Below are 55326 nucleotides of genomic sequence, written 5' to 3' on the forward strand. Positions count from 1 at the left end.
CCGGTTTGATGAGCGGGGATGGGAAACGGGGCGTTGGCCATAGGCCCCAAGCTACCGCGCCCATCCTCGACTCTACCATCTCCGACATGGTGCGATGTCCGCTTTCGTGCTGCTGCTATTGGAGATAGCGCGCAGCGATCGCTTATCGTGGTCCAGATCAGACGCTCGTATGTTCGGCTGGTTGAAGCTGGCCATCTCAGGTCCCCATCCTAAAATTTCCGCCGAACAGTTCATTCGAGAGACCAGGCCCGCCGCCCGCAAATGCTCCATCAAGATAGCCGCCGTTAGGCCGCTTTAACCACACCAGTCGTTCCAGAATGCCCGTCGTGATCGGCTCACCAGTGATACCGAGGGAATTGAGCGGCCAGACTCCCGCCGAAACGATTTCCAGCGTGGCGCCGACCATGCGTGCCCTAGGTCCGAATGACTTCGTGAGATCTTGAGGATCGACTCGCTCCACCGTCTTGGGATCGTTCGGATCGCCGAAACGCACAAGGAGGGGCAGGCTTGTCAGCGGCAACTCGCGCTTTCCAGACAATTGGCGAACTTGCCGTAAGCCAGCGATCACGGGTGACGGCAGCGCGCCACCAGGAAAATCGAAGGCGCGAAGCACGATATATTCCGCACCCGAACGGCTGTCGGTGCCACTGTTCAAGAGTGCAAACATCACGCCTCTCGGACCAAGATCTAAGACCACCGCCTAACGATGGACTTGATGGGTACAATCCCTAGCCGAATGGTTGAACGAGCAAATCAAGGCGCTCACACCTCTTTCATCGCTCTACGTTGGGACATTCAGACCACTTCCCGGGCAAGAGGAGCTGCCTGCTGGAATTTTGCACGAAGTCGAAGTCGCGTGGCAACCGACGCCCAAAGGGCGTGAGTCAAGTGGGCGGGGAACGCGTCGGCGTGAGATAATGCTTAAACAAAAAGCCAAGCGCGATGACGCTGCATCCTAATCTCATTGCGCTTTGACGCCGTCGCCAAAGCGGCGCGCCAGCGCCATCAGCACCACGAAGGTCGCAACCCACACCATCCGCGCCCCGTAGCGGTCGTGCGGGCCCGAGATCACGCCGCAGATGAAAGCGTTGCCGAGCAAGGCCAGCGTCACGGTCGCCGCCAGCAGTGTCAGATCGTCCAGCCGGCGATTTGCGAGTGCGTGTCCGAGCAGCCCGACCAGCGCCAGCATCGAGACCAGCGCGACGGGGACGTGCAGCCAGTTGACGTAGTCGAAATTGATGCCCCAGTTTTGCTGGCGCGCCGCGCGCATCGGCGCCACTTGCGCAGGGATGTAGCGTTCGATGATGCCGTAGGTGTGTGGGATCCAGACACTGGCGCCTTCGCCGGTGGCGACGTGCAGCAATTGCTGGCCCATCGCCCGTAGCGCTGCACCGGCCTGCCACGCAGGATAGTCGGCGAGCGAGTGCACGACGATGTAGCCCATCTCGTCGTTGAGCCCATCGAAGCGGCCAAGCGTGTTGAACATGCTCTTGCCCCACAGGAACTCGTCGGCGGTCGCCGGCAGCTCGTTGCGATAGGGACAGAGCTTGAAGGTCTCGCGCGGGCAGTGGTCGTTGAGATAGCGCGCGACGATGCCGTCCTGCATCATGCGGCCGAAGGCGACGCCATAGCCGCCGGGCGTCCAGGCCCATTTGCCCGACAGCGCATGGTTCGCCGAGACCAGCATCAGGCCGCCGACAACAATGGTCAGGCTCGCCTGCGTCAATCCGGCGAGTGGCAGCCGAGCCCTGAGCACCGGCCGCATCATCCAGCCGACGGCGCAGAGCCCGAGCAGCACGCCGAGCGTGGCGCTGTGGGTCGCGGCGGCAAAGGCGGTGAAGACGAACAGCGCGATCTTTTCGAGTCCAGAGAGCCGGTTGCCCCCGACGACCAGAAGAAACAGCGACAGGATCGAAAGCCCTGCAAAGATGTCGGTGAGCAGCATGCTCGCGAGCCAGGGCAGCGCCGTCGACAGGATCAGCACGACGCTGATCGCGACGAAGCGGGACGTCTGCATCAGCCCGAGCACGCGCGGGGTGAGCTGCACCAACCACAGCGTCGTCAGCGACTGAATGGCGAGGTTGATCCAGAACCCGGAGTTCTCGCCATAATGCAGATAGAGGCCGAACACGGTGGAGCGGCTCGGCACGAGATAGCCCTCGTACCAGCGCGCCAGATAGCCGCCGGTATCCCATTGAAGCAGGGGGTAGCCGTTCCAGAACGCCGGCCCGATCATCAGCAGGGGGAGGGCCAGCGCGGCGAGCCGCAGCCAGATCGAGCCCGCTCTGCGCGCGCGTAAACTATCGCTGATGATGGTCAAATCTGCTCCGTCCTCGCTCACGACCATGCCCGCAATAATGGTTGAGACGAAATTCACCAATAGTTTGACGCCGCCCGGCTTGAATTTGGCTAAACTCTGACCACTTCAAGCCGACCTTGCCGCCCGGGGCGTCAGAAGAAACTGAGGTGATTCAACGCTTTGGCGTTCTTTCTGAGGGCAACGCGCTGTTCACTCTCAGGCAAGCCCGTCGCGACTTTGTCGCCTAGACTGTGCTATACAACCTACAAAGCCAGCCAATTCGAAAGAGCAGATTCCATGGCAGTGCATCAGGTCAATCCGGGAGGAAAGCTCGCTTCGCTCGATCCGATCTGGGAGCGGATCCGGGGCGAAGCGGAGGACATCGTTCACCGCGAGCCGGAGCTTGCGACCTTCATCTATTCGATGGTGCTGCATCACAGCCGCCTGGAAGATTCGGTGATCCACCGTCTCGCCGACCGGCTCGATCATTCCGCGCTGTCGGGCGATCTGGTGCGCCAGACCTATGACGAAGCGTTGCGCGACGATCCCGACCTCGGCAACGCCTTCCGCGCCGATCTCGTTGCCGTCTACGACCGCGATCCCGCGACCTCGCGCTTCATCGACCCCTTGCTCTACTTCAAGGGCTTTCACGCGCTCCAGACCCATCGCCTCGCGCACTGGCTGTTGCTGAAGGGCCGCAAGGATTTCGCCTACTACCTCCAGAGCCGCGCGTCTGCGGTGTTCCAGACCGACATCAATCCCGCCGCGCGCATCGGCCGCGGCATCTTCCTCGACCATGCCACCGGCTTCGTCTGCGGCGAGACGGCTGTGATCGAGGACGACGTTTCGATCCTGCATGGCGTCACGCTCGGCGGCACCGGCAAGGAGAATGAGGACCGTCATCCAAAGATCCGCCACGGCGTCTTGATCGGTGCGGGCGCGAAGATCCTCGGCAACATCGAGATCGGCCATTGCGCGCGTATCGCCGCCGGCTCGGTCGTGGTGAAGCCGGTACCGCACAATGTCACCGTCGCTGGCGTGCCCGCCAAGATCGTCGGCGAGGCCGGCTGCGCCGAGCCGTCGCGCACCATGGATCAGATGATCAACGCCATGGGACTGTGACATGGGGCTTTGATAAGGGACTTTGATACGGGGCTTTGAGTTCGAACAGGGCCGGTTTCCGGCCTTTTCATGCCTCTAATTCTTTGGCAATTGCTGCTGGCGGTTCGTCGCGTCTCGTCCTAAAAGCCCGCCAACCCAGATTTCGATTGGAGACTTGCCGTGGACGTCAAAGAAGTCAGAAAGCTCGACGCCTATCTGAAGCGCGTGTTCGGCAATCCCAAGCTCCGCGTCGTGCCGCGGCCGAAGAAGGATGACTCCGCCGAGGTCTATATCGGCGAGGAATTCATCGGCGTGCTGTTCGTCGACGACGAGGACGACGATCGCTCGTTCCAGTTCCAGATGGCGATCCTCGAGGACGATCTGGTCGACCAGGAATAGCGCGGGCATTTCGTAGAGGGAACTTCGACCCTCACGAACTGGTGTCCGCGGCGGCCGTGCGATCGGCTGTCGGTCCCCCCACATGCCGCTCATGAAAACTGTGCTGATCTCCGGAGCGGGGATTGCTGGTCCCACGCTTGCATTCTGGCTGAAAGCCGCTGGTTACGAGCCGACGCTGGTCGAACGTGCGCCTGCGCCACGCAGCGGAGGCTACGTCATCGACTTCTGGGGGCTGGGCTACGATATCGCCGAGCGCATGGCCCTGACCCCGGCCATTACCGCCGCCGGCTACCACGCCCAGGAGATGCGCATCGTCGGGGACGACGGCCGCCGGATCGCAGGCTTCGGCACCACGGTCTTCGACGAACTCACTGCTGGCAGATACGTGACGCTCGCTCGAAGCGATCTGTCGCGCCTGCTTCTGGAGAAGATCAGCGGGTCGACCGAAGTCATCTTCGACGACGAGATCGTCGGGATCGACGAGCAATCCGACGGCGTCCGCGTCCAGCTGCGGCGTGGTGGTCAGCGTCGATACGACCTGGTTGTCGGGGCCGATGGATTGCATTCGGCGGTGCGGCGGCTGATGTTCGGGCCCCAGGAGTCGTTCGAGAAGAATCTCGGCTACGCCGTCGCGGCGTTTCAGACCATCGGTTATCGGCCGCGCGATGAGAACGTCTATGTCATGTACGGACAGCCGGGGCGAATGATCGGGCGCTTTGCGCTGCGAGACGATCGCACCCTGTTTCTCTTCGTGTTCGGAGCCGACACTGACGATCCGGCGGTCTCTGCGGACAAACACAAGGCGGTCCTCCACCGCGTCTACGGTAACTGCGGCTGGGAATGCCCGCACATCCTCGCTGCCCTGGATCGCACGAATGGACTGTATTTTGATCGCGTCAGTCAGATCCGGATGCCGAAATGGTCGCGGGGCCGCACGGTCCTGATCGGCGACGCTGCGTTTTGCGTTTCTCTGCTCGCCGGACAGGGCTCGGCGCTGGCGATAATTTCAGCGTATGTTCTTGCCGGTGAGTTGCGGAAGGCGGACGGAGATTACCAGCAGGCTTTCCGCGCCTACGAATCTCGCCTCCGCGCCTATATCACTCGCAAGCAGCGGGGAGCCGAGCGCTTCGCAGCCGCCTTCGCGCCGAAGACCCGATCCGGGCTATGGTTCCGCAACCAGGTGGTCAGGGCGTTCGCGTTACCGGGCATTGCAAAGCTCGCGATTGGCAGGGACATCGCCGATCGGCTGGATATTCCCGTCTACGACTGGCGCTTGCCTGACTAGATCTTCTTCGATGGCATTATGCCCCTGTTTTGCCCGACGGCGCAAGCCTTACTTCGAAAAATACGAAAATGCTCCGTGCCGCCGATACTTGGCTACTGTGCATGGGGTTGTTTTCGCGTTTTCTTATCGGGAGGCCTCGGGCCGTCTCGGCGAGCTGATCTCGTAGCGAGCAGGGAGGCAGCGGATCAGCCCTTCGGCCCGCGCAACTGCGCCGTCAGCCGATCCATCGCTTCCGCCACGTCGCGCCATTGCGAGAGCCAGCTCCGCGGAAAGCGGAAGGTGAGGTCGGCGCCGTCGACGCGGCGCTCGGACAGGCACATGCCCGGTGTGGCAGCATCGCGTGTGCAGCGTGCTGTCAGGCCGGGGCTCGTCCCCGAATACAGATCCTCGCTGCCATAGGGCGTATCGGCTCGGAACATCCGCATTGTCAGCCCGTCCTCCGGCATTGTCGCGGCTTGGTCGAGATAGCGCGGATAGATCGTGGCCATGCGTTGTTCGGGCGAGAGCGCATCGCGATGCGCCGCGATCGACAGGAAGATGCGGTCGATCGGCTGCATCGCGGCGTCGACGCTGTCGGCCGTAACGTGCTTCGCGACGACCGGCGGCTCCAGCGAGGGATAGAGGAAATCGAGGTCGATGCGCTCCTGCGGCCCGGAGTGCCGCTGGATCTTCATGCGGATCGCGGATGTCGGCAGGTTGAACAGCGTGCCGCCGACGCTCACCGGCAGCTTGTCCGGGGCGTCGGCGCCGCCTGTGCTCCAGGTCGGCCACAGCAGATAGGCGACCAGCGCGATTGCGCCAACCGCGAACGCGCCGCTGAGCGCGATCGGGACGAGATGCGACCGCGTCCAGGAGGACCGAGGGGAGGCTGCCGAAAACACCGTCATGACGTCGCGCGATGAGCCCATTGGTCGGCCGATGGCCGACGAATCAGCGGCGACTATGCCATGGGGCGGCAGTTTCGCGGAGCGCTCAGGGCTGGCGGCAATGGGGGAGGGCTCTGCGCGGAGGGGGCGCCGCTGTTAACCTTCGCTTAAGGATAATGTAGCGTTAACCGGCACTTTTTGTCACAGCAAGCTTCCGGCGTTGCGTAAGGGCGGACCGTTCCCATGACACCTGAAGCTCTCAATACTTTCTTCTCGATCTGCATCGGCTTTGCGCTCGCGGGTGCCCTCGTGAGCGGATACCAGGCGGTGGCGGAACGGCCGGCCGGCTTCGGGCTGTTGCAGCAGGGCGTCGCCCCGAGAACCTTCGCGGCGGTGCCTTTCCTGGTGTTCGCCGCGCCCTTCATCATCATGCGCAACACCTTGCGCGGGATGCGGGTCGAGAGCCGCCGCTTCGAATTCGTGATGATGGCGACCGTCATTGCTGGCTTCTGGAGCATGATGAGCGGCACGTTCTTCCTGATGACGCTGCGCGCCGCCGGCGTTCTGGTCTGAGGCGGACATTGCAGGGCTGCCCGGTGAGGCGGCCCTTTGCGTCCGCGCCGCCGTTTCGCTATGGCTTCGTCAACGCGACAGGAGACCTCCATGGCGATCTATGAGCTCGACGGGCAGGCGCCCGATCTTCCCGCCGACGGTAACTATTTCATCGCGGAGACCGCGACTGTGATCGGCCGCGTGCGCCTCAAGCCGGGTGCCAGCGTCTGGTTCGGCGCGGTGCTGCGCGGCGACAATGAATGGATCGAGATCGGCGAGGGCGCCAACGTCCAGGACGGCTCGACCTGCCACACCGATCTCGGCTTTCCGCTCGTGATCGGGAAGAACTGCACCGTCGGCCACAACGTCATCCTGCACGGTTGCACCATCGAGGAGGGCGCACTGGTCGGCATGGGCGCGATCGTGATGAACGGCGCCAAGATCGGCCGCAACAGCATCGTCGGCGCCGGTTCCGTCATCACCGAAGGCAAGGAGTTTCCCGAACGCTCGCTGATCATCGGCTCGCCCGCACGCGTGATCCGTACGCTCGATGATGTCCAGGTGCAGAAGATGGGCAGTGCCGCGCGGTTCTATGTCGCCAACGGCCCGCGCTTCCAGAAGGGTCTGAAGCGGATCGGGTGAGATGGAGGCATCAATCGGGGGCGGCGTGTCAGCTTCCCTCGGATTCGCGAGCTTCTCTCGCGCTCGCAATCTTTTCGTGGCCGGCCGCCCACAGTGCATGCTCATCGCTGCCGTCCTGATACGGGTTGGCTTCGGCCGGAATGTTGTCGCGGGCGGCGCTTTCGCCCTCTGCAAAGGGATCGCGATTGGTCACCGTGATTTTCCCTTTCTGGCTTCGGGAGGCGCTGTGGCTGGCTGCCTGTTTCAAGCCGATGTGACGGCATTTGTTCCGAAACGCCTGTCATGAATGCCCCAATGACGTTAGGCTGACGCTGCTTTGTTGTGTGGAGCGTTTCCACGCGGGGGATTGAGTGATGTTACGCAAGACGATCATGGCTGCATTGGCCGTCGCGGCCGTGGGCCTTTCGGCACCTCAGGCTGCACAGGCGGGGGGCGGCCACTGGGGAGGCGGCGGTTTCCACGGCGGAGGCTGGGGCCACGGCTGGCACGGCGGCGGCTTCTGGCCAGGCGTCGCCATCGGCGCAGGCATCGCGGGCGCGGGCTATTATGGCGGGTACTATGGTTACGGCTATCCGTACTCCGGTGACCCCTATTATGACGGCGCCGGCTATGGCGATGGTGGCTATGACGGGCAGTGTTACCTCGTGCGCAAGCGCGTCATGACGCAATGGGGCTGGCGAATCCGCCGCGCCCAGGTCTGTGAGTAAGGTCTTGCGAGGTGCGTCGAGATCCGGCCAGGCCACAAAAAACAAGGCCGTTGACGCAGTATACCGTCAACGACCTTGCCAGCCCCGGACATTGAAATCGGCTCACGCCATCCGGTCCGGCGAGCATCGCGCGGAATCATACGGACGAATGTGATCCAGTTCACAAGTGGCGAAAATAAAAGGCGGGGCGCCCCGCCGATCAGCCGTGAGAGCGCTTGCGCGCGCTGGCATGGACGCGGAGACGCGCCGGTTTCCTCCGGGTAACCGACGGCGTGTCGGCCTCGGTCGTCCGGACGCTGGCGAAGGATTGCCGCAAACCGTCGATGGACTCGTTCAACGTAGCGACCTGCTCCGAGAGGCGCTTGGTATCGGCCTGCTGCGAAGCGAGCAGCCGCTTCATTGTCTGTAGCTGGTCCTGCACGACCTGGAGCTGGTCGATCGATTCCTGCTGGGTCGCCTCTATTCCCTTGGTCTTTTCGACGAGTTGCTCGGAAGCCTGCGCCGTGCGGGCCTGGAGTTGCCGCGAGGCGACCACCCGGTCGGTCTCCGGTGCGGCGCCGGTATAGACACGCCAGATCGCGATCGACGTGACGGCGGCGATCAGGAGCAGAAGCGCCGCGGCGGTCAGCGCTATCGGCTGAGCGCCAAGACGAAGCAGGGGATTGGACGTTGTGTCCTCGGCGAGATCGATCATCGCTGACAAAACCCAAATTGAAACTTGGTGATTGGCGAAGACCGGCAGCCCAAGAACACAGAGCAAGGCGGCCGGGGCGTCCCGAAAGTGTTACCCTTCAGCAACAATTAGGACGAAAAAGAGGCTGCGAACGAAAAAACCAGCGAAGGCCTCAACCCGAGCGACTGAATCAGGGCTGAAACGGCGAAAACGGGCCGGAATAGGCTTTTGAACGCGGCGCGGCGTACGGGCCGAGCCGCGAAGTCTTCAGCCCGAGCCGGACCAGCCCCTCGGCAAGCGTCACCGCGGCGGCCACGCCGTCGACCACGGGCAAGCCATGCTTGCCGGCGAGCTCCGCCGCCAGATCGGCCATGCCGGCGCAGCCGAGCACGATGGCCTCGGCGCGGTCGTCGCGGATCGCGGCGGTGATCTCGGCGGAGATTTTTGCGAGCGCCTCGGCATTGCGCTCTTCGAGTGCCAACACCGGTACCTCGGCGGCGCGGACGCGCGCGCAGCGCTCGGCAAGACCGTATTTCCGCAGATTATGCTCGATCGGCACGATGGAGACACCGAGCGTCGTTACCACGGCAAAGCGCGCCGCGATCAGGCTTGCGATGTGGAAGCCGGCTTCTCCGATGCCGATCACAGGTGCTTTTGCCGCCGCGCGCGCGGCATCGAGGCCGGTGTCGTCGAAGCACGCGATGATGTGGGCGTCCGCGCCATCGCGATCGGCTTCGCGGATGCAGCCGAGCATGCCGGGCACGGCGAAGGCTTCATCGTAAAAGCCCTCGATCGAGATCGGTCCCATGGTCGGCTGGCGCGCATCGATCACGGTGTCGGGCAGTGCGATCGCGCGCGCCGCAGCGGCGATCTTCGCCGTCATCGACGCCGTGGTATTGGGATTGATGACGTGAAGTCGCATCAGATCAGACAAGCCCCTTGCCGGCGTCCGAGCCCTTGGCCGCCTGCCGCTTGTTTAGCATGTGGATGGTGCCGAGCGAGAGCGCGATCACCGCGAAGGACACCGCCGAGATCACGGTGCCGAGCGCGTAGATATCGGGGTTCGTCACGGTGGTGGTGAGGCCCTGGAGATCGAGCGGCAACGTATTCACCGCCCCGATCGCCTGGCTGGAGCGCGCGAGCTCATCCCAGGACAGCGTGAAGCCGAACAGGCCGATGCCTATCACCGAGGGTAAAATAATCGGCAGCACGACGTGGCGGAAGGCCTGCCAAGGCGTCGCACCGAGATCGCGCGCGGCTTCCTCGAGCCTCGGATCAAAGCGGTTGAAGATCGCGAACATGATCAGCAGACCGAACGGCAGCGTCCAGGTCAGATGCGCGCCCAGCCCGGAGGTGAGCAGACCCATCGAGGTCTCGAAATTCTCGTTGAAGAAGCCCTTGATCACATCGTCGATGATGCGGAATTCTAGCGAGATGCCGAGCGAGGTGATGATCGACGGGACGATGAGGCTCGCGATCGCCGAGTAGAACAAGATGCTCTGCGCCTTGAACTTCCTGCGGAACGCCATGCCCGCGGCGACCGACAGCACGACGGTGACGGCCATCACGATGACGCCAAGCAGCAGCGAGCGGCGGAAAGCCGCGCCGAGATCGACGATGCCGGTGCCCTGGAACAGCTTCGACAACCAGTAGGTCGATACGCCGTTCATCGGGAAGGTGAGGCCGCCCTGCGGGCCCTGGAACGACAGCACGTAGATGGCGATCATCGGGCCGTAGAGAAACAGCACATAGGCCGCGAAGAAGATCGCGAGCACATAGAAGCTGCGCGGGCGTCCCTCCGTCATTGCCTAGAGCTCTTTCTTGATGTCGACGATGCGCGACATCATGGTGATGATCAGGAAGGTGATGATGAGCAGGATCACGGCGTTGGCCGCTGCCGCCGGGAACTGCAGCGCGTTCACCCGTGTCTCGATGATCTTGCCGGCCGAGGCGATCTGCTGGCCACCCATCACGCCGATGGTGATGAAGTCGCCCATCACGATGGTGATGACGAAGATCGAGCCGATCACAATGCCGGGCTTGGCAAGCGGAATGATGACGTTGACGAGGGTCTGAAAGCCGGTCGCGCCGGCGTCGTAGGCCGCTTCGATCAGCGATTTGTCGATCCGCACCATCGAATTGAAGATCGGCACCACCATGAAGAAGGTGAACAGGTGCACCAGCGCCAGCACCACGGAGAATTCGGAGAACAGCAGCCATTCCAGCGGTTGGTTGACCAGGCCGGTCTTCATCAGCCCTGAATTCACCAGGCCGTTGCGTCCCAATAGCGGAATCCAGGCGATCATGCGGATGACGTTGGAGGTCCAGAACGGGATCGTGCAGAGCAACGACAACCCCATCTGCCAGGTCTTGGACCTGACGTGGAAGGCGAGGAAGTAGGCGACCCAGAAGCCGATGAACAGCGTGATGGCCCACACCGTCACACAGAGCTTCAGCGTCTTCACATAGGTTCGCCCGATCGTGCAGAGATCAGGCAACTGGGCGATGCAGCCTTCGAACGTGTCGGTGTAGCCGCGGCCCGAGAACGCCGGCAGCAACTGGTATTCATTGTAGTCCCAGAACGAGACGATGACGACGAACACCAGCGGGATCAGGAAGAAGGCGAGAAACACCAGCATCATCGGCCCGGCCTGGAGCCAGGAGATGAAGGACGGCGACAGGCGCGCCGCTTTTGCAGGGCGCGCCTTCTCCGATCCCCGGACAAGGTCCGGGGATGCCTGTTGCAGGATGTCCTCCGACGTATCCATCACGCGGCGATGAACTCGTTCCACTTGCGGACCATGTAGTCATTCTCGTCCATCACGGCGTTCCAGCACGCAACGCCGCCCATGCGGTCCTCATAGGAGCCGCCGTCGCGCACGGCACCGGCCTTCTCGAGCAGCGAGCCGTCGGGCGCCTTGATGTCCTTCTCGGCCGGCTTGCCTTCCATCCAGTACGCCCACTCGTAGGGCTCCATGTTGGCCTTCGCGGTCGAGAGCACCGCCGAGTAGTAGCCCTGGCGGTTGAGATAGGCGCCGGCATAGCCGGACAGGAACCAGTTGACGAACTCATAAGCCCAATCGAGCTTGGCGCCCGAGACGCCCTTGGAGACGCAGAAGCCCGAAGCCCAGGAGCGATAGCCTTCCTTCAGCGGCTGGAAGGTGCACGCAATGCCCATCGAACGCACCTTGGTCACCGCCGGCGACCACATCGATTGGATCACGGTTTCGCCCGAAGCCATCAGGTTGACGCTCTCGTTGAAATCCTTCCAGAAGGCGCGGAACTGGCCGGCCTTCTTGGCTTCCGTCATCACCTTCATGGTGAGATCGATCTCTTCCTTGGTCATGTTGCCCTTGTCGGCATATTTGTACTTGCCGGCGGCTTCCACGACCATCGCGGCATCCATGATGCCGATCGAGGGGATGTTGAGGATCGAGGCCTTGCCCTTGAACTCGGGGTTGAGAAGTTCAGCCCACGAGCTGATCGGGCGCTTGATGATGTCGGGGCGGATGCCGAGCGTGTCGGCGTTGTAGACCGTCGGGATCAGCGTGACGAACTCGGTGGCCGTCTTCGAGAAGGTCTTGGAGTCCTTGCCTTCCAGATAGAGCACCTTCCAGGGCGCTGTTCCTTGACCGCCGATCTTCTTGCCGCCGGGCGTCTCGCCCTTGGTGAAGACCGGGGTAATGTTGTCGAATTGCTTGATCTTCTTGGAGTCGAGCGCAAGGATGTTGCCCGAGGGCACCAGCTTCTTCAGCGAGAAATATTCGGTGTCCAGCACGTCGAAGGAATTCGGCTGGGTCATCACGCGCTTGGTGACGTCGTCGGTGGTCGCCGTGATGTACTCGATCTTGATGCCGGTGTCCTTCAGACACTGCTTGGAGATGTCGTCGCCTTCGTTCACGGCGGTGCCGAGATAACGCAGCACCTTCGGCTCCGCCGACATCACATAGGGAAAGCCGGTGATGGCCCCTGAGCCGGCGGCAAGGCCCGCCAGACCCGCGGTGCTCTTCAATAGCGTGCGGCGGCTCACGCCGGTCTTTTTGGTGGTCTCGGTCATGCTCTTACTCCTCTGTTGCGCATTTTCATGAACGGCGGGCGCTATTGCAGGCGTTGCGCCTTGGCGGGATCCCAGGTGGCCAGCACGCGATCGCCCGGACGGAACGGGTGGACGTCGAAGGCGGCCTCGGGGAGGTGGGAGAACAGGGCGGTGCCGTCATCCAGCGTGAGCGAGACGGCGACATAGGAGCCCTGGTACTCGGTGTTGGTCAGCAGCGCCGGCGCGCCGAACACGCCATCGGCGAGCGGCTTGATGCCGAGCTGATCGGCGCGGACCGCGATCAGCTTGCCGGAGTCGCTGAGCACGTTGTGGCCGCCGATGAAGCGGGCAACGAATTCGGTGCGGGGATGGTGGAAGATGTCGCGGGCCGAGCCCTGCTGCTCGATCTTGCCCTGGTTCATCACCACGATGTGGTCGGCGAGCGCCATCGCCTCTTCCTGGCCGTGGGTGACCTGGATGAAGCTGATGCCGAGCTCGCGCTGGAGCCGCTTCAATTCGCCCCGCATCTTTACCCGCAGGAACGGATCGAGCGCGGAGAGCGGCTCGTCGAGCAGAAGGATCTGCGGCTCGGTGATCAGCGCACGGGCCAGCGCGACGCGCTGCTGCTGGCCGCCGGAGAGCTGCGCCGGAAGGCGGCCTGCATAGGGGCTCATCGCCACCAGCTCCAGCAGCTCGCCGGCGCGCTTGTGCCGTATCGCCCGATCGATGCCGCGCATTTTCAAGGCAAATGCGACGTTGTCGAGCACGGAGAGGTGCGGAAACAGCGCGTAGGACTGAAACATCATCGCGGTGCCGCGCTTGGCGGGTTCGAGATCCGTGACGTTCTGCGGTCCCAGGATGATGTCGCCCTCGCTGACCGCTTCGTGGCCTGCGACCATCCGCAAGGTCGAGGTTTTGCCGCAGCCGGACGGGCCGAGCAGGCAGCAATAGGTGCCGGCCGGGATCTTCAGGTTGACGTTGTCGACCGCCAGCGTCGTATCGTAGCGCTTGGTGACGGCGACCAGTTCGAGAGCGGCGGGAGTGGCCATGGCGTGTCCGAAGGAGGGCGATGCTCGGCGTCTCTCCGCAAGGTCCGTGCCAACAGCGCCCGGTCGGCCGAATTCGAAAACTGTGCAGCGGAGTCAGATCGTTAGATCGAATCCGGCGCAATCACAGGGGTCGCAGGGCGGCCAGTAATGTGCACACAAAATGAGCGCGGATTGTATAAAGTTTCGCCTGTGATTGGATACAGCTGGTCGACTAACATTCGAGGCTGAACTTCGCCGATCGAGCCCTCACATCCATGGCTGCCAAAACCCGACCAAAATCCGATGCTCCAGACGCGAGCGACCGCGTCAGTCGGATCAGGGAGGGCGTGACCGCGGCGATCCTCGAGCATCGTCTGCTGCCCGGCATCAAGCTCGGCGAGGACGAGATCGGCGAGATCTATGGCGCCAGCCGGACGCTGGTTCGCACTGCGCTCCAGCAACTCGCGCATGAAGGCATCGTCAGCATCGAGAAGAACCGCGGCGCCTTCGTCGCACGACCGTCACCGGCCGATGCCCGTGAGGTGTTCGAGGCTCGCCGCCTGATCGAGCCCACCATCGTCGACCACGCTGTCGACGCCGTCTCGCCGGCCTGGATCAATCGCCTCCAGCAACATCTGGCTCAAGAACGCGAGGCGGAGCTGCGCGGCGACGCGCGCGCGTCGGTGCGGCTCTCCGGTGAATTTCACCGGATCGTTGCCGAGATGAGTGGCCACAGCGTTTATCTCGGCTTCCTGAAGGAGCTGATCGCGCGCTCCTCGCTCATCATCCTGCTCTATCGCCGTCATGACACGCCGGGCTGCGGCACCGATCATCACGCCGAGATCGTCACCGCGATCCGCAAGCGGGACAAGCCGGCCGCGCGCGTGCAGATGCTGTCGCATCTGACGGAGATCGAAGCCGAGCTGTTCCTGAAAGATCCCGCCGCCGACGAGATGCGGCTCGCCGACGTGCTCGGAGCGTGAGCCGGATCGCGCTGCCGGCTAGGGCGGCGAAGATCTCTCGTTTCGCCTGACGATCTTCAGCACGAGCAGGCCGGCTCCAAGCACCAGCAAGAGCAGGCCGACGAAGGTTGTGCCGCCGGATTCAAAACTCACGCCGACCGCGGTCAGCAGGCATCCGAAGATGATTGCGAAAAGCCCGCCGAGCTTTTTGACCAGCAGGACGTGACCGTCACTCGTTTGAGCCACCATGTTACGCCTCGTCGCTTGATGTCGTAGTCTGCTTTCAAAGCCCGCTCCTCGCTCCCTGATCCTCATCTCTTCTCGCGCAGACCGCGCGCATTGTACCGTCCCGAACGAGAGCTGCAATCTTGCGTTGATCACAACTCGAGTCCCGATTGCTACCCTTTTGAGTAGAGTTCGATGCAAGCGAGGCAGCAGCACTTACGCACCTTGCGGAGAGGCCATATTCGAACCGCGCGTCCAATGCACCTCTGATCGACTCGTATGGCTGAATTGCAGAATCGCTCACTGGTTGAAAATTGACTTGAGGCGCTGATCGGCATCAACTACTCCGTGCACGTCGAGTTCTCGAACGGAGCCGACATGAGTTAGATCCGTTCTGCGGAGTGGTGCGATGGTGTCGCGCTCGGTCGTCCATGAACGAGAGCCGGCCTACGTTTCGACCGGTCATTTGCCAGCTGCGGAGACTGTACAGTCGCTGGTGAACGAGGCGCATCGCCGGTTCCAATCAAATCATGACGGCGAAAACTCGCAAGTTTACCCGGCGCTTGCGCGGGTTCCGAACGAGCTGTTCGGCGTCTGTGTCGTCGGCACCAGCGGGCGCATCTACGGCGCTGGAGACGTCGACTACGAATTCTCGATCATGAGCGTGTCGAAACCGTTCCTGTTCGCGCTCGTCTGCGAAACCATCGGACCTGAGGATGCGCGTGAAAAGCTCGGCGCCAACGCGACCGGGCTTGCTTTCAACTCGCTCGCCGCGATCGAGCAGGGCGGCGGCCGCACCAATCCGATGGTGAACGCCGGCGCGATTGCCACCACCAGCCTCGCGCCGGGCTCGACCGCTGCGGCACGGTGGAAGTTCATCCATGAAGGGCTGTCGCGCTTTGCCGGCCGCGAGCTGCCGCTCAATGAAGAGGTCTATGCGTCAGCGTCGCAGACCAATTTCCGCAATCGCAGCATCGCGCGGCTTCTGGAGAGCTACGGTCGCATCTATTGCGACGCCAAAGAAGCGACCGATCTTTACACACGCCAATGTTCGCTCAACGTCAGCGCCCGCGACCTCGCAGTCATGGGCGCGACGCTCGCTGATGGCGGCGTCAATCCGGTCACGAAGCAGCGCGTGGTCGATGCCGAGGTCTGCCATTATGCGCTCGCCGTCATGATCACCGCCGGGCTCTACGAGACCTCGGGCGACTGGCTCTACGACATCGGCCTGCCCGGGAAGAGCGGAATCGGCGGCGGCATCGTTGCCGTGTCGCCGGGCAAGGGCGGCTTCGGCACCTTTGCCCCGCCGCTCGATGCGGCCGGCAACAGCGTGCGGGGACAGCTCGCGGCGAAATTCCTGTCGCAGCGGCTGGGGATGGATCTGTTCGTATCGCAACCGGAACAATGAATGCGCGAGAGATCGGGCAGGCTCTCGGGGCCTGACGATCGCAACGCCGATCAAGCCGGAGGACGTCATGGTCACACAGACAATCTCGATAGACGGCATTCACGGAGAAGAGCGCGCGTCATGGATTCCCATGATTTCGATCGCGCTCGGCCAGATGATCATGTCGTTCAACGTGGCTTCGCTTCCGGTGGCGATGGGCGGGATGGTCGCGAGCTTCGGTGTGGCGCCGACCACGGTGGCGACAGGGATCGTCGCGTACTCAATGCTGGTCGCGGGCTTCGTGATGCTCGGCGCCAAGCTCGCCCAGCGTTTCGGTGCCCTGCAGGTGTTCCGCATCGCGGTCGTTGTCTTCTTCGTCTCGCAAGTGATGATGACGTTCAGCCCGACGGCCACGGTGATGATTTCGGCGCAGGCGCTCTGTGGCGCGTCGGGTTCGGTGATCGTGCCCTCGCTCGTAGCCCTGATTGCCGAGAATTACGCCGGTCGCCAGCAGGCGACGGCGCTCGGCGCGCTCGGCTCGGCCCGCGCGGCGGCCGGCGTGCTCGCCTTTGTCATTGGCGGCGTACTCGGCACCTATATCGGCTGGCGGCCGGCGTTTGGCATCCTGATTGCCGCATCGGCGATCGTATTCCTGATGAGTTTCCGCTTGAAGCCGGATCGCGGCCGGCCCGACGTGCAGATCGACCTGATCGGTGTTGCCCTTGCCGCGAGTGCAATCATCCTCATCAGCTTCGGCTTCAACAATCTGAACGGCTGGGGTCTCGCGGTTGCGACCGCCAACGCGCCGTTCGATCTGCTCGGCCTTTCGCCGGCGCCAGTGATGATCCTGCTCGGAATCGTGCTGGGCCAGGCGTTTCTGCTGTGGACGCACCGCCGCCAGGCCGCAGGCAAGACGCCGCTATTGGCGCTGGAGGTGATCGACTCGCCGGAAGAGCGCTCCGCCGTGTTTGCGCTGTTCGCGGTGGTGGCGCTGGAGGCCGCACTGAACTTCACGGTGCCACTCTACATCCAGATCGTGCAGGGACGTTCGCCGATCGCGACCGCGATTGCCATGATGCCGTTCAATCTCACGGTCTTCTTCTCGGCGATGCTGATCGTCAACGTCTACGAGCGGCTGACGCCGCGCCAGATCGGCCGCTACGGCTTTGCACTCTGCACCATCGCGCTGGTCTGGCTCGCCTTCGTCGTGCGCAATGACTGGAGCGAGGTGCCCGTGCTGTTCGGACTGGTTCTGTTCGGCATCGGTCAGGGTTCGCTGGTGACTTTGCTGTTCAACGTCCTGGTGACGGCATCCCCGAAGGCGCTAGCCGGAGACGTCGGGTCTTTGCGCGGCACCACGCAAAACCTCGCCGCCGCGGTCGGAACCGCGGTCGCGGGCGCGCTGCTGGTCGGCCTGCTCAGCACCATCGCACTTGGCAAGATCACGGCGAGCCCGGTGCTGACGCCGGAGCTCCAGGCCCAGGTCGATCTCGGCAACATCACGTTCGTCAGCAACGATCGTCTGCGCAGCGTGCTGGAACGCACGAGCGGGACGCCGGAGCAGGTCGCGGAGGCGGTGCGCGTGAACACTGAGGCGCGGCTGCGGGCGCTGAAGATCGGGCTCCTGATCATGGCGGGTCTCGCGCTGATCGCGATCGTCCCGGCGGGACGGCTCCCGAACTATCTGCCAGGTGAGATTCCCGGCGAGGAGTCCGCCGCAAAAACCTGAGTTGGAAATCGGGCAGGGATTTCGAAGGAGAGCTTCATGAGTGAGATGGATCGCCGCGATGCGCTGCGCACCCTGTTTGGAGGCGTGGTCCTGGCTGGTGCAGGTGTGAGCCTGTGGTCGCGGGATGCGGCTGCGTTGGCCGAGGTGACGCAGACCGACCAGCCGGGTTCAACCAGGCGTGACTCTGCCGGCCGCATCTATGCGCAAACGACCCGTCCACGGCCAACTCCGGTCCACCGCCCGCCATCCCGGCCGAGGCCGCCGTCCTGGCACCGGCGTCGTCGGCGCTGGGTGTGCTGGTGGCATCGTGGCCGCCGGCATTGCGGCTGGCGTTGGCATTAAAAAGCAGAGGGAGGATGTCATGACGACTTACGACCATAGTGCGCCGATGGGCGCAACCGGCTTGCCGCAACCGCCCCGCTGGATATGCGTCCTCCTGGGTCTCTTCATGGTGTTCACGGGACTGATGGTGCTGGGCGACGTTGCGTTCTTCACCGTCATCAGTGCGCTGTTCATCGGCTGGATGGCGATCGCCACCGGCGCCTTCGAGATTTTCCACGCGTTCTGGACCAAGGGATGGGGCGGCTTCGTCTGGCAGGTGGTGCTCGGCATTCTCTACATCGCCTTCGGCATCGTGCTCGTCAGCCAGCCGCTGACCGGAGCGCTGCTGCTGACTTACGCGCTCGGCCTCGCGCTCCTCGTCTCCGGTATCGTCCGCATGCTGATCGGCATCGGCCGTTGGCAGCAAGGCGGCGGAATCATGCTCGCGTCCGGCCTGTTCGGCGTGCTCGCAGGTCTCATTATCCTCACCGGTTTTCCCACGACCGGGCTCTGGGTCTTGGGAATGCTTCTCGGCATTGACCTGTTGTCGCACGGCATCGGGTGGTTGACCTTTGCATGGCGGCCGGTGGCCGCAACCACGTAGCAGCGTATTGACCTGGAGACCGAACATGTCGGGATTGAAGGCGCAGGCCGCACTCGCGGCGCTGCTTACAGCGTTTCTCTGCAGCGCGCTGCCTGCATCGGCCCAGCAGGACTCCGCCATACTGTTCCGCAACGTCAAAATCTTTGACGGAAAGAGCGGCGCGCTCACAGCTCCATCCAATGTCCTCGTCAGGAACGGGAAGATCGAGACGATCTCGACCGCGGACGTGATGGCCACAGGCCAAACGACCGCCGCTCAAACGATCGACGGTGGCGGGCGCGTGCTGATGCCGGGGCTGATCGATGCCCATTGGCACGCAATGCTGGTGCGTCCAACCCCGATGGCGGCGCTTGCAGGCGACATCGGCTACAACAATCTGGTCGCGGCGAGCGAAGCGACCGCGACGCTGATGCGCGGCTTTACCACCATACGCGACATGGGCGGCCCGACTTTCGGGCTCAAGCAGGCCATCGACGAGGACGTCGTCGCCGGTCCGCGCATCTACCCCTCCGGCGCCTTCATCACCATCACCGGCGGCCATGGCGATTTCCGGCAGGTCTCGGACCTGCCGCGAACCATCGGCGGTATGCTCAGCCGCATGGAGCGGATCGGCGGCAGCATGGTCGCCGACAGTCCCGACGAGGTCCGCGTCCGCGCACGCGAGCAACTGATGCAAGGTGCTTCACAGGTCAAGCTCACGGCGGGCGGCGGCGTCGCGTCGCCCTTCAGTCCGCTCGACGTCTCCACCTTCACCGAGCCCGAGCTGCGCGCCGCCGTCGAGGCCGCTGACAATTGGGGCACCTATGTCGCCACGCATGCCTATACGCCCGTCGCGATCCAGCGCTCGATCGCAGCCGGCGTGAAATGCATCGAGCACGGTCATCTCATGGACGAGGCCAGCGCCAAGCTGATCGCGGAGAAGGGCATCTGGCTCAGCACTCAGCCATTCCTGGACATGTCCGCGGCCGCCGCGCTGGGACCTTCGGAACAGGACAAGATGCGGCAGGTGGTCGCCGGCACCGACAGGGTCTATGAGCTCGCAAAGAAATACCACATCAAGACCGCGTTCGGCACCGATGTCCTGTTCTCGAAGGCCATGGCGGAGAAGCAGGGCTCAATGCTGGCGGCGCTGACGCGCTGGTACACGCCGGCGGAGGCGCTGACCATGGCGACGTCGACCAATGCCGAACTCCTGAGCCTTTCGGGCCCGCGCAATCCCTATCCCGGCAGGCTCGGCGTGGTTGAGGAGGGCGCGCTCGCCGATCTCCTGCTGGTCGACGGCAATCCGCTCGACAACATTGGCCTGGTCGAGGACCCCGCGAAGAATTTTGTGGTGATCATGAAAGCCGGCAAGGTCTACAAGAACATCCTGCCGCACTGATGGGCGGGCGTCGATCGCGTCTTGTGAGTTCCGTCACCCCAAAAAAGTTGCGCCCAGCCATTGGGGGATGGCTGGGCGCGCGCGAACCGGTCTGGGACGGGGAGGGGTGGGGATGTGACCGGGTCGCGTATCTCGTTCCTTGTTGACGAATGATCGACTATTGATCTCTTGCGCTGGCGGTGGAGACCGCCGGCTTGGTATCGCCAAGCGAGACCCAGACGTTGGGATCGCTCTGCGACTGGCGCTTGACGAACCGGTAGCCGGTCTCAGTCCAGGCAACGACGTTCTCGTTCTGATTGTCGAGAACGAACTCGCCCTTGTCGGTCTTCACCGTCAACACCGCGTGTCCTTCACCTTTCTTGTCGCGCACGACGGTGATGAGCAGGGCCTCGCGCGGCCATCCGGCATCCATCAGCATCTTGCGCTTCAACAGCACGTAGTCTTCACAGTCGCCGTAACCATCGGTCGGCAGCGACCACTTCTCGATCACGCCCCAGTGCTCCTGGTCAGTCAAAGGCTTCACGGTCTCGTTGACCCAGCGGTTGACCTTGGTCAGGTCGCGCCACGCGGTCTGCGACATCACGATGTCGCGCGGCTGCGTCGCCCCGCCCTGACACTGAGCGGCATTCTCCGAACAGAACTCGACCCAGCCAATCGGTGCACGCGTGGTGTCACCGAGGCTCGCGTAGAGCAGTCGGCTTTCGCCGGCCTGCGCTGCCGCGCCGATCCCGAAAAGCATGGCGGCGATCGCCAGCGCTTTTCCCTGTCCCCTGAAATGAAACATCGCGGCCCCCGTTTCTTGTTGGGACCACATTTCGCATGGAGCTTTTGCGTTGCCGCTAAGTCAGCCAAGTCAAGTCGAGACGAATACAAGTAAAACGAGCGGAGAATTCGATCTATACTTGAACGATATTTGAATAAAATTTGATATGACTGGAATTGATTCAAATTGGAGCGATTAACGCGGGAAGACTGATGGAACTGCTGTTTCGCCCGCGAACGGGCCGCGCGTTAACCCATGCAGGGCCGTCTCAACGCATGAAAAAGGCGGCGTCCGCATCGCGAAGGCCGCCTTTGAGCTTGGAAAAACCGGGGTTTTGACGTCGTCGCGCTTTACCGCGCGGTAACGCTCTCTTCGAGTGTCTCGATCGGCTGAGAGTGCAGGAACTCCAGCGCGAAGCCGTCTTCGAGGTTTCGAACCACGCGGCCCTGGACCCGGCCGAGCAAAACCGTCGATTTGAGCGGCGGGCGGTTCTCTGCGGCGATGGCCGCGCCCGACAGCGAGAGATCGATGATGCGGCAGGTCATCTTGGTGCCGTCCTCGAGCGTCAGCACCGCGATCGGGTTGCGCGGCACGATACGGTCGTGGCGGCGGTCTTCCGGCAGGTTGAGAATGTCGCGGTTGGCGAGCCAGGTCAGCTGTGCCGCGAGCTTGTCCCGCTTGCGGGGCGTCGCCCCGACCGTCATGGCGAAGCCGTTGTCGATGATCCGGGTGATCTTGCCCTCGACCCGGCCGATATGGTCGAGATAGGCGACCACGCGGTCGCCGACATTGCCGATGCCGGGCGCGAGCAGCGCCAGCCCGCCCGGCGACATGTTGATCACCTGGCAGGGGAATTCACGGCGGTCCGGCAGCATGTAGCGGCCGAGCAGGTGAACCTTCACCCGCTGGAAACGCCGACGTTCCTCGGCGGCCGGAAGAAATTTTTTGTTCGCCAACGCCATTTTCACTACCCGACCCCCCGCCTGGCGGAGTCCAGGACGACCCTAAGGCGCATAGGGTTAATGCTGCGTTATGATTTCGCGCGACGATTGCGGACAGACACAATCCATTCGAAAAGCCACATCAGCGGCGGGCAGGCCAGCACGGCCAGCGCGCCCAGGTCGAGCGCGACCGCGGCGCTTCCGGCCGATTTGGCCAGCCGTCCCGCCACCGCCGGTCCCACAGCAGCGCAACGCCGCGTCGCCCAGCGGTTGTGACAAACTTATGCTGGAAAGGCCTTGCCCTCAACGGGCAGCTTTGTGAAGAGCTACGCCCTCTTCGCTGCGCGCTGATTGAGGACAAGCAGCAGCGCCAGCAGAACGGCGGCCGAGAGGCCGAGCGACCAGTGAATCCCGATCGCCGCGCCAAACAGCCCGACCGTGATGCCGCTGAACGCCCGCATCCCGAGGCCTGCCATGTTGTAGAGGCCGACGACGCGGCCGCGGATGTCGGGCGGTGCGTTCAACTGCACCAGCGCCTGCTCCATGGTGTTGAACGACAGCTCGAAGAAGCCGGCACAAAACAGCAGCACGATCGCAACGGGATAGATCCGCACCGAGGCGAAGCCGAGCAGCGCGACGCTCCAGAACATCGCAAGCATGATCGCGGTGCGCGGCGTGCCCTTGAGCCGCCCCCAGGATTCCAGTGCAATGCCCGCAAGCAGCGCGCCGGCCGCATCGGCCGCGAGCAGCACGCTATAGGACACGCCGGGATCGCCGTGGCCGAGATCGCCGGCGAAACCGGGCATCTGGGCGTGATAGGCGTTGCCGATCATGAAGGAGGTGAGGCCGGCGAGCCAGGTCATCGCCGTCAGCACCGGCTGCGTGCCGATGGCGCGGATGGTCAGGATAATGTCGGCAAGGCCGCGCACGGCGAAGCGCCGCACCGCGATACTCTTGTCGCGCACCGGCGCCCAGAACAGCCACAGCAGCATCGGCAGATAGAACAGCGTGTTGAAGATAATGCCATGCGAGGTGCCGAGCGTCAGCATAATTACGCCGCCGACCGCAGGTCCGACCAGAATGCCGAGATAGCGCGCCATCGCGTTCAGCCGTACTGCGCTCGGAAGATCAGCCGGGCCGACGAGGTCGTAAAGCAACAGCTGATTCGGCGTCTGCCACAGCACCCCGGCGCAGCCGTGGATCACCAGCAGCAGCATCGCGTGCCACATCTGGATCGTATCGGTGATGAAGAAGAAGCCCCAGCCGCTGGAGGCCACGATGAACAGCAGCATGCCGCACTGAATGATGCGGCGGGGGTCGAACCGGTCGGCAAGCCCGCCGACCGCGACCGAGAACAGCAGGAACGGCAGCCAGTGCGACAGCACCGCAAAGCCGGCCAGCGCCGGCGAATGGAATTTCTGGAACACCACCCAGTAACTGATCACATGCTCGATATTGTCAGCCATCATCGCCAGCACGTAAGCGATGAACTGGAGACGGTAGGGCACCGACTTCATGGCCGCGAACGAGCCGGACGCGGCAACTGGATTTTGGGGGAGGGGGTTCAAGGGGCACCTGGGCAGGACTTGGGCCGTCCCTACACGTTCAAGTGTAAGTGCTCAAGACACTTGGGTGTGCTGCGCCACGGCTCCGTAGCCCGGATGGAGCGCAGCGCAATCCGGGGCCGCTCCCCGCATTCCGCTTCGCTTCATGCGGGCTACAAGGCTGCACCTTGGCACCCGCGCCCGTCTCACATACGTTTCGCCTGAGCCCGTACAAATCAATCATAACGCATGGGCATCGAGGAAACAGCGATGGACCAAATCCGCGTCTGCACTCACGCAGGACCGGGCAGCGAGCCCGTCATCCGCACCGTGCCGTGGCCGAAGGTCGGCAAGAAGGGTGCGCTGATCAAGATCGGGGCGTGTGGCGTCTGCGGCACCGACCTGCATATCCTGAAGGGACACTGGCCGAAGCCGCTGCCATGGCCGTTCACGCTCGGCCACGAGCTTGGCGGAATCATCGTCGAATGCGGCGAGGAATTCACCGAAGATTTCATGAGCAAGCCGCTTCGCATCGGCTCCAAGGTGATGATCCCGCCGCTGATGCCCTGCGGCCGCTGCTATTACTGCATCCACTATTCGCAGACCGCCAACAAATGCCTGACGCCGGTCTATTACGGCCGCTATCTCGGCTTCGACAAACCGCCTCACATGTGGGGCGGCTGGGCCGAATATGTCTATGTCGATCTCGACATGCTGCCGGGCACCAAGATCTACAAACTGCCCGACGACATGTCGCTGCGACTGGGCGCCCTGTCCGAGCCGCTGACCTCCTGCATCCGTGCCTTTAATCGCGCGAGCCGCGCCGGCGGCTTCAGCTGGGGCGACACGGTGGTGATCCAGGGCTCGGGTCCGATCGGCATTCTCGCCGTCGCCGCGGCACAGGAGATGGGGGCAGGGCGCGTCATCTGCGTCGGTGCGCCGGAGGAGCCGCGGCTCAAGCTCGCGCGCGAGTTCGGAGCGGAGACCACCGTCAACATCGAGGAGCTGACGACGCCACAAGAGCGCATCGCGTGCGTGCGCGAGATCGTCGGAGGCTTCGGCGCCGATCTCGTGATGGATTGCTCGGGCCATCCGACCGCCGGGCCCGAAGGCATCGAGATGCTGCGCGACGGCGGCACCTATGTCGAGATGGGCCAGTTCACCGACGCCGGTTCGATCGAGACCTCCTGGCACCGCATCTGCACCAAGGATCTCAACCTGCTCGGCTCGTGGGGCTTTACCGCCAATGATTTGCCGCTCGGCGTCGACATGCTCTACCGCACGCGGGACAAATATCCGTGGCTGAAGATGCAAACGGTCTATCCGTTCACGGAAGCAGGCGTCGCGCAGGCGGTCAGGGATGCCGTGGCGATGAAGACGGTGAAGTCGACGATCGTGCCGTGGCCGGAGTTGGTGGAGTAGATGACGTCATCTATCCCTCACGATCTCGCGGCATTTCTGGTCGAAGCCAAGCGACGGACCTACGCGGGGCTTGACGACGACGCCACCGTGGCGGCGCCGCTGCTCCCCGGCTCCAGAATCTGGTAGCCCGGATGGAGCGCAGCGCAATCCGGGATCCTCACTCGCGGCTCCCCGTATTCCGCTACGCTCCATACGGGCTACGTGCGGGCGTTTGGAATGAAGGACACGATCATGGACGAGAAGATACCCGAACCGAACCAGAGCCCCCGTTCACCCTTCAGCGCCATCCGCGCGATCGACTACACCGCATCTTCGTGCGCGACATGCCGGCGGTGCGCCGCTTCCACGAGGATGTCCTCGCGTTTCCGCGCCACATTCTCCAAAAAGTTCCATCTGAAATCCGCGAACTATTCACGCTGAGGTGAAACTTAGGCCCCAGTTCCGGCTTTCAGTTCACGGGAGAGTTGACCGTGAAGCGAATCCTGAAACCCGTCACGTATATTCTGGCCGCCATCTACTTCCTGGTGGATGCGCTCTTCATGGCCGTGGCCGCGCCCATATCCCGCTGGCTTGCGCGGCATTTCGAATTCAAGCGATTGCGCGCCTGGATCAGGTCGCTGCCGCCTTATCCGTCGCTCGCCTTGTTTTCCGTTCCTGTGATCATTCTGGAGCCGATCAAGCCGGTCGCGGCTTACCTCGTCGCAACCGGCCAGTTCCTGAGCGGTGTGGCGGCGTTCATCGGCTGCGAACTGCTCAAGCTCGTGCTTGTCGAGCGCCTGTTTCATCTCACGCGCGACAAGCTGATGCGGATTCCGGCGTTCGCCTGGGCTTACGGAAAGTTCGTCGAGGTGAGGGCATGGCTCCAGGCAACCGAAGCCTGGCGCGGCATCCGCGCCTTGAGCCGGGCGGCAAGGGACTATGTTTTGCGGGCAAGAGCATGGCTGGTCGGCGGCGTCAGCAAGCTCGTGACCTCCAGGGACTAGCATCTGACCAGGCGTTCTCGTTCGCCTCCACGGCGAAAATCCTCTGCCTGGGCGCAAATTCTCCCTACATGCAGCAAAACGGCTCGAAAACTCTGGATGTAGTGGGTCAGGCTGGGCCGGTAAGCTTGTTCTCGGCTTCGTCAAAGCCATGCGTCACAGGCATGGTGATTTGCCCGCTCTTGGCGTAAAGAGCATCCAAATCAAATCGCCATGCGTGCTGCCGGGCCGTTTGCCCGACGCGCAAGCTTCAGGTCGCGCGGGCTCGATGTTCCGCGCCTGGACCAACCAAGGTTTATCTCGTGTCTTTTCCGACCATGAGTCCGCCGCTCGCCCGAGCCTTGGCCGAGCGCAACTACGACCGTCCGACCCCCGTTCAGCTCGCCGTGCTCACGCAGGACGCCGCCGACCGCGACCTGCTGGTCTCGGCCCAAACCGGCTCCGGCAAGACCCTCGCTTACGGCCTGGCCATGGCCAAGGACCTGCTGGGCGAGGCGGAGCGATTTGAACGAGCGGGTGCACCGCTCGCCCTGATCGTCGCACCGACCCGCGAGCTCGCCTTGCAGGTTCATCGCGAACTTGCCTGGTTGTATGAGCATGCGAATGGGCGCGTCGTCTCCTGCGTCGGCGGCATGGATCCGCGGCGCGAGCAGCGGGAGCTCGCTGCGGGTGCTCACATCGTCGTCGGGACCCCGGGGCGGTTGTGCGATCATTTGCGGCGCAGCCGTCTGGACATCTCGGAATTGAGGGTTGTCGTCCTCGACGAGGCCGATGAGATGCTCAATCTCGGTTTTCGCGAGGATATGGAGTTCATCCTCAAGACCACGCCGGAGACGCGCCGCACCTTGCTGTTCTCGGCGACGTTTCCTCGCGGCATCGTGGCGCTGGCAAAGCAGTATCAGCAACAGGCGTTTCGGATCGAGGTCGCGGGCGACGAAGGCGGTCACGCCGACATCGAGTACCGCGCAATCCGGGTCGCTCCCGGTGATGTCGAGCATGCTGTCGTCAACGTCCTGCGCTTCTTCGAGTCGCCGAGCGCGCTGGTGTTCTGCAACACGCGCGATGCGGTCAGGCATTTGCAGGCCGCCTTGCTGGAGCGCGGCTTCTCCGTCGTGGCGCTCTCCGGCGAACTGACGCAGAACGAACGCACCCAGGCGCTTCAGTCGTTGCGGGACGGGCGCTCACGCGTCTGCGTGGCGACCGACGTGGCGGCGCGCGGCATCGACCTGCCGAGCCTCGACCTCGTCATTCACGCGGACCTGCCCAATGACGCCGAAGTCATGCAGCATCGCTCGGGCCGCACCGGACGTGCGGGCCGAAAGGGTGTCAGCGTCCTTCTTGTGCCGCCCGTTCGTCGGCGGCGCGCGGAGGTGCTGCTGAATCTGTCCGGCATCGACGCGATCTGGGGAACGGCGCCCCAGGCCGATGAGATCCGCAAGCTCGACCACGACCGCATGCTGAAGGATGCTCTGTTCTCCGAGGAGACGACCGCCGAGGATCTGGTTCTCGCGCAGGCCTTGCTTGCTGAGCGCTCGGCCGAGGATATCGCGGCGGCGCTTGCGCGGCTTTATCGCGCGCGGCTTCCGTCGCCCGAAGACATTCTCGATCCCGGCGAGGCGCGTGGCCGCACCCGTGACGATCGTGGCCGCAACGATGTCCGCACGCCGCGCGACGATCGCACGCCGCGCGACGATGCGCGCGGCTCGCGTGGCGATGATCGCCCTGCCGGTCCGCGATCGAAGCCGGGCAAATCCTCGCCGCGTCATGGCATGGAGTCCAGCGTCTGGTTCCGGGCCAACATCGGACGCAGAAAGAATGCGGAAGCTCGCTGGCTGTTGCCAATGATCTGCCGTCGTGGCGGCATCGACAAGGGCGACATCGGCGCCATCCGGATCATGGACACCACGACCGAGTTCGAAATCTCCGAGCGGGTCGCGGACTCCTTCGCTGCCAAGATCAAGCGGCCGGACAAGGAAGACAATATCCGCCTCGAGCCGATGACGGATGCGCCGCAAGCGCAGGCGCCTTCGGAGAAGCGGCCGCACACGCCCCGGCGCGAAGCCGGCGAGAGCGATGATCGTGCGCCTCGAAGCGATCATTCACGTGCCGCGACCGGACCGAAGCAGCATGGCAAGCCTTACGTGAAGCCTCACGGCAAGAGCGGCTCGAAATTCGGCGACGGGCCGGCTTTCGGAAAGAAAAACAAGCATCGGGACAAGCCCGGTCAAGCAACCGAGTGGTCTGCGAAAGCCTCATCTGGCAAGAAGGCAAAGAAGAAGCATCGCGGCGGCTGATCGAGGCCGGTTCGAGGCTCTAAGTTCACGCCCGTGTGACTCGGGCCGGCCGCGGACGGGCGGCTATCTGACGGGGCGTTGCGAACCGGCAAGATCGCGCAGCATGTAAGCCGCACTTTCGCCGTAGCACGCAAGCTTTGCGCGCAGCTCCGCATCCGGCGTTACAGCGTGAAAGCCGAAATGTTCCCACAGCGGTCGCGTGCCGTAGACCGACACCAGCGCAAGCGTCGCGATGCCTGATGATCGCGCAAGTCCTTCGATCGTCGCGACGTAAGCGCGCGGGACGCCGCCGCCGCGGAAGTGGGGCAGCACCGCGACGTCGTGCACGTAGAGGCAGTCGGATTTGTCAGGCAATGTTTCCAGGAAGCCGTCGAGTGGCGGGATCTGATGCTGCATCCACGGATGCGACAGCCCATAGCCGACGACCTCATTCTCTGCGACGAGCACGCGGCAGCCATCCGGACAAAGCAGCATCTTCTCGGCGAGCACGTCGAGACGCTCAGTGAGATCCGGATGCATCCGCGCCGCGATCGCGCCGATCGCGGGTAGGTCGGTGGCGTGCGCGCATCGCCAATGCGGTTTGCTCATGTCGGACCGTTGTTCCGTGTCGCCCATTCCAATTTATTCCGTTGCGAAGCTGCGCGCAGCCAAAAATATCTTTGCGGCTACCTCGGGAATACGACGCGCGATGCGGCGTCCAACACATGCAAGTCAATTTGCAAGCCCATTGCATGACAGGAGACACCATGACGACATCCCAGATCCGCCTCGCGCTCACGCTCGTGGCGTCACTCGCGCTCACCTCGGCTGCATTCGCGGCACCGCCGACCAAGACCGGCAAGAGCGACAAGGGCAACGTGCTCACCGACGCCAAGGGCATGTCGCTCTACACGTTCGACAAGGACATGGACGGCAAATCCGCCTGCAACGGCCCGTGTGCGACGAACTGGCCGGCGCTGAAGGCCGAGGCCAGCGACGCCGCCGGCGAGGGCTACACCATCATCAGCCGCGATGACGGCTCCAAGCAGTGGGCCCACAAGGGCAAGCCGCTCTACACCTTTGCCAAGGACACCAAGCCCGGCGACGTCACCGGCGATGGTTTTCTCAACGGCGCCTGGCATCTGGCGATGCCCTGATTAACGCGCTTCCTTCGCTGCCTACGCGGCGAGGGCGACCAGTGCAGTCCGCCTGCGAGCTCGATGAGCGCGCGGAGCGCTGCGTGACACGAGAAATCCGGCTGACTGCCTTGTATTCGATGGTTTCGTAGCCATTTCGAGTTGGCAGCAGCCGGAAAGGCGTTTCGATGAAGTTTCGTGTCGGATTCGAAATGCTCTACGATTTTCCGCAGCCAACGCCGATGATCATGGTGCTGGGCACGCATTTCACCCGCGCCTCGGATGTCATCAAGCCCGACTTCGTCACCTCGACGCCTGCCGTCGAGATCACACCCTATCGAGACGTGTTCGGCAATTGGTGTAGCCGCATGGTCGCGCCGGCCGGCCGTATGCGCCTTGCCGCCGACGGCGTCGTTCGCGACAGCGGTCTGCCGGACCCGGTGTTTGCCTCGGCCATGCAGCACAGCATCGAAGAGCTGCCTGCCGATACTCTGGTCTATCTGCTCGGCAGCCGCTACTGCGAGACCGACCGGCTTTCGGAGATCGCCTGGAAGTTGTTCGAGAAGACGCCGCCGGGTTGGGCGCGGGTGCAGGCGATCTGCGATTTCGTTCATCGCCACATCGTCTTCGGCTACGAGCATGCGCGCGCCACCAAGACGGCGTGGGAGGCGTACCAGGAAGGCAAGGGCGTCTGCCGTGATTATGCGCATCTCGCCATCGCGTTCTGCCGCTGCATGAACATTCCCGCGCGCTATTGCACCGGCTATCTGAGCGACGTCGGCACGCCGCGGCCGTGGGCGGTAGGTGACTTTGCCGGCTGGTTCGAGGCCTTCATCGGCGGCCGCTGGCACACCTTCGATCCGCGCAACAATGAGCCGCGGCAGGGGCGAATCCTGATCGCGCAGGGACGCGACGCCTGCGACGTTCCGATCACGCAGACGTTCGGCCCGAACGAGCTGGTCAGCTTCAAGGTCTGGACCGACGAGGTCGCGTAGTGGCCGGTCAGCCCGCTCAGCAGCGACGAGCTGGACAATAGGGTTCGCTACCGCAGCCCCTCATACACCATCAGCCCGCGCGCGATCTGCAGTTTGCGGATGGCCCGCGGCAACAATTTCTCCGGCTGGTGCAGATAGCGCCAGGAGACGACGGTGAAGGGGCCCAGCGTCCCGCATTCGTCGTTGAACGGCGCGAGCACGCCGGTGACGCTGAGAGGCGTGTGCGGCCGGGCGTTGAAGGGCAGCAGCAGCAGCTCGAGGTGCGCCTCGCTGCCGTCCTCGCGCATGGCGCTGACGCCGGCGATGGCGCCGAGCGTCTCGTCGGCGACGATCGTGGTGATTTCCTCGATCTCGCCGCGGCTGGCTTCGGTGAACAGCGCCGCAAAGCTCCGGTCCTTGAGATCGCGGCCGGCGAGCGCACAGACGCGGGTGCCGGCGACCCGGAATGGAAAGCCAAGCTTCGGTTCGCAGGACAGCACGAAGATGTCGCCAAGCAGTTCGCGAACGGCGGCCGGATCGATATCGGATCTGTCAGGTGCCCGCGCCGCGCCGCGCTTGTTGTCCCAATACGCGAAGAACGCGCGGCTCGACGGATGTTTCATGACTGAACGCTTACCCCGGGGTCGCACCATCTGGGACAAAGCTGTCCCGCTTCAGTGCACCCAAGATCCCTTTGTTGTTGTGCAGGAGGGGATTTGCAGCGTCTATGCCGCGGCGGCGTTTTCGGCCCGACACCAGCACCTTTGCGTCGTTAACGTTAAATTAACGATGCGCTTTGCCTGGCCTGCGCGCCTGCTATGGTGATCGCGGTCGCAAGCTTCGCCGCTTTCTTCCAGGTTTCCGGCGAGGCCTGTACACGGGCGTCAAACAGTTTGGTCACTGGCCGCGGGGAGGGGTGGGGATACTCCTTATTCCTCTAAGCATGATCCGGAAAAGTTTTTCCGGAAGGATCATGCTCAAACGACAACCTGAAGCGCGGTGAGGCGCTTGAGGTGCCGGGAAGATCGACACGGACAGGCAGGGCTCTCCAAGGCCCTGCCTTTTCCTTTTGTGCACTTGCACTGGGTGGGTAAAGGCGACTATCTCCAAGGTCGGTCGTAAAGGCCTGTCGTTAAGACCGTTGCTCCGATCGCCCCTGAAAGCGCAGCCCTTGGATTCCCCGCCACAACCTCCGTCGGACGAACCGGTCTCAACCGAGCGGGCTCCGCCGCGCGAGCCGATCTTGACGCTGCCGCTGGCGCTGACCGCCTATGTCGTCCTGCTCGCGCTGGTCCACCTGCGGGTGCTGCTGCCGCCGGAGCTGGAGAACTGGACCATCGACGTCTTCGGCTTTATCCCGAAGCGTTACGATTCCTCGCTCGCCAATTTGCAGATTCCCGGCGGCGCCGGCGCCAAGGTCTGGAGCTTCTTCACCTATTCGCTGCTGCACGCCAATCTCACCCATCTTGCCTTCAACGTGCTGTGGCTTCTTCCGTTCGGCAGTGCATTGGCACGACGGTTTGGCCCGGTGCGGTTCTTCCTGTTCCTGGCGGTAACGGCCGCCGCCGGCGCGCTCGCCCACCTTGTCACCCATGAGCATGCGGTGGTGCCGATGATCGGCGCCTCGGCCTCGGTGTCTGGCGCGATGGCGGCGGCGATCCGGTTTGCTTTCGTGCGCGGCAGCTTTCTGTCGTTCAGCCGGTCGGATGCCGATACCGCCGCCAAGGTTCCGGCGCTGCCGCTGCTGCGCGCGCTGCGCGACAGGCGGATCGTCGGCTTCCTCGTGGTGTGGTTCGCCCTCAACATCATCTTCGGCGTCGGGGCAATCGGCGTCGATAGCGAAAGCGCGGGCGTGGCGTGGGAAGCGCATATCGGCGGCTTCTTCGCAGGGCTGTTGCTGTTCGCGCTGTTCGATCCGGTGCCGCGTGTGCGAAGCGATGCTGCGGATGCGTCATCACAGGACATTTCAAACGGTATTTGAAGCGGCGCTTGCGGCGCGGCCCGATTTCATCCATCATTCTCGTGAAGAATGTTCCGAAGCGACAAGCCGCTAGCGGCTTTGTCTCGCACGACGCCTGAGCGTGAAACCGGCGCCGAAACTGTTACTTGAAGACTCGCGAACAAGTCCGGACCGCGAAACGCGGACGGGTCCGATTCAGGGAGGCGACAATGACGGTACGTTCGATTCTCAACACCAAGGGCCACCAGATCATGAGCGTCGAGCCCGATGCGAAGCTGGCTGCCGCAGTCAAGCTGCTCGGTGAGAAGAAGATCGGCGCCGTGCTGGTGATGAACCAGAGCAGGCTCGAGGGCATCCTGTCCGAACGCGACATCGTCCGCGTCATCGGCGAGCGCGGCGCGACCGCGCTGGAGGAGCCCGTCAGCCAGGTCATGACCCGTAAGGTCGTGAGCTGCAGGGAGACCGACACGGTCGCCGAGCTGATGGAGATGATGACCACCGGCAAGTTCCGCCATCTGCCAGTGGTCGAGAATGGCAAGGTGGTCGGCCTGATCTCGATCGGTGACATCGTGAAATGGCGCGTCCAGGAATACGAGGCCGAGCAGGAAGCCCTGCGCGATTACATCAAGACGGCCTGATCCTCACTCGGTCGCTTTCGGCGCGGCACCCTCGGGCGGCGGCGCCAGCACGTGGATCGCTTCCTGAATCGAATCCAGCGCGCGCTCGGCGGCGCGGGCTCCGAGCGCGATGAGGTCATCGGCGCGGTGGAAGTCGAACCAGCCGAACTGGCCGACCCGCGGCGTGATCAGCAGGTCGGGCGGATCGCCGGCGAGCCGGGCGCGGGTGATGCGGTCTTGCATGATGTTGAAGGCGTCCACCATCACCGAGGAGAGCCCGGGACGATCGCCACCGCCGCCGAAGAACTCGCGCTTCACGGTCTTCTCCGCCGAGAAGAACCTCGGAAAGCGCCGTTTGGCCGTGGTCTCTTCGGCTGCAGGAACCGCCGGCTCGGGCGCCGGGCCGTGCGAATAGACCGTCGTGGAATAGGTGAAGATGTCGCTGGAAAGATTTGCAGCGATGACGATTTCCGCGCCGAGCGCGCGCGCAGCCGAGACCGGCACCGGGTTCACCAGCGCGCCGTCCACCAGCCAGCGGTCGCCGATCAGGATCGGGGAAAAGATGCCGGGTAGGGCGTAGGAGGCTCGCATCGCATCGACGATGCGGCCGCGCGTCAGCCAGATCTCATGGCCGGTGCGGACCTCGGTCGCCACCGCGGCGAATTTCACCGGAAGATCCTCGATCAGGGTCTGGCCGATCGACTCCTGGAGGCGGGTCGCGAGCTTTTCGCCGCCGATCAGGCCGGAGCCATTGAGGCGGATGTCGAGATAGCCGAGGATGTTGCGCACACCTTGCAGGCTGCGACCCCAGTCTTGGAGCGTATCGAGCTGGCCGGCCGCATAGGCACCGCCGACCACGGCGCCGATGGAGGTGCCGACCACGACATCAGGCACGATGCCGTTGGCGAGCAGGGTCCTCACGATCCCGATATGGGCAAAGCCGCGCGCCGCTCCGCCGCCGAGCGCCAGGCCAATGACCGGCCGGCGGATGCTGCCGAGCCCGACCTTCTCGCCACTGGAGCCGTTTGCGCTCCGACCCTTCAATATGTCCAGCACCGAAACTCTCCTACGCCGGGCCAGCCCTGAGACTAGGCAGCGGACTTGCACTCCGCCACAACCCGGGCGAAGCATGGTTTATGCCGCTTTGGAAAGCGCGCGGGGCGGGAGTATGGCAGTCGATGCTTGCCTGCGGACTAATCACGCAGGCGTCAACGAGGTTCCAAATGTCCGTATTCCCTGGGGCCACTGAGGCTTGAATTTGCCGCGTTTTCAGTGAAAAGCAGGTGACATGACACTCGGGGGTGACGGCATCATCGGATGGCGGCGCAGCGCATCGCTGCTGCCGAGGCTGATCGTGGCCGTGTGCCTCCTCACCCTCGGCCAATTTACCCTCGGCCAAGGCGCTGCGCAGGCGCAGCTTTTCTCGGATCGCCCACCGCCGGTGCCGCCGGCTTCAGTGCCCGACCCCGGCGGCGCCGTCAGCCTGGCGCCGCCCTCCGGCCTGGGGTCCGCGCCCCCGAGCCTGCCGCCGACCCTGATGCAGCCGGCTTCCCCCACTATTCCTCCGGCGCTGACCACCGTGCCGCCGGTCGCGCCGCTCAATGCGGCGGTGCCCGGACAGGCCGTGCTGTCGCTCACCGCGAAATACGGCAAGGACACCCCTCCGATCACCAGCGGCCTGGTCTGGCGGGTGTTTGCCGACCGGCCCGACGAGAACGGCACCTTCAAGCTGATCCGCGAGGACCGCAACGCCACGCCCAACATCGTGCTGCCGCCCGGCAATTACGTCGTGCACGTCGCCTTCGGCCTCGTCAGCGCGGTGCGCACCGTCAGCCTGAAGGCCGAGACCGACCGCGAATCCTTTGTGCTGCCAGCCGGTGGCCTGCGCATCGAGGGCCGGGTCGGCACCAGCCGCATTCCGCTGAACCAGATCTCGTTCGCGATCTACAAGGGCAGCCAGTTCGAATCCGGCGAGCGTGCCTCGCTGGTGCCCAACGTCGCCGCCGGCGACGTCGTGCTGCTGCCGGAGGGCACCTATTACATCATCTCCAATTACGGCGATCCGGCCAGCCTGGCGAACTCGGTGGTGCGTTCGGACATCCGTGTCCAGGCCGGCAAGCTCACCGATGTCATCGTCACCCACCGCGCCGCGGTGATCACGCTCAAGCTCGTCAGCGACAAGGGCGGCGAGGCGCTCGCCAACACCGCCTGGTCGGTGCTGACACCGGGCGGCGACGTCATCAAGGAATCGATCGGCGCCTTCCCGCGCGTCGTGCTCGCCGAAGGCGAATACCGCGCCATCGCCAAGAACGAGGGCAAGGTCTATGAGCGCGGCTTCAACGTCGTCAACGGCGTCGACGGCGAGGTCGAAGTCGTCGCGCGCTAGTCAACTCGGACGGCGCTGTCAGTTCGGCTCTCTCGCACAGCTCCGCCACCGTTCGGCACGTGTGATCCGGAACATTGTACCGCACTTCCCGTCGCGCGCACGAAAAGCGAGTTAGAGCACCTCTGTCAGCGCTACCAAGCGTCTCGGAGAGATCTCCGCTACACCAGCGGCGGCGGCTTGTTCCCGAACCACCGCGACTTCGTCATGACCGGTGCAACATACTTATTTCCGATCATCAATTTCATTCTCTTTCCGTCCTGCTGCGTTATATGTCGGGTCTCCTATAACGGGGCATGCCGGTGCGAGACCGGCAAGGAGCAGGGGACCAAGCGGTCGGCATGTTCGAAGTGATCCTCACCAGGCGCAAGCGCTTTGGCTGGCGATGGCAGGTGTGCGACCAGTCCGGCAAGATATTCGCCGATGGTTTCGAGCGCACCCGGCCGTCGGCCAAATATCATGGCGACCGTGCGTTGTTCTTCCTGTTGTCGCAGGCCTATCTGCGCAATCGCTCCGCCGCGTCGAGCGAGGACTAGCGGCCTCCGTCGGTTCCGTAGAGCCAATTTGGTGGTCAGGCTACAAACCATTGCGTTGCCCGACGGGCAAAACATCCCGGCGCTAGGTCAACACACGTCGTCAAAAATATTCCGCTTTACCGAAATTCGGAAACGGCGTATCTGTCGCCGCGACCCGGCCCAAGGAAGAGGGGCGTATCGCGATCGTCACGAACGCGGGCCGGGCGGCGGTGGACGTAAGCCACATCGGCGCGAAGGTGATCGCAGGGCGGGCAACCGTGAGCGAAGCGCATCGCGCGCACGACCGGTGTGGTTCGCGTACGGCAAAATCGTGTGGTCCTGGCGCCCGGGGTCTGTGCGCCAAGTCTTGCGGCGATGTGTGTGGCCCGACCGGGCACGCATGTCAGTCAGCCGTGAGGCGACGGGGGCAATAGTGCATCGCTCCCCGGGGAGAGCGCGACATAAGCTGTCAAACCACTGCGCAGGGAAGGCCGTGTGTTGGGCTTCACCTGTATGCCGCTGTGCAGATTTCCTACTGCAACTTCGCACAGTGGACCGCGGGTGCCAGCCGGCACCCGGTCTTCCCTGCGCCCTCTTTCATTTGAGGGCAAGGCGACGAAGCAAGACTCGGGCGAATGCGCCGCGAGAATGCGAAGGTGCGTCTGCAATTGAAAATGCGCGCTGCAGAAGCGACGTCGATGCTCCTTGCTCCGTCATTGCGAGCGCAGCGAAGCAATCTAGAAATGCATCTGCGGAAAGACTCTTGATTGCTTCGCTACGCTCGCAATGACGATGTTGAAGCAGTTGCGCGAGATATGTCCCCACCTTCGCCGGAACGACGCCGAGGGCCAGCACGTCTCACGGGTGGCGTAGCTCCGGCGGAAAGGTGTTATAGACCAGGGCCTTGAACGCCGGCGTGATCCGCCCGCGCTCATTCTGGGTCTGCTGCATCAGGATGTAGACCATGTCGAGCTTTGGATCGACGCCGAAATACGTTCCGCTGCCGCTGTCCCACTTCAACTCCCCGATCGAGCCCGGCGGCGGCGGCTTCGCATCGCCGGGATCGGTGCGCACCGCAAGGCCGTAGCCATAGCCAAAGCCGTCGCCAGGAAAATAGAAATAGTCGCGGCCGACGCCGGAGCCTGGTCCGATCTGGTCGGTCGTCATGTCCTTGAAGGCGGCCGGACTGAGGTAGCGCTTGCCGTCGAACTCCCCGCCATTGAGCAGCATTTGCGAAAAGCGCTGATAGTCGGTCATGGTCGAGAGCAGGCCGCCGCCGCCGGATTGCCATTCCGGATGGGCGAGACGTTCGCGCTCAGCGTCGAGCAGGATCTGGTCACTCGGCAGCGGCCGCGCCATGCGCTCGAGTTCATCAGGCGTTGTCAGCACGAATTTGGTGCTGGTCATCCCGAGCGGATCGAAAATGCGCTGCTTCAGCGCGTCGTAGAGCGTCTGGCCGGTGATGATCTCGATGACGCTGCCGAGCACATCGGTGGAATGCCCGTAGCGCCACAGCGTCCCGGGTTGGCGCGCCAGCGGCAGCTTGGCGACGCGCTCGGCGAATACCTTGTTGTCGAATTGACCCGCGAAGATGTCGGCTTCCTTGTAGGCGAGCTCGACCCATTTGCCGCCGATATAGTCGTAGCTGATGCCCGAGGTGTGCCGCATCAGGTCCCTGATGGTCACGGGATGGATCGGCGGCACGAGGTCGAGCGCCAGGGAGCCGTCGGGCTTGGTGATTTCGAGTCCGACCTTCGTGTCCGCGAAGAGAGGGATGTATTTCGAAACGGGGTCAGTGAGCGCAAGCTTGCCCTCGTCGATCAGCATCATCGCAGCCAGGCTGGTGATCGGCTTGGTCATGGAATGGATCGCGAAGATCGTGTCCGGCGTCATCGACAGGCGGGTCCTGACGTCGCGGACGCCGAACATCTTGAAATAAACCGGCTTGCCGTGCTGCTGGATCAGGACGATGGCGCCCGGCAAACGGCCGGTGGTGACCTCGTTCTCGAAGAACGAGGTGACGCGTTGCAGCTTGTCGGCCGCCGGCGCGGGAATGTCGGCGGCGCGGCTCCGCTTCATCGTGCCGGCCAGCATCGCCGCCCCGACCAGAAATTCACGACGCTTCATCCGGACTTCCTCCCTCGTCGGGAACAAAGCCGCAAGACGTCAGGGGCGTCAACAAGACTTCGATTAAAAGCGCGTCACGATCTCAGACAGCACCGGTCGCGGGCGGTCCTCGCTCGGCTTGGTCGGCGTGCCCATATGGACGAAGCCGGCAAGCTTCTCGTCCGGCTTGAGGCCAAGCCCGTCCAGCACATCGCGGTCGAAGGAAAACCAGCCGGTCAGCCAGCAGGCGCCGTAGCCGAGAGCGGTCGCGGCCGTGACGATGTTCATGACGCTCGCGCCCGCGGACAATTCCTGCTCCCACGCCGGCACCTTCGGATGCGGCCGGGTGAAGCTGACGATGCCGATCACCAGGGGTGCGTCGGTGAGGCGCTTGCGCTCGGCCTCGACATCGGCCGCGGGCGCACCGGGATTCTTCCGGGCAAACACCTTCGCGATCACCTCGCCGGCGCGCATCCGGGCATCGCCCTCAAAGATGATGAAGCGCCACGGCGCAAGCTTGCCGTGGTCGGGCACGCGCGCGCCGATGGTCAAGATGGTTTCGAGCTCGGCCGGCGAGGGGCCGGGCCCGGTCATGTCGCGCGGCTTGATCGAGCGGCGGGTCTTCAGGAGTTCGATGGCGTCGGGCACTGGGGCTTCCTCTTCGGCTGGTCGTCGGGCGTGCACGCCCCAGATAGGAATGCACGCCCGCAACCGAAACCGAGTTTAGACCGATTTCAGGGATCAGGCCCGCTCGCGCATCCGCCGGACATCCGGCGGGGTGGCCTCGTCGACCAGCGCGGCGATCGCCTCGGCCGTCGGCATCACCTTCTGCCCGTCACTGCCGAGCCGGCGGACCGAGACCGAGTGCGTCTCGGCTTCCTTCTTGCCGACCACGAGCAGCGCCGGGATCTTTGCCAGCGAGTGCTCGCGGACCTTATAGTTGATCTTTTCGTTGCGCAGGTCGATCTCGACCCGAAGCCCGGCCCGACGCGCGGCTTCCATAACCTGCTTGGCGTACTCGTCGCCTTCCGAGGTGATGGTCGTGACCACCGCCTGCACCGGCGAGAGCCAGAGCGGGAAGTTGCCGGCATAGTGCTCGATCAGGATGCCGATGTAGCGCTCCATCGAGCCGCAGATCGCGCGGTGCACCATCACCGGCGGTTTCTTGCTGCCGTCGTGGTCGATGTAGAACGCACCGAACCGTTCCGGCAGGTTGAAGTCGACCTGCGTGGTGCCGCACTGCCAGTCACGCCCGATGGCGTCGCGCAGCACATATTCGAACTTCGGCCCGTAGAACGCGCCCTCGCCCGGATTGATCTCGGTCTTGATGTGATTGTTCTGCGACTGGATCTCGCGCAGCACCGTCGCCATCACGCGTTCGGCGTGATCCCACATCGCATCGGTGCCGACGCGCTTCTCCGGCCGGGTCGACAGCTTCACGGTAAGCTCGCCCGTGAAGCCGAAGTCCGCATAGGTCGACAGGATGAGGTCGTTGATCTTCAGGCACTCGTCAGCGAGCTGATCCTCGGTGCAGAAGATATGCGCGTCATCCTGGGTGAAGCCGCGCACGCGCATCAGCCCGTGCATGGCGCCGGAGGGCTCGTAACGATGCACCACGCCGAATTCGGCGAGCCGCAAGGGCAGGTCGCGATAGCTCTTCAGGCCGTGCTTGAAGATCTGAACGTGGCCCGGGCAGTTCATCGGCTTCAGCGCGAACCAGCGCTTGTCCTCGGCCTCGTCGCCGGCGGACTGCGCCGCGAACATGTTCTCGCGATACCAGCCCCAATGGCCGGACGTCTCCCACAGCGACTTGTCGAGGATCTGCGGCGCGTTGACCTCGCTGTAATCGCCGGTCAGGCGACGGCGCATATAGGCGATCAGTTGCTGGAAGATGGTCCAGCCCTTGGGGTGCCAGAACACGACGCCCGGACCTTCCTCCTGGAAATGGAAGAGGTCGAGCTCGCGCCCGAGCTTGCGGTGGTCGCGTTTCTCGGCTTCCTCGATCTGCTTGAGGTAAGCGTCGAGATCCTCCTGCTTGGCGAACGCGGTCCCGTAGATGCGGGTCAGCATCGGGTTGTTGCTATCGCCACGCCAATAGGCGCCGGCCACCTTCATCAATTTGAAGGCGTTGCCGACCTTGCCGGTCGAGGTCATGTGCGGGCCGCGGCACAGATCGAACCAGTCGCCCTGATAATAGATCTTGATCGGTTCGTTGCCGGGAATGGCATCGACCAGCTCGACCTTGAAGGCTTCGCCCTTGTCGCGGAACACCTGTTTGGTCTTCTCGCGATCCCAAACCTCTTTCGTGAAAGGCTTGTCGCGCGCGATGAGCTCGCGCATCTTCTTCTCGATCGCGGCAAAGTCTTCCGGGGTGAACGGCTCGTTGCGAAAGAAATCGTAGTAGAAGCCGTTCTCGATCACGGGTCCGATGGTGACCTGGGTGCCCGGCCACAGCGTCTGCACGGCCTCCGCCAGCACGTGGGCGCAGTCATGGCGGATCAGCTCGAGCGCGCGCGGATCGTCGCGGTTCACCAGCTCGATCTTCGCGTCGTTCTCGATGGCATCGTTGAGGTCGGCGAGCTCGCCGTCCAGCGCCATCGCCACCGTGCGCTTGGCCAGCGACGGCGAGATGCCCTTGGCGATCTCCATGCCGGTCGTGCTCTTGGGATATTCGCGCCGGGCGCCGTCGGGGAAGGTGAGGGTGATCTTTTCGGGCGGGGTCACGGGTCTCAAATTGCTGAGGCTGTACTGGAAGCCGGATTCGGACTTGGGCTGGTCGGTCATGTCTTTTCTCCTGAGGCTCACTCCTGCGAACGAGCGCAGGTAAGCGGGAACGAGCGATATATCAGGCGATTCGGCCTGTGCAATCCGGCAATTCCAAGAAAGCGGCCGCCACAGGCCGGTGTCTTGCACCAACTATTTCGTCTGGCGGCCCTCAGGTCGCGGTCTTGTCGTGTTGGTCCCGGCGGTCCTGGCCTCGGCCGGCCGCTGCCGCTCCGGCCTGACGCCAGCGTCTCCCCTGCGCAAGGCGCTTGGCAAACCGCCGGGGACAGCGCTAGAAGCCAGTCATGGGGACCAAAGAGAGTTGACTGAGATGAGGATCATTCTGGCGGTTGCTGCGGTGCTCTATTCAGCCTCCGCGCTTGCACAAACCGATAAGCCACCGATGGTGGGGGACAAGCCGCTGATGCAGGTCAAGCCCAAGGGGACCAAGGGCACCAAGGAGGCCGCCGCCAAGCCGGCCGCTGCCGCGCCGAAGGGCAAGCCGCAGTCGATCGCGGTGCGGCTCCAGGCCTGCCTGGACCTCGATGACGGTACCAAGGACCGCCTCAATTGCTACGACGCGGTGATCCCGCCGGCGCCGAAGCCGAAGCCCCCGAAGGCCAAGGGCGTCGCCGATTGTCGCCTCTTCAAGGAAGAGGACGAGCGGCTGGCCTGCTTCAACGGCTTTGCCGAGAGCATTCCCAAGCTACCGAAGACCTGAGCGGCAACAATCGAGGATCACGCGCTGCGCGTCTGCGTGATCCTATCTGAACGACGTCGTCATTGGAGCGCTGGACGCAACCGCCAAACTAGCGGCCCGATACCGATGATGTGGTGGCGGCAACGCGCGTGAGCGCCAGGGCCGGCGTCGCCGACATCTTCACCAGCACATCCTTGAGCGGATATTGCGTCCATGCGCGGTTGACGTAGTCGCGATGGGTAATGCCGTCGCCGGTTTCGATGAACACCACGCTGCCAGGACGTAGCGGCCCATCCATCTCTTCGGAGACGCTGATGCCCTTCTGCCGCAGCATGCTCATCAGCTCGCGGTCGCGCCGCGCGGTGTAATGGGTATAGGAGCTGACGAAAAAGCCGGAACGGTGGCTCTCGATCCAGGAGGCGAACTTGTCCATTTCGCCATAGACCGCATCGAGTAGAACGACGCCGCGAACGCGGTCGCTGATGCCGCCGACCTCGAGGCTCCAGGCGGTCGGCAGGAAGCCGCCGCTGTAGCCGACGATCACGATCGGCATATCGGCGAAGGCGCGCGCATTGTTGGGATCGCCGGTGAGGCGGGCCAGATGCTCGGCCGATTCCGTCATGAAGCGCTTGAGGCCGCCCGGCTGCCAGAACTTGCCGGCGCTGGAATCTGCGGCGTCGACCGCCATCTGCGGTGCGAGGAGCACGGCATTGGCGCCGGAATCGCTGATCTGCTGCGGCACCAGTTGCCGGTCGCGCACGTCCCGCTCCAGCGTCGCCCCATTGCCATGGAAGAACACCACGATGACGCCCGACTTGCGCACATCGAAATGTTCGGGAACGTGCATCAGCACGCGGCTGTCATTGTAGGTCTCGTCCTGCCAGAACACGCGACCGGAATAGCTGCGGTGGCCGCGGCGGTCGCCCTTTGAGATGTTGAGGAAGGGCGCGTCGGAAGCCGGGTTGTTGCCGAAATACGGGAAGGCGGACGACTTCATGCTGACGAGGGTGGTCAGGTCTTCGCGCGGCGGACGCTGATAGGGGACCTGCGGCGCGAGCGAGGCGACCTTGTAGGGTGCCTGCTGGGGCTGCTGCTGCACGGCGCGCTTGGGCGAGAAGTCCGACATCTGCCGTTGCAGCAAGCTCTCGCTCGCGGCGGGGAAGCGCTCCCTGAATTGCGGAGCAGGAAAGCGATCCTCGAACGTATCGCTGCTCGCGACTTGCGAATTGGTCTTGGCGACGACCTGAACGTTGGCTTGTGAGTTCGCGGCGAGCGCCGCCGGATTGGTCGAATTGCCGCATTGAACCAGCGTCAGCGAGATCGGCACCAAGGCTGAGATCAGGGCGAACCGGAGCGCACGACCGCGTCGACCGGACCTCGTCCGATCAGCACGCATGTCAGCTCTCACGTTAGCAACGGCCCCGACCATCCACCCATGACCCCAAGCCATGAACCCAAAGTCCAGCGGCAATCTTTAAGCAAATTGAACCGACTGGCGTTTAGGCGGCGTTAAGTGTCCGGACAAACTTCCCCACATCCGGAACGCTCAAAAGGACCATGCAATCGTGTCGTGATTGTGGGGAAGGGGAACGGGATTCTCCGGGCTCTGGGAGTCTTATTGCTTAAGGGCGTCCACGCGCGGTGTTGTGGTACCTATTTCGTTTGCCTCATTTAACCCGTGTTAACCCTGCTTGAATTGACTGGACCAATCTGCACGATGCATCCCATCAGGCGCGATGCCTGAGCTTAAGGACCCCGATGACGGCATCAGATGCGGCAACCGTGCCCTGGACTGGCCGCTTGACCGGAGGCGGCTCCGGGGTCTCCGTTCTGGTCGCAACCGCCATCGTCGTCGCCGACATGATCGGGGTCGGCGTCTTCACCAGCCTCGGTTTTCAGGTCAAGGATATCCCGTCCGGCTTCTCGATCCTCCTGCTGTGGACCGTCGGCGGCATCGTCGCGCTGTGTGGGGTGTTCTCCTATAGCGAGCTGGGCGCGATGTTTCCGCGCTCGAGCGGCGAGTACAATTTCCTCGGCCGCGCCTACCATCCCGCCTTCGGCTTCCTCGCCGGTTGGGTTTCGGCGACGGTCGGTTTTGCCGCGCCGGTGGCACTCGCCGCCATGGCCTTCGGCGAATACGCCAAATCGGTCATTCCCGGCTTGCCGCCGATCCCGCTCGCCATCGGCGTGGTGTGGCTGGTCTCGCTCGTGCAGCTGACCGGCGTCAGGCACTCCGCGACCTTCCAGCTGATCTCGACCATCCTGAAGGTCGTGCTGATCGTGGCCTTCCTGGTCGCCGGCTTCGTCATCGGCACGCCACAGCCGATCTCGTTTGCTCCGCAGGCCGGCGATCTCGCCCACGTCGTCAGCGCACCTTTCGCGATTGGGCTCGTCTTCGTGATGTACTCGTTCTCAGGCTGGAACGCCGCGACCTACATTATCGGCGAGATGAACACGCCGCAACGGAGTCTTCCGCGTGCGCTGCTTGCGGGGACGCTGATCGTGCTCGTGCTGTATGTCGCGCTCAATGCGGTGTTTTTGTACTCCACGCCGATCGGCGCGCTGGCCGGCCAGCTCGACGTCGCAAGCATCGCCGGCAGCGCCATCTTCGGCGGGATTGGCGGCAGGGTCGTCGGTGCGATGATCTGCGTCGGCCTGATCTCCTCGATCAGCGCGATGATGTGGATCGGCCCGCGCGTGATGATGACGATGGGGGAGGACATTCCGGCGCTTCGCGTGTTCTCGCGCAAGTCGACGAGGGGCGCGCCGGCCTATGCCATCCTGTTTCAGCTCGCGGTTTCGAACCTGCTGCTGTTCACGCGCAGTTTTGAGGCGGTGCTCGACTTCATCCAGTTTGCGCTGCTGTTCTGCTCGTTCTTCACGGTGGCCGGCGTCATCAAGCTGCGCATCAGCGATCCCGACCTGCCGCGGCCCTATCGCGCCTGGGGGTATCCGCTTACGCCGCTGGTTTTCCTGCTCGTGACCGCGTTCATGATGTACTACCTCTTGACCGAGCGGCCGGTGCAGTCGCTCATGGGAATGCTCGTGATGTTCTCGGGCCTGTTGATTTATGCTGTTTTCCGCGGGCGGCCGGTCGCCGCTGCCAATCCATTACATCGCGAATAGACATGTTCCGATCTCTGAGAATTGCGGCCGCCGCTATTGCGCTGCTGGCCGCGGCCATCTCCTCCGCGCGTGCTGCCGAGGTCACCTTCAACGACACCGCGCGCTTCCTTGCGGGCATGCAGCCTTCGGCGGATTCGCCGCTGGTGGCGCTCACGAGGGACCCGTCCTGGCAGCATCACGCAAGATTCTTCGATAGTGCTTTCGCCCAGCTCGAGCAGCGGCAATTGTCGAAGATCCGGAGCTGGTCCGATGTCAACCTCGCCGCGCCCCGGCCGACCATGTTCTACATGTTCAGCGGCCCGGATTTTCTCTACGCCAATGCGTTCTACTCGAAGGCCAGCACCTATGTGCTCGGCGCGCTGGAGCCGGTCGGTGCAGTGCCTGACCTGTCCAGGCTGCCGCGCGGTTCGGTCGGTGCGGCGCTCTACAATGTCGAGCGCTCGCTCGGCTCGATCCTGAGCTTCTCCTTCTTCATCACCAAGCAGATGAAGGTCGACCTGCACGCCAACCAGGTCAACGGCACCTTGCCGATCCTCTATGTCTTCCTGGCGCGCTCCGGCAAGACCATCCGCAACGTCGAGATGGTCGCGGTCGACGACAAGGGCGGAATGCACACGGGCAGCGACAACCCGGGACCGAATGCCACCCGCGGCGTCCGCATCGTTTTTGCCGGGAGCGACGGTGAGGCGCGCACGCTGTATTATTTCTCGACCGATCTCTCGAATTCCGGCGCGCGCGCAGCCGGCTTCCTGAAGTTCTGCGAGACGCTCGGGCCCGGCAACAGCCTGATCAAGAGCGCGTCCTATCTGCTGCATGGCGGCAACTTCACCGTCGTTCGCGACTGGCTGCTCGCCAACAGCTCGAGCATCATCCAGGACGATTCCGGGATTCCGCTGGCGAACTACAATGCGCGGCAATGGCGGTTCTTCCCGTTCGGCCGCTATCTCGGGCCGATCAATGAATTCCCCGGCCGCTATCAGGAGCGATACGCGGAATTGTTCACGCGCGCGCAGCCGATCGATTTTGGCGTCGGCTATCGCTGGCGGATGCACGAATCGAATTTGCTGCTGTCGGTGAAGGTGCCGGGGAGCGAGGTCGCGCCCACCGGGGAGACCACCTCGTCGGCCGAGCCGCCGCCGAAACCGCTACGCCCGAAACGGCCGCGTCCGCCCGAGCCGATCCCGCCGCCGCCGGGGCGCTTCTTCTGGTTTCGCTAGCTACCAGTGCACGCTCTGGCTTGGCACAATGAACGCGGTCGTGCTGACTGGCGTTGCAAAGCTCGTGGCGAGGTACCAGCCGGAGCCTAGGACGAGCACGAGCAGGGCGACCACGGCGACCATATCGATGGCTCTGGGATCGCAATCCCTCGGATTAAACCTGGGACGCGCACCAAGCCCGAGGTGAAGATGAGGGCTGATTTTCCAGCGCATTGTTGTTTCCTCCCTTAGGGAGCATCACAACAACGCGAGGCAACAATTCAGGTTCCGGTCAGAGCAGTGATGCGCAAAGCGCCGCAGCATGTGGCTAGGATGGGTTGACGCCGCGCCACCGAGCGTAACGCCAGGGCCGATACCAGCTTGCGCCTGGCGGTGCGGTGAAGGGCACGTTGTCGATTCCGGACGTGCCGAAGGGATTGCAGCGCAACAGGCGCGCCAGCGTCATCCAGCCGCCGGCCCAAAGTCCAAAGCGCTCGATCGCCTCGTCGCCATAAACGGAGCAAGTCGGCAGGTGCCGGCAGTTGTACCCGACCAGTGGCGAGAGAGTGTGGCGGTACAGCCAGATTAGCGCACGGCCGAATCTGCGCGGCAGTCGCAGCGTCTCGGCCATCGGACCGGAACCGTGCTCGCAGGTTGAGTGCTTCATGTGCGCTCTGCCGCCGTCCTGTGCGCCCCGATGTGCAGTTCCCGTGCAGGGAACTGCAAGCTGTTGTTCGTACGCCATATTTTGCCTGCTTTCACGGAGCAGTGCAGCAAGTACCTATGGACGATCTGTATTCCCCCGGATACCATTTTTGTGACGTCCGTGTGAGACTCAGGGAACATCGGGGCTTGCCTGAATCGGCTCAGACTTAACCGCTTGGGGCTTGGGGAAGGGACCAGTTTGAAACTTCTGAAGTCGCTTAATCTTCGCGGCTGGTTATTGGTGGGAACCGCCGCTTGTGGAGTCGTGCTGGCTGGCGCCGTCGCGACTTTCGGTTCGTCGGCCCGCGCCGGCGGCTCTCTCGAAGAGCGCAAGCTGCCGATGAAATTTTCCTGGGTCGCCTGCGAGCCCAACTGCCGCGGCTGGGTCAGCGCGGTCGGCATCATCACCACTGACACGCCGAAGGATTTCGACGATTTTGCTCGCGGGCGGCAGATCGGCGGCGCGACTGTCGTGCTCGACTCGAGTGGCGGTTCCGTCAACGACGCGATCACGCTCGGTCGGCGCTTTCGCAATCTCGGCCTTTTGACCACGGTCGGCATCACGCAGCAGAACCGCGGCGCACAAAGCGCCCGTCCTGCGGTCGCCTCGGACGCTTATTGCGAATCGATGTGCGTGTTCCTGCTGCTGGCCGGCAAGAAGCGCTACGTGCCGGAAGCCGCGCACGTCCGCGTTCACCAGATCTGGATGGGCGATCGCGCTGACGACGCCAGAGCGGCGAGCTACAGCGCGCAGGACCTGATGATTGTGGAGCGCGACATCGGCCGACTCGCCAAATACACCTTTGATATGGGTGGCTCTGGTGACTTGCTGTCGCTCGCGCTCAACGTGCCGCCGTGGGAAGACCTGCACGAGCTCGACACAACCGAGCTGAAGCTCACCAACCTCGTGACGACCGATCTGGTGACGGACGTGCTGCCGCATGTGGACGTCGCAGCGCCGGCGGTGGCGGACCTTGCGCCGAAGACGCAGGCAAGGTTCGGCGAGGAACCGGAGCAGAAGCAGCCTGCCAGGTCGACCAAGACGGCGGAAGCGATGGTACCTGTCGGAACTGCGCCGGTCGCGCCGGCATCGGCAGCGCAAAAGTAAAAGCTTCAACCCTGCGCCGCAGCCGGCTGCTTGGCCTTGGCCTCGATCTGGCCAATGGCATCGACCACGGCATCGAAGGTGAGAAGGGTCGAGGCGTGGCGCGCCTTGTAGTCGCGGACCGGCTCGAGGAACTTGATCTCCTCCCATTTGCCCTCGGGCGGCGCGCCATTCTCCTTCAGCATCTTGCGAACGGTTTCGCGTAACTCACGGAGTTCGCTCGCAGTCGAGCCGACAACGTGACTTGCCATAATGGATGAAGAGGCTTGCCCCAGCGCACAAGCCTTCACGTCGTGGGCGAAATCGGTGACCCTGTCCCCCTCCATCTTGAGATCGACCTTCACGGTCGAGCCGCACAGTTTGGAATGGGCCGTGGCACTAGCATCGGGGTCCGAAAGCCGACCGAGACGCGGAATATTGCCGGCCAGCTCGATGATGCGCTTGTTGTAGATGTCGTTCAGCATGTGATGGAGTCCAACGCTTCCGGGCGGGATCGGCCTTGGCGGGCGCCGTCCACGGTCCTATATAGGGGCGGAACAGGCGGAAAAACAGTCCAGCAGTCCGGCGGCGCTGATCCAGAAACACGCGGCGGCCGTTAGAGTTGTAGGGCTTTTCGCCGAGACTATTCTCTTCAGGCGTCCGGCGGGCTTGCCGCCACGTCTGCCGGTGACACTCCGGCCGTAAGGCCGTCGAACGGAGTCGACATGGACGCTACGATCAAATCCATCCGCCCCAGCAAGTCTTCCGACAAGCAGCCCGAGAGCCGCCCGGCAGAGCTTGATCCCTCCGAATTCCTCGCGGCCGCAGTCCGCGCCGATCAGCCCCGTCCGGCGCGCGCCGAGGCTGAGCAGGCGGTGAAGACGCTGCTCGCCTATATCGGCGAGAACACCCAGCGTGAGGGCCTGCTCGACACGCCCCGGCGCGTGGTCGAGGCGTTCGACGAGCTCTATCAGGGCTATCACCAGTGCCCGGCTGAGGTGCTCGACCGCACCTTCGGCGAGACGGCTGGCTATGACGATTTTGTGCTGGTGCGCGACATCGAATTCACCTCGCAGTGCGAGCATCACATGATGCCGTTCTACGGCAAGGCGCACATCGCCTATACTCCGGTGGAGCGTGTCGTCGGCCTGTCGAAGCTCGCGCGCCTGACCGATATCTTCGCCCGCAGGCTCCAGACCCAGGAGCATTTGACGGCGCAGATTGCAGCGGCGATCGACGAGGTCCTCAAACCCCGCGGCGTTGCGGTGCTGATCGAGGCCGAGCATACCTGCATGTCGGTGCGCGGGGTCGCCAAGCATGGCGCCTCGACGTTCACCAGCCGCTTCACCGGCATGTTCCGCGACAATCCGGCGGAGCAGGCCCGCTTCCTGTCCTTGGTGCGGGGCACGCGCTGACCTCGCGAACGCGTTTGGCGAGGATGACCGTGTCCGCTCACTCTCATGAGATCGAGGAAGGTCTAACTTTCCTTCCCAACTTCGATGCTGCCGGCCTCGTGACCTGCGTTGCGACCGACGTCGCCACCGGCGACGTGCTGATGGTCGCTCACATGAACAGCGAGGCGCTGCACAAGACCATTGCGACCGGGGAAGCCTGGTACTTCAGCCGTTCGCGCAACGCCTTGTGGCGAAAAGGTGAGACCTCGGGTCAGACTCAGCGCGTGGTCGAGATCCGCACCGATTGCGATCAGGACGCGGTCTGGCTTCGCGTCGAGCAGATCGGCGCGGCCTGCCACACCGGACGCCGGTCCTGCTTCTACCGCAAGATCGAGGCGGAGGGGGGCGGCGCCAAGCTCGTCTTCGTCGATGCCGAGCGACTGTTCGATCCCAGCGACGTTTACAGGAAGTAGCAGCCATCATTCCGGGGCGTGCGAAGCGCGAGCCCGGAATCCATTCTGCGGCACCATGTGCGGTCAGATGGATTCCGGGCTCATCGCTGCGCGATGCCCCGGAATGACTCTGGGAGGGGATCAACCCCAGAATTTAACCCCGCATTAACCATAACTGTCCCACGGTGGGACGACAGGGCGTCCGAATTGCCGGCGCCGTTCAACGCCGCGCGGGGCGGGCACTCCATCATGTCGGTCGACAATTCCAGTGCCATGCAGACGGCCGCGACCGAAGGCTCGAAGCGCGTCGCTGGCGCCATCAAGCAGGCCTCGAGCCAGACCGGCGTTAGCTTCGAATACATGCTGACCACCGCGAAGATGGAATCGGACTTTGATCCGAGCGCCGGTGCCACCACCTCGTCCGCCCATGGGCTCTACCAGTTCATCGACCAGACCTGGCTCGGCACGGTCAAGGAGGCGGGCACCCAGCTCGGCTATGGCAGCTATTCCGACGCCATCAGCAAGACATCCTCAGGGACCTACACCGTCGACGATCCCACGATGAAGCGGTCGATCCTGAAGCTGCGTGATGATCCCGAGGCCGCCTCGAGCATGGCCGCGGCGTTGACGCAGTCCAACAGTTTCAAGCTGACCGGGCTTCTTGGCCGCAGGCCGAGCGACAGCGAACTCTACATGGCGCATTTCATGGGTGTCGGCGGTGCCGCGAAACTGATCGCCAATGCCGAGGACAATCCGCAAGCAGTCGGCGCCCGGCTGTTTCCGAATGCGGCGTCAGCCAACCGCTCGATCTTCTATGCCAAAGACGGCCGTGCGCGCAGCGTCTCCGAAGTCTATTCGGTGTTGAACGCCCGCTATGCGAGCGCCGCGAATGCGAAATCGACCCGCAGCGCGATGGCAATGTATGGCGACACGCCGTCGACGACGCAGGTCGCGAGCGCAAACGGCGTGCAACCCTCCGCGCCCTTGATCAATGGCGCTGCCTATCTCCAGACCTTCCCGGACACGCGCTCGGTGGCGCCCGTCAGCGCAACCTCGACGACGACCGTCGCCGACAATGCGCCGGGCACGCCGGTGTTTCGCTCGATCTATCAGCCCGCCGAAGCCACGCAGCCGGTCTCGACGACGGTGCAGAAATTGTGGGGCAACAACGCCTCGCTCACCTCGGTCGCGTCAGCGATCTCGGCGACGCCCGACGTGCGGCCGCCGCAGCCGCTCGATCTGTTCAGCGATCGCACCGGCACGTTCTCGAGCTAACGTGCTGTCACACGGCGAGAGCGCTTCCCGTCCTTAACAAAACGTCAATAATACCAGCCAGTTATGGTGAACGCTTTATTAAGCGTCGTGGTTTATTTTGTGTTGCAGGTGACAAGCCGTCACCGCTTCGTCTTTGTAGCGTAAGCCGGAAGCAGCATGATCGTTCGGCAGTTCATCAATTGGATCAGGACCGCGTCCGCCGGTGAGCGGGCCGAGGCGACGCGGGCATTGGCCCGGGCCTGGCTGATCTCGGACCTGTCCCATGACGATCGCGTCGCGGCCGAGGGCGCGCTGCTGATGCTGCTCGACGATCCGTCGCCCCTGGTGCGACAGGCGATGGCGGAGGCTTTTGCGCGCAGCACGGATGCGCCCGCGGCGATCGTGCGGGCGCTGTCGGCCGACCAGCCGTCCGTCGCGCTTCCCGTGCTCGAACATTCGCCGCTGCTGATCGATGCGGACCTCGTCGACATCGTCGCGACCGGCAATGACGAGGTACAATGCGCCGTTGCCCGCCGTCTCGCGCTGCCGGCTTCCGTCTGTGCCGCGATCGCCGAAGTTGGCTGTGCAGCGGCCGCCCTCGAGCTGATTGAAAATTCCTGCGCCGAGCTCGCACCGTTCTCCTGGAATCGCATCGTCGAGCGTCACGGCCATCTCGCCGCGATCCGCGAGGCGATGCTGGTGCTGGAAGATCTGCCGGCGGCGACGCGGGCCGCACTGGTGGCAAAGCTCTCCGAGACACTGGCGCAGTTCGTCGTGGCGCGGAACTGGCTGAGCCCTGACCGCGCCGACCGCATGACGATCGAGGCGCGTGACCGCTCCACCATGAACATTGCGGCGCGCTCGCGCGGCGAAGACATGCAGGATCTGGTGCGGCATCTCCGTATCACGGGCCAGCTCACCGCGGGCTTGATCCTGCGCGCGCTGCTGTCGAGCAATCTCGAATTGTTCGACGCCGCACTCGCCGACCTGGCCGATCTGCCGCTGGCGCGCGTCTCCGCGCTACTGCACGATCGCGGCGGCAATAGCCTGTACGCGCTGCTGCGCCGCGCTGGGCTTCCCGAGGCGACGTACGCGGCCTTCCGGGTCGCGCTCGATGCCTGCCACGAGCAGGGCTTTGTCGATACCGACGGCAGTGCGGCTCGACTGCACCGGCGCATGGTCGAGCGTGTGCTCACCCATTGCGAGACTGATCGTGGCGCCACCGAGCCGCTGATGGTCCTGTTGCGCCGCTTCGCCACCGAGTCCGCGCGCGAAGAGGCGAGACTGTTCTGCGACGAACTGGTGGCGGATGATGCGATCGATCCGATGTATGAGGATCTGATCGCGGCATAGTTCGAGGTCGGGCCCGCAAACTCCGTCATTGCGAGCGCAGCGAAGCAATCCAGAATCCTCCGTGGAGACAGTCTGGATGGCTTCGCTGCGCTCGCAATGACGAGAGGGGAAAGAGTTGAGCCCTTACTCCGCCGGCACGATGCTCGGCGCCAGGATCACCTCGAGATGCTCGGGGCGATCGCGATTGACGTCGGCGAGATAGTCGTCGGCGACCTTGCGCAGGCGGCGGCTCAGCTCGGCAGAGACGCTGACGCTATCGAGCTTGGTGTTCTCGTGCACGATGGCCAGGATGGCGTTGATGTGGTGTGTGAACAGCTCGGCCGGCACTCTCTCGAGATCCGGCGCGTGCTCGATGACGCGGCACAGGCTCTCGGCAACTCCCGCCGCCGCAGGAAAGCCGAATGTTGCGGCGTCGCCCTTGATGTCGTGCGCGGCGCGGAACAGCTCGTCGCGCCTCTCCTTGGTGAAGCCGTCGTTGCGTATCGCCACGTAGGCGGCTGACAGCCGGTTGACCTCGGTCGCCATCCAGTCCTTGAACTCGCCGGACAGGCCTGCCAACGCCTGCTCGGCGCGACCGACCGGATCGTCCATATCCTTTTCCTCGACCCGGCGCAGTACCTTCCGCAGCGGATTGGGCTGTGTGATCAATTGGTGCGTGGCGAAGGCCTTGACCTCGATGTCCCGTCCACTGTTCTTCGCCATTGGTAGTTGCCTCGTCGCTGAAGACGTTGCGCTAGATGGAGGAGCGGGCCTTGTCGAGCAGCGAAGGCTGCTGGAGCACCTCGTGCTTTTCGCCGACGCGGCGCTCGGGTCCCATATAGGCAGTATTGGTGTTGCGGCGCCGGTCCGGCCCGAAATAGGTCTTGGTCTTGATGAAGGGCCGGGGACTGGCGACCACGTTGAGGATGCGTTGGTAAAGGCCCTTGGCCGAAATCGGCTTGGCCAGGAATTCGGTGACACCGGCATCGCGCGCAACCGTGACGCGGCGCTTCTCGGAATGACCCGTCAGCATGATGATCGGCGCGTAAGGGTTGCCCTTGGAGTCCGGCTGCCGGATCATCTGCGCGAGCTCCAGCCCGTCGAAGATCGGCATCGCCCAATCGGTGATGACGATGTCGGGGACGTAGTGGCTGTACATTTCGAGCGCAGTGGCACCGTCCTCGGCCTCGTAGACTTCGCGCGCGCCGAACGAATGCAGCAGCGTCCGCAGAATGCGCCGCATGTGCGGGTTGTCGTCGCAGACGAGGAAACGGAGCTTGTTGAAGTCGATGCGGAACATGACGCCTGGGCCAGAGCGGTCAACCTTCGTTAACCATATCGTGCCGAGGGTTAACGAAGCGTTGCGACCGGGACGTCCCGCCGGGCCGTGCAGGCAGCTCAGGAGCCGAACTGCTCCCGCAGGATGCGCTCTTCCAGGCTGTGGCCAGGATCGAACAGCATGTGCATCGAGATGGTCTTGTCGGTGAGCACTTCGACGCGGCGGACGTCGCGGACCTCATCATGGTCGGCCACCGCGGCGACCGGCCGCTTCTCGTCTTCCAGCACCTCGATCACGACATAGGCAGTGTTGGGCAAAAGGGCGCCGCGCCAGCGTCGGGGGCGAAAGGCGCTGATCGGAGTCAGTGCGAGGAGCGCGGCGTTGATCGGCAGGATCGGTCCCTGCGCGGACAGATTGTAGGCGGTCGAGCCGGCCGGCGTCGCCACCATGATGCCGTCGGCCATCAACTCGGGCATGCGCTCGCGCTCGTCGATCACGATCCGCAAGCGCGCCACCTGATAGGTCTGACGGAACAGCGCGACCTCGTTGATGGCATGATGCAGATGGACGCGGTCGTTGACGTCGGTCGCGCGCATCAGGAGCGGGTTGATCTCGGATTCCTGTGCCGCCTCAAGCCGGGCGCGCAGATCGATGGTCGAGTACTCGTTCATCAGAAAGCCGACAGTGCCGCGGTGCATGCCATAGATCGGCTTTCCCGAGTGCATGTGCTGGTGCAGCGTCTGGAGCATGAGCCCGTCGCCGCCGAGCGCCACCACGACGTCAGCCTCCTTCGGGTCGCAATTGCCGTAGCTTTGGGTGAGCTGGGTCAAGGCGACCTGCGCTTCGCTGCTCGAGCTGGCGACGAAGGCGATCCGGTCGCATCGCGATGGCTTGGTCATGGCTTCCGGGGCAGGGCCGCTGGCTCGAGAAAGTTCCGCCGAGGTCGTCTATACGACCTGGGCCGGCATTGTCGAGGATGACCGTCCGGCAAGGCAAACGCGGGCGTCTCGGCTTGGGGCAAAAGCCGGACGGATCGGACGCGGAAAGCCCGCCCGGGGCCTCTGATCCCCCAAACCGTCGCAATTTGCGGCTAGAATTGCGGCCATGCTGATCTGCGAGCGCCGCGGCGTAGGGAGAATAGTCATGATGATGGGTTCGCCGGCGCTGCGCCGCGCCGGGCTTGTGCTGGCAGTCTCTGCTTTCGCGCTCGCAGGCCTGGCGCGGGCGGACGATCCGCCGCAGCCACGCAATGAGGCGACCGCGCCCGCGGGACAGAAGGGCGGCCGTGGCGGCAATGCAGCCCAGTCCGCGCCATCCGCCGCCGAGCAGCACCGTCTGCCGGCAGACTCGACCACGAAGCAGACCCTCGATCTGCCGGGCCGGACCCTCAATTTCGCCGCGACCGCCGGCTCGATCCGTGTGTTCGACGATAAGGGCGAACCGCTGGCCGACATCGCCACCACCTCCTACGAGCTCGACGGCGCCGACCGCGGTACGCGCCCGGTGACGTTCCTGTTCAACGGCGGGCCGGGCGCCTCGTCGGCGTGGCTCCAGTTCGGTGCGGTTGGGCCATGGCGGCTGCCGCTCGACGGCGAGCGGCTTTCGCCATCGGCGTCGCCCGAGGTGAAGCCGAACGCGGAGACCTGGCTCGACTTTACCGATCTCGTCTTCATCGATCCCGTCGGCACCGGCTACAGCCGTCTTATTGCGAGTGGTGAGGATGCGCGGAAGCGGTTCTATTCGGTCGATGGCGATGTCAATTCGATTGCGCTGGTAATCCGCCGCTGGCTCGAGAAGCACGACCGGCTGACCTCGCCGAAATACGTCGCGGGCGAGAGCTATGGCGGCATTCGCGGGCCGAAGGTCGTGCGCCAGCTGCAGCTCCAGCACGGCGTCGGCGTCAGGGGATTGATCCTGGTGTCACCGCTCGTGGATTTCCGCGAGTTCACCGGTAGCAGCCTCCTGCAATATGTCGCGACGCTGCCGAGCTATGTGGCGGTGGCGCGCGAAGCCAAGGAATCGACCAAGGGACCGGTCACACGCGCCGCTCTCGCCGACGTGGAGGCTTACGCGCGCGGCGAATTTCTGAATGACCTCGTCAAGGGCGAGGCTGACAGGGAGGCGACCACTCGTCTCGCCGACAAGGTCGCCGAGCTGACTGGCATCGACCAAGCGGTAAGCCGCAGGCTTGCCGGCCGGTTCGATGTCGGCGAATTCCGCCGCGAATTCG

General features: G+C 63.8%; 58 protein-coding genes (1 of these 58 only partly in view). 30 read left to right on the plus strand and 28 right to left on the minus strand.

Annotated elements, in window-relative coordinates; genetic code table 11:
* Positions 1-196 precede the first annotated feature (196 nt).
* Both AC0L2O_RS27090 and AC0L2O_RS27095 read right to left on the minus strand, forming a co-directional pair.
* Entirely contained in the window at positions 197-667 is a 471-nt protein-coding gene (locus AC0L2O_RS27090; RefSeq protein WP_473371884.1) for a hypothetical protein, read from the minus strand.
* A gap of 294 nt (positions 668-961) precedes the next feature.
* Positions 962-2347 carry a hypothetical protein gene (locus AC0L2O_RS27095; RefSeq protein WP_473371935.1) on the minus strand — a complete coding sequence of 462 codons (1386 nt, stop codon included), beginning with the start codon at positions 2345-2347 and terminating at the stop codon, positions 962-964.
* A 249-nt stretch (positions 2348-2596) separates the two neighbouring features.
* Between AC0L2O_RS27095 and cysE the strand changes: the two genes are divergently transcribed.
* From cysE to AC0L2O_RS27110, 3 genes are all read left to right on the plus strand, one after another.
* Positions 2597-3421: a serine O-acetyltransferase gene (cysE, locus tag AC0L2O_RS27100; protein WP_369722881.1), complete on the plus strand. Its 825-nt coding sequence runs from the start codon at positions 2597-2599 to the stop codon at positions 3419-3421.
* A gap of 159 nt (positions 3422-3580) precedes the next feature.
* Entirely contained in the window at positions 3581-3799 is a 219-nt protein-coding gene (locus AC0L2O_RS27105; RefSeq protein WP_369722882.1) for a DUF3126 family protein, read from the plus strand.
* 82 nt (positions 3800-3881) lie between these two features.
* The gene (locus AC0L2O_RS27110) at positions 3882-5084 is read left to right on the plus strand and encodes an FAD-binding domain (RefSeq protein ID WP_473371885.1); all 1203 of its coding nucleotides are present in this window, start codon (positions 3882-3884) and stop codon (positions 5082-5084) included.
* Positions 5085-5269: 185 nt separating this feature from the next.
* Here the strand turns inward: AC0L2O_RS27110 and AC0L2O_RS27115 are convergent, their stop codons facing one another.
* A complete protein-coding gene (locus AC0L2O_RS27115) occupies positions 5270-5971 on the minus strand; it encodes a hypothetical protein (RefSeq protein ID WP_473371936.1) in 702 nt (233 codons plus the stop codon).
* 222 nt (positions 5972-6193) lie between these two features.
* On the opposite strand from AC0L2O_RS27115, the gene AC0L2O_RS27120 reads away from it, so the two are divergent.
* A complete protein-coding gene (locus AC0L2O_RS27120; RefSeq protein WP_369722885.1) occupies positions 6194-6523 on the plus strand; it encodes a DUF6949 family protein in 330 nt (109 codons plus the stop codon).
* Positions 6524-6613: 90 nt separating this feature from the next.
* Positions 6614-7144 (plus strand): gamma carbonic anhydrase family protein, encoded by a 531-nt coding sequence (locus AC0L2O_RS27125; protein WP_473371886.1) that lies wholly within the window; start codon positions 6614-6616, stop codon positions 7142-7144.
* 28 nt (positions 7145-7172) lie between these two features.
* On the opposite strand, the gene AC0L2O_RS27130 is transcribed toward AC0L2O_RS27125, so the two are convergent.
* Entirely contained in the window at positions 7173-7337 is a 165-nt protein-coding gene (locus AC0L2O_RS27130; RefSeq protein WP_473371887.1) for a hypothetical protein, read from the minus strand.
* Between the two features lie 160 nt (positions 7338-7497).
* Between AC0L2O_RS27130 and AC0L2O_RS27135 the strand changes: the two genes are divergently transcribed.
* Complete coding sequence (locus AC0L2O_RS27135) at positions 7498-7851, plus strand: hypothetical protein (protein WP_473371888.1); 354 nt, start codon at positions 7498-7500, stop codon at positions 7849-7851.
* A 199-nt stretch (positions 7852-8050) separates the two neighbouring features.
* On the opposite strand, the gene AC0L2O_RS27140 is transcribed toward AC0L2O_RS27135, so the two are convergent.
* The 6 genes from AC0L2O_RS27140 to AC0L2O_RS27165 form a co-directional block, all read right to left on the minus strand.
* Positions 8051-8545: a hypothetical protein gene (locus AC0L2O_RS27140; RefSeq protein WP_473371889.1), complete on the minus strand. Its 495-nt coding sequence runs from the start codon at positions 8543-8545 to the stop codon at positions 8051-8053.
* Positions 8546-8714: 169 nt separating this feature from the next.
* Positions 8715-9446, minus strand: a complete 732-nt coding sequence (locus AC0L2O_RS27145) for an aspartate/glutamate racemase family protein (protein WP_473371937.1) — start codon at positions 9444-9446, stop codon at positions 8715-8717.
* A 4-nt stretch (positions 9447-9450) separates the two neighbouring features.
* Entirely contained in the window at positions 9451-10329 is an 879-nt protein-coding gene (locus AC0L2O_RS27150) for an ABC transporter permease (protein ID WP_369722889.1), read from the minus strand.
* Positions 10330-10332: 3 nt separating this feature from the next.
* Positions 10333-11292, minus strand: a complete 960-nt coding sequence (locus AC0L2O_RS27155; RefSeq protein WP_369726724.1) for an ABC transporter permease — start codon at positions 11290-11292, stop codon at positions 10333-10335.
* Positions 11292-12581, minus strand: a complete 1290-nt coding sequence (locus tag AC0L2O_RS27160) for an ABC transporter substrate-binding protein (protein WP_369722890.1) — start codon at positions 12579-12581, stop codon at positions 11292-11294. The genes AC0L2O_RS27155 and AC0L2O_RS27160 overlap by 1 nt, the downstream gene beginning before the upstream one ends.
* A gap of 41 nt (positions 12582-12622) precedes the next feature.
* A complete protein-coding gene (locus tag AC0L2O_RS27165; protein WP_473371890.1) occupies positions 12623-13609 on the minus strand; it encodes an ABC transporter ATP-binding protein in 987 nt (328 codons plus the stop codon).
* A 254-nt stretch (positions 13610-13863) separates the two neighbouring features.
* Between AC0L2O_RS27165 and AC0L2O_RS27170 the strand changes: the two genes are divergently transcribed.
* Positions 13864-14571, plus strand: coding sequence for a GntR family transcriptional regulator (locus AC0L2O_RS27170; RefSeq protein WP_473371891.1), 708 nt, complete (start codon positions 13864-13866; stop codon positions 14569-14571).
* Between the two features lie 18 nt (positions 14572-14589).
* On the opposite strand, the gene AC0L2O_RS27175 is transcribed toward AC0L2O_RS27170, so the two are convergent.
* Complete coding sequence (locus AC0L2O_RS27175; RefSeq protein ID WP_473371892.1) at positions 14590-14799, minus strand: hypothetical protein; 210 nt, start codon at positions 14797-14799, stop codon at positions 14590-14592.
* Positions 14800-15184: 385 nt separating this feature from the next.
* Here AC0L2O_RS27175 and glsA point away from each other — a divergent pair, with 385 nt between their 5' ends.
* The 4 genes from glsA (at position 15185) to AC0L2O_RS27195 (ending at position 20197) form a co-directional block, all read left to right on the plus strand.
* Positions 15185-16183, plus strand: coding sequence for a glutaminase A (glsA, locus tag AC0L2O_RS27180; protein ID WP_369722895.1), 999 nt, complete (start codon positions 15185-15187; stop codon positions 16181-16183).
* 67 nt (positions 16184-16250) lie between these two features.
* On the plus strand, positions 16251-17891 hold the full coding sequence (locus tag AC0L2O_RS27185; RefSeq protein WP_409188184.1) for an MFS transporter: 1641 nt from the start codon (positions 16251-16253) through the stop codon (positions 17889-17891).
* A 361-nt stretch (positions 17892-18252) separates the two neighbouring features.
* A complete protein-coding gene (locus AC0L2O_RS27190) occupies positions 18253-18816 on the plus strand; it encodes an HdeD family acid-resistance protein (RefSeq protein ID WP_369722897.1) in 564 nt (187 codons plus the stop codon).
* Between the two features lie 25 nt (positions 18817-18841).
* Positions 18842-20197, plus strand: a complete 1356-nt coding sequence (locus AC0L2O_RS27195; RefSeq protein WP_369722898.1) for a metal-dependent hydrolase family protein — start codon at positions 18842-18844, stop codon at positions 20195-20197.
* A 157-nt stretch (positions 20198-20354) separates the two neighbouring features.
* Here the strand turns inward: AC0L2O_RS27195 and AC0L2O_RS27200 are convergent, their stop codons facing one another.
* The 4 genes from AC0L2O_RS27200 to AC0L2O_RS27215 all read right to left on the minus strand — a co-directional run bounded on the left by AC0L2O_RS27200 (position 20355) and on the right by AC0L2O_RS27215 (position 23469).
* Positions 20355-20981: a transglutaminase-like cysteine peptidase gene (locus AC0L2O_RS27200; protein WP_369722899.1), complete on the minus strand. Its 627-nt coding sequence runs from the start codon at positions 20979-20981 to the stop codon at positions 20355-20357.
* Between the two features lie 329 nt (positions 20982-21310).
* Complete coding sequence (locus AC0L2O_RS27205; protein ID WP_027536189.1) at positions 21311-21922, minus strand: PilZ domain-containing protein; 612 nt, start codon at positions 21920-21922, stop codon at positions 21311-21313.
* Positions 21923-21990: 68 nt separating this feature from the next.
* On the minus strand, positions 21991-22131 hold the full coding sequence (locus tag AC0L2O_RS27210) for a hypothetical protein (protein WP_409188186.1): 141 nt from the start codon (positions 22129-22131) through the stop codon (positions 21991-21993).
* A 96-nt stretch (positions 22132-22227) separates the two neighbouring features.
* On the minus strand, positions 22228-23469 hold the full coding sequence (locus AC0L2O_RS27215) for an MFS transporter (protein WP_473371893.1): 1242 nt from the start codon (positions 23467-23469) through the stop codon (positions 22228-22230).
* Positions 23470-23715: 246 nt separating this feature from the next.
* Between AC0L2O_RS27215 and AC0L2O_RS27220 the strand changes: the two genes are divergently transcribed.
* From AC0L2O_RS27220 to AC0L2O_RS27235, 4 genes are all read left to right on the plus strand, one after another.
* Positions 23716-24867: a zinc-binding dehydrogenase gene (locus AC0L2O_RS27220; RefSeq protein ID WP_473371894.1), complete on the plus strand. Its 1152-nt coding sequence runs from the start codon at positions 23716-23718 to the stop codon at positions 24865-24867.
* Entirely contained in the window at positions 24868-24993 is a 126-nt protein-coding gene (locus AC0L2O_RS27225; protein ID WP_473371895.1) for a hypothetical protein, read from the plus strand.
* Positions 24994-25337: 344 nt separating this feature from the next.
* On the plus strand, positions 25338-25850 hold the full coding sequence (locus tag AC0L2O_RS27230; RefSeq protein WP_369722903.1) for a hypothetical protein: 513 nt from the start codon (positions 25338-25340) through the stop codon (positions 25848-25850).
* Between the two features lie 314 nt (positions 25851-26164).
* Entirely contained in the window at positions 26165-28141 is a 1977-nt protein-coding gene (locus AC0L2O_RS27235; protein ID WP_473371938.1) for a DEAD/DEAH box helicase, read from the plus strand.
* A 63-nt stretch (positions 28142-28204) separates the two neighbouring features.
* On the opposite strand, the gene AC0L2O_RS27240 is transcribed toward AC0L2O_RS27235, so the two are convergent.
* Positions 28205-28729: a GNAT family N-acetyltransferase gene (locus AC0L2O_RS27240; RefSeq protein ID WP_473371896.1), complete on the minus strand. Its 525-nt coding sequence runs from the start codon at positions 28727-28729 to the stop codon at positions 28205-28207.
* Between the two features lie 158 nt (positions 28730-28887).
* On the opposite strand from AC0L2O_RS27240, the gene AC0L2O_RS27245 reads away from it, so the two are divergent.
* Positions 28888-29277: a COG4315 family predicted lipoprotein gene (locus AC0L2O_RS27245; protein ID WP_473371897.1), complete on the plus strand. Its 390-nt coding sequence runs from the start codon at positions 28888-28890 to the stop codon at positions 29275-29277.
* Between the two features lie 167 nt (positions 29278-29444).
* The gene (locus tag AC0L2O_RS27250) at positions 29445-30251 is read left to right on the plus strand and encodes a transglutaminase-like domain-containing protein (protein ID WP_473371898.1); all 807 of its coding nucleotides are present in this window, start codon (positions 29445-29447) and stop codon (positions 30249-30251) included.
* 47 nt (positions 30252-30298) lie between these two features.
* Here the strand turns inward: AC0L2O_RS27250 and AC0L2O_RS27255 are convergent, their stop codons facing one another.
* Positions 30299-30853: a PAS domain-containing protein gene (locus AC0L2O_RS27255; protein WP_473371899.1), complete on the minus strand. Its 555-nt coding sequence runs from the start codon at positions 30851-30853 to the stop codon at positions 30299-30301.
* A 548-nt stretch (positions 30854-31401) separates the two neighbouring features.
* Between AC0L2O_RS27255 and AC0L2O_RS27260 the strand changes: the two genes are divergently transcribed.
* Together AC0L2O_RS27260 and AC0L2O_RS27265 are read left to right on the plus strand one after the other, a co-directional pair.
* Positions 31402-32211 (plus strand): rhomboid family intramembrane serine protease, encoded by an 810-nt coding sequence (locus AC0L2O_RS27260; protein WP_473371900.1) that lies wholly within the window; start codon positions 31402-31404, stop codon positions 32209-32211.
* A 188-nt stretch (positions 32212-32399) separates the two neighbouring features.
* Positions 32400-32828, plus strand: a complete 429-nt coding sequence (locus AC0L2O_RS27265) for a CBS domain-containing protein (protein WP_369722969.1) — start codon at positions 32400-32402, stop codon at positions 32826-32828.
* Between the two features lie 3 nt (positions 32829-32831).
* Here the strand turns inward: AC0L2O_RS27265 and AC0L2O_RS27270 are convergent, their stop codons facing one another.
* The gene (locus tag AC0L2O_RS27270) at positions 32832-33863 is read right to left on the minus strand and encodes a patatin-like phospholipase family protein (RefSeq protein ID WP_409188192.1); all 1032 of its coding nucleotides are present in this window, start codon (positions 33861-33863) and stop codon (positions 32832-32834) included.
* A gap of 232 nt (positions 33864-34095) precedes the next feature.
* Between AC0L2O_RS27270 and AC0L2O_RS27275 the strand changes: the two genes are divergently transcribed.
* Positions 34096-35193: a hypothetical protein gene (locus AC0L2O_RS27275; protein WP_473371901.1), complete on the plus strand. Its 1098-nt coding sequence runs from the start codon at positions 34096-34098 to the stop codon at positions 35191-35193.
* 338 nt (positions 35194-35531) lie between these two features.
* Entirely contained in the window at positions 35532-35726 is a 195-nt protein-coding gene (locus tag AC0L2O_RS27280) for a hypothetical protein (protein WP_369722973.1), read from the plus strand.
* 837 nt (positions 35727-36563) lie between these two features.
* On the opposite strand, the gene AC0L2O_RS27285 is transcribed toward AC0L2O_RS27280, so the two are convergent.
* From AC0L2O_RS27285 to thrS, 3 genes are all read right to left on the minus strand, one after another.
* Positions 36564-37832, minus strand: coding sequence for a serine hydrolase domain-containing protein (locus AC0L2O_RS27285; protein ID WP_473371902.1), 1269 nt, complete (start codon positions 37830-37832; stop codon positions 36564-36566).
* Between the two features lie 63 nt (positions 37833-37895).
* Positions 37896-38459, minus strand: coding sequence for a nitroreductase family protein (locus AC0L2O_RS27290; protein WP_409188194.1), 564 nt, complete (start codon positions 38457-38459; stop codon positions 37896-37898).
* A gap of 93 nt (positions 38460-38552) precedes the next feature.
* Complete coding sequence (gene thrS / locus AC0L2O_RS27295) at positions 38553-40595, minus strand: threonine--tRNA ligase (protein WP_473371903.1); 2043 nt, start codon at positions 40593-40595, stop codon at positions 38553-38555.
* Positions 40596-40905: 310 nt separating this feature from the next.
* Here thrS and AC0L2O_RS27300 point away from each other — a divergent pair, with 310 nt between their 5' ends.
* On the plus strand, positions 40906-41295 hold the full coding sequence (locus AC0L2O_RS27300; protein ID WP_369722978.1) for a hypothetical protein: 390 nt from the start codon (positions 40906-40908) through the stop codon (positions 41293-41295).
* Between the two features lie 88 nt (positions 41296-41383).
* On the opposite strand, the gene AC0L2O_RS27305 is transcribed toward AC0L2O_RS27300, so the two are convergent.
* Positions 41384-42670 carry an alpha/beta hydrolase gene (locus AC0L2O_RS27305; RefSeq protein ID WP_473371904.1) on the minus strand — a complete coding sequence of 429 codons (1287 nt, stop codon included), beginning with the start codon at positions 42668-42670 and terminating at the stop codon, positions 41384-41386.
* A 362-nt stretch (positions 42671-43032) separates the two neighbouring features.
* Here AC0L2O_RS27305 and AC0L2O_RS27310 point away from each other — a divergent pair, with 362 nt between their 5' ends.
* Together AC0L2O_RS27310 and AC0L2O_RS27315 are read left to right on the plus strand one after the other, a co-directional pair.
* A complete protein-coding gene (locus tag AC0L2O_RS27310; protein WP_473371905.1) occupies positions 43033-44400 on the plus strand; it encodes an APC family permease in 1368 nt (455 codons plus the stop codon).
* Positions 44401-44402: 2 nt separating this feature from the next.
* Positions 44403-45617: a hypothetical protein gene (locus AC0L2O_RS27315; protein WP_473371906.1), complete on the plus strand. Its 1215-nt coding sequence runs from the start codon at positions 44403-44405 to the stop codon at positions 45615-45617.
* On the opposite strand, the gene AC0L2O_RS27320 is transcribed toward AC0L2O_RS27315, so the two are convergent.
* Together AC0L2O_RS27320 and yidD are read right to left on the minus strand one after the other, a co-directional pair.
* Positions 45618-45830, minus strand: a complete 213-nt coding sequence (locus AC0L2O_RS27320) for a hypothetical protein (RefSeq protein WP_369722984.1) — start codon at positions 45828-45830, stop codon at positions 45618-45620.
* 94 nt (positions 45831-45924) lie between these two features.
* On the minus strand, positions 45925-46263 hold the full coding sequence (gene yidD, locus AC0L2O_RS27325) for a membrane protein insertion efficiency factor YidD (RefSeq protein ID WP_369722986.1): 339 nt from the start codon (positions 46261-46263) through the stop codon (positions 45925-45927).
* Between the two features lie 237 nt (positions 46264-46500).
* On the opposite strand from yidD, the gene AC0L2O_RS27330 reads away from it, so the two are divergent.
* Positions 46501-47409 (plus strand): COG3904 family protein, encoded by a 909-nt coding sequence (locus AC0L2O_RS27330; protein WP_409188198.1) that lies wholly within the window; start codon positions 46501-46503, stop codon positions 47407-47409.
* 5 nt (positions 47410-47414) lie between these two features.
* Here the strand turns inward: AC0L2O_RS27330 and AC0L2O_RS27335 are convergent, their stop codons facing one another.
* Complete coding sequence (locus tag AC0L2O_RS27335) at positions 47415-47870, minus strand: iron-sulfur cluster assembly scaffold protein (protein WP_369722990.1); 456 nt, start codon at positions 47868-47870, stop codon at positions 47415-47417.
* 240 nt (positions 47871-48110) lie between these two features.
* Here AC0L2O_RS27335 and folE point away from each other — a divergent pair, with 240 nt between their 5' ends.
* From folE to AC0L2O_RS27355, 4 genes are all read left to right on the plus strand, one after another.
* Positions 48111-48800, plus strand: coding sequence for a GTP cyclohydrolase I FolE (gene folE, locus AC0L2O_RS27340; RefSeq protein WP_369722992.1), 690 nt, complete (start codon positions 48111-48113; stop codon positions 48798-48800).
* A gap of 29 nt (positions 48801-48829) precedes the next feature.
* Complete coding sequence (gene hisI / locus AC0L2O_RS27345) at positions 48830-49252, plus strand: phosphoribosyl-AMP cyclohydrolase (protein ID WP_473371907.1); 423 nt, start codon at positions 48830-48832, stop codon at positions 49250-49252.
* A gap of 228 nt (positions 49253-49480) precedes the next feature.
* Positions 49481-50506 carry a lytic transglycosylase domain-containing protein gene (locus AC0L2O_RS27350; protein ID WP_473371908.1) on the plus strand — a complete coding sequence of 342 codons (1026 nt, stop codon included), beginning with the start codon at positions 49481-49483 and terminating at the stop codon, positions 50504-50506.
* Positions 50507-50662: 156 nt separating this feature from the next.
* The gene (locus tag AC0L2O_RS27355; RefSeq protein WP_409188200.1) at positions 50663-51838 is read left to right on the plus strand and encodes a DUF2336 domain-containing protein; all 1176 of its coding nucleotides are present in this window, start codon (positions 50663-50665) and stop codon (positions 51836-51838) included.
* Between the two features lie 123 nt (positions 51839-51961).
* Here the strand turns inward: AC0L2O_RS27355 and AC0L2O_RS27360 are convergent, their stop codons facing one another.
* From AC0L2O_RS27360 to AC0L2O_RS27370, 3 genes are all read right to left on the minus strand, one after another.
* Positions 51962-52540 carry an Hpt domain-containing protein gene (locus tag AC0L2O_RS27360; RefSeq protein WP_409188201.1) on the minus strand — a complete coding sequence of 193 codons (579 nt, stop codon included), beginning with the start codon at positions 52538-52540 and terminating at the stop codon, positions 51962-51964.
* Between the two features lie 31 nt (positions 52541-52571).
* On the minus strand, positions 52572-53117 hold the full coding sequence (locus tag AC0L2O_RS27365; RefSeq protein ID WP_369723000.1) for a response regulator: 546 nt from the start codon (positions 53115-53117) through the stop codon (positions 52572-52574).
* Between the two features lie 98 nt (positions 53118-53215).
* Entirely contained in the window at positions 53216-53995 is a 780-nt protein-coding gene (locus AC0L2O_RS27370) for an NAD kinase (protein ID WP_473371909.1), read from the minus strand.
* Between the two features lie 244 nt (positions 53996-54239).
* Between AC0L2O_RS27370 and AC0L2O_RS27375 the strand changes: the two genes are divergently transcribed.
* Positions 54240-55326, plus strand: partial view of a S10 family peptidase gene (locus tag AC0L2O_RS27375; RefSeq protein ID WP_473371910.1) — the 5' portion only. Its footprint extends 485 nt past the window's final position; 1087 of the gene's 1572 nt are visible here — the first part of the coding sequence; its start codon is at positions 54240-54242; its stop codon lies beyond the right edge, outside the window.

Source organism: Bradyrhizobium sp. Kon10, assembly GCF_055807395.1.

Bases quoted from the DNA above. Each gene is read 5' to 3' on its own strand.
- AC0L2O_RS27155 (WP_369726724.1), bottom strand. From the start codon at position 11,292: ATGGATACGTCGGAGGACATCCTGCAACAGGCATCCCCGGACCTTGTC.
- AC0L2O_RS27090 (WP_473371884.1), bottom strand. From the start codon at position 667: ATGTTTGCACTCTTGAACAGTGGCACCGACAGCCGTTCGGGTGCGGAA.
- AC0L2O_RS27110 (WP_473371885.1), top strand. From the start codon at position 3,882: ATGCCGCTCATGAAAACTGTGCTGATCTCCGGAGCGGGGATTGCTGGT.
- AC0L2O_RS27335 (WP_369722990.1), bottom strand. From the start codon at position 47,870: ATGCTGAACGACATCTACAACAAGCGCATCATCGAGCTGGCCGGCAAT.
- AC0L2O_RS27135 (WP_473371888.1), top strand. From the start codon at position 7,498: ATGTTACGCAAGACGATCATGGCTGCATTGGCCGTCGCGGCCGTGGGC.
- AC0L2O_RS27320 (WP_369722984.1), bottom strand. From the start codon at position 45,830: ATGCGCTGGAAAATCAGCCCTCATCTTCACCTCGGGCTTGGTGCGCGT.
- AC0L2O_RS27300 (WP_369722978.1), top strand. From the start codon at position 40,906: ATGAGGATCATTCTGGCGGTTGCTGCGGTGCTCTATTCAGCCTCCGCG.
- AC0L2O_RS27115 (WP_473371936.1), bottom strand. From the start codon at position 5,971: ATGACGGTGTTTTCGGCAGCCTCCCCTCGGTCCTCCTGGACGCGGTCG.
- AC0L2O_RS27170 (WP_473371891.1), top strand. From the start codon at position 13,864: ATGGCTGCCAAAACCCGACCAAAATCCGATGCTCCAGACGCGAGCGAC.
- AC0L2O_RS27140 (WP_473371889.1), bottom strand. From the start codon at position 8,545: ATGATCGATCTCGCCGAGGACACAACGTCCAATCCCCTGCTTCGTCTT.
- AC0L2O_RS27360 (WP_409188201.1), bottom strand. From the start codon at position 52,540: ATGGCGAAGAACAGTGGACGGGACATCGAGGTCAAGGCCTTCGCCACG.
- folE (WP_369722992.1), top strand. From the start codon at position 48,111: ATGGACGCTACGATCAAATCCATCCGCCCCAGCAAGTCTTCCGACAAG.
- AC0L2O_RS27150 (WP_369722889.1), bottom strand. From the start codon at position 10,329: ATGACGGAGGGACGCCCGCGCAGCTTCTATGTGCTCGCGATCTTCTTC.
- AC0L2O_RS27185 (WP_409188184.1), top strand. From the start codon at position 16,251: ATGGTCACACAGACAATCTCGATAGACGGCATTCACGGAGAAGAGCGC.
- AC0L2O_RS27365 (WP_369723000.1), bottom strand. From the start codon at position 53,117: ATGTTCCGCATCGACTTCAACAAGCTCCGTTTCCTCGTCTGCGACGAC.
- AC0L2O_RS27225 (WP_473371895.1), top strand. From the start codon at position 24,868: ATGACGTCATCTATCCCTCACGATCTCGCGGCATTTCTGGTCGAAGCC.
- AC0L2O_RS27370 (WP_473371909.1), bottom strand. From the start codon at position 53,995: ATGACCAAGCCATCGCGATGCGACCGGATCGCCTTCGTCGCCAGCTCG.
- AC0L2O_RS27265 (WP_369722969.1), top strand. From the start codon at position 32,400: ATGACGGTACGTTCGATTCTCAACACCAAGGGCCACCAGATCATGAGC.
- AC0L2O_RS27280 (WP_369722973.1), top strand. From the start codon at position 35,532: ATGTTCGAAGTGATCCTCACCAGGCGCAAGCGCTTTGGCTGGCGATGG.
- AC0L2O_RS27285 (WP_473371902.1), bottom strand. From the start codon at position 37,832: ATGAAGCGTCGTGAATTTCTGGTCGGGGCGGCGATGCTGGCCGGCACG.
- thrS (WP_473371903.1), bottom strand. From the start codon at position 40,595: ATGACCGACCAGCCCAAGTCCGAATCCGGCTTCCAGTACAGCCTCAGC.
- AC0L2O_RS27255 (WP_473371899.1), bottom strand. From the start codon at position 30,853: ATGAAACATCCGTCGAGCCGCGCGTTCTTCGCGTATTGGGACAACAAG.
- AC0L2O_RS27235 (WP_473371938.1), top strand. From the start codon at position 26,165: ATGAGTCCGCCGCTCGCCCGAGCCTTGGCCGAGCGCAACTACGACCGT.
- AC0L2O_RS27250 (WP_473371898.1), top strand. From the start codon at position 29,445: ATGAAGTTTCGTGTCGGATTCGAAATGCTCTACGATTTTCCGCAGCCA.
- AC0L2O_RS27145 (WP_473371937.1), bottom strand. From the start codon at position 9,446: ATGCGACTTCACGTCATCAATCCCAATACCACGGCGTCGATGACGGCG.
- AC0L2O_RS27095 (WP_473371935.1), bottom strand. From the start codon at position 2,347: ATGGTCGTGAGCGAGGACGGAGCAGATTTGACCATCATCAGCGATAGT.
- AC0L2O_RS27190 (WP_369722897.1), top strand. From the start codon at position 18,253: ATGACGACTTACGACCATAGTGCGCCGATGGGCGCAACCGGCTTGCCG.
- AC0L2O_RS27175 (WP_473371892.1), bottom strand. From the start codon at position 14,799: ATGGTGGCTCAAACGAGTGACGGTCACGTCCTGCTGGTCAAAAAGCTC.
- AC0L2O_RS27350 (WP_473371908.1), top strand. From the start codon at position 49,481: ATGTCGGTCGACAATTCCAGTGCCATGCAGACGGCCGCGACCGAAGGC.
- AC0L2O_RS27315 (WP_473371906.1), top strand. From the start codon at position 44,403: ATGTTCCGATCTCTGAGAATTGCGGCCGCCGCTATTGCGCTGCTGGCC.
- AC0L2O_RS27205 (WP_027536189.1), bottom strand. From the start codon at position 21,922: ATGGCGTTGGCGAACAAAAAATTTCTTCCGGCCGCCGAGGAACGTCGG.
- AC0L2O_RS27160 (WP_369722890.1), bottom strand. From the start codon at position 12,581: ATGACCGAGACCACCAAAAAGACCGGCGTGAGCCGCCGCACGCTATTG.
- AC0L2O_RS27195 (WP_369722898.1), top strand. From the start codon at position 18,842: ATGTCGGGATTGAAGGCGCAGGCCGCACTCGCGGCGCTGCTTACAGCG.
- AC0L2O_RS27125 (WP_473371886.1), top strand. From the start codon at position 6,614: ATGGCGATCTATGAGCTCGACGGGCAGGCGCCCGATCTTCCCGCCGAC.
- AC0L2O_RS27245 (WP_473371897.1), top strand. From the start codon at position 28,888: ATGACGACATCCCAGATCCGCCTCGCGCTCACGCTCGTGGCGTCACTC.
- yidD (WP_369722986.1), bottom strand. From the start codon at position 46,263: ATGAAGCACTCAACCTGCGAGCACGGTTCCGGTCCGATGGCCGAGACG.
- AC0L2O_RS27355 (WP_409188200.1), top strand. From the start codon at position 50,663: ATGATCGTTCGGCAGTTCATCAATTGGATCAGGACCGCGTCCGCCGGT.
- AC0L2O_RS27310 (WP_473371905.1), top strand. From the start codon at position 43,033: ATGACGGCATCAGATGCGGCAACCGTGCCCTGGACTGGCCGCTTGACC.
- AC0L2O_RS27120 (WP_369722885.1), top strand. From the start codon at position 6,194: ATGACACCTGAAGCTCTCAATACTTTCTTCTCGATCTGCATCGGCTTT.
- AC0L2O_RS27240 (WP_473371896.1), bottom strand. From the start codon at position 28,729: ATGAGCAAACCGCATTGGCGATGCGCGCACGCCACCGACCTACCCGCG.
- glsA (WP_369722895.1), top strand. From the start codon at position 15,185: ATGGTGTCGCGCTCGGTCGTCCATGAACGAGAGCCGGCCTACGTTTCG.
- AC0L2O_RS27305 (WP_473371904.1), bottom strand. From the start codon at position 42,670: ATGCGTGCTGATCGGACGAGGTCCGGTCGACGCGGTCGTGCGCTCCGG.
- AC0L2O_RS27165 (WP_473371890.1), bottom strand. From the start codon at position 13,609: ATGGCCACTCCCGCCGCTCTCGAACTGGTCGCCGTCACCAAGCGCTAC.
- AC0L2O_RS27200 (WP_369722899.1), bottom strand. From the start codon at position 20,981: ATGTTTCATTTCAGGGGACAGGGAAAAGCGCTGGCGATCGCCGCCATG.
- AC0L2O_RS27220 (WP_473371894.1), top strand. From the start codon at position 23,716: ATGGACCAAATCCGCGTCTGCACTCACGCAGGACCGGGCAGCGAGCCC.
- AC0L2O_RS27275 (WP_473371901.1), top strand. From the start codon at position 34,096: ATGACACTCGGGGGTGACGGCATCATCGGATGGCGGCGCAGCGCATCG.
- cysE (WP_369722881.1), top strand. From the start codon at position 2,597: ATGGCAGTGCATCAGGTCAATCCGGGAGGAAAGCTCGCTTCGCTCGAT.